Annotated in this window: 55 protein-coding genes and 3 tRNA genes (2 of these 58 cut by a window edge); 37 read left to right on the forward strand and 21 right to left on the reverse strand. The window is 56.9% G+C overall.

Annotated elements, in window-relative coordinates; translation table 11 throughout:
- Together QQX03_RS11155 and QQX03_RS11160 are read left to right on the forward strand one after the other, a co-directional pair.
- Positions 1-78, forward strand: partial view of a DUF2924 domain-containing protein gene (locus QQX03_RS11155; RefSeq protein WP_285975789.1) — the end only. Its footprint begins 375 nt before the window's first position; the window shows 78 of its 453 coding nt (coding positions 376-453); its start codon lies off the left edge, out of view; it ends in the stop codon at positions 76-78.
- Positions 71-1,648: a recombinase family protein gene (locus tag QQX03_RS11160; protein ID WP_285975790.1), complete on the forward strand. Its 1,578-nt coding sequence runs from the start codon at positions 71-73 to the stop codon at positions 1,646-1,648. The genes QQX03_RS11155 and QQX03_RS11160 overlap by 8 nt, the downstream gene beginning before the upstream one ends.
- Positions 1,649-1,856: 208 nt before the next feature.
- Here the strand turns inward: QQX03_RS11160 and QQX03_RS11165 are convergent.
- Positions 1,857-1,932, reverse strand: a tRNA-Thr gene (locus tag QQX03_RS11165).
- 20 nt (positions 1,933-1,952) lie between these two features.
- Positions 1,953-2,026, reverse strand: a tRNA-Cys gene (locus QQX03_RS11170).
- A 125-nt stretch (positions 2,027-2,151) separates the two neighbouring features.
- On the opposite strand from QQX03_RS11170, the gene QQX03_RS11175 reads away from it, so the two are divergent.
- The gene (locus QQX03_RS11175) at positions 2,152-2,931 is read left to right on the forward strand and encodes a thioesterase family protein (protein WP_285975791.1); all 780 of its coding nucleotides are present in this window, start codon (positions 2,152-2,154) and stop codon (positions 2,929-2,931) included.
- Between the two features lie 15 nt (positions 2,932-2,946).
- Here QQX03_RS11175 and QQX03_RS11180 read toward each other — a convergent pair whose 3' ends face one another.
- A complete protein-coding gene (locus QQX03_RS11180) occupies positions 2,947-3,747 on the reverse strand; it encodes a crotonase/enoyl-CoA hydratase family protein (protein WP_285975792.1) in 801 nt (266 codons plus the stop codon).
- A 238-nt stretch (positions 3,748-3,985) separates the two neighbouring features.
- The gene (locus tag QQX03_RS11185) at positions 3,986-5,185 is read right to left on the reverse strand and encodes an LL-diaminopimelate aminotransferase (protein WP_285975793.1); all 1,200 of its coding nucleotides are present in this window, start codon (positions 5,183-5,185) and stop codon (positions 3,986-3,988) included.
- A 131-nt stretch (positions 5,186-5,316) separates the two neighbouring features.
- On the opposite strand from QQX03_RS11185, the gene QQX03_RS11190 reads away from it, so the two are divergent.
- From QQX03_RS11190 to QQX03_RS11215, 6 genes are all read left to right on the forward strand, one after another.
- On the forward strand, positions 5,317-7,203 hold the full coding sequence (locus tag QQX03_RS11190) for a PHA/PHB synthase family protein (protein WP_285975794.1): 1,887 nt from the start codon (positions 5,317-5,319) through the stop codon (positions 7,201-7,203).
- Between the two features lie 108 nt (positions 7,204-7,311).
- Complete coding sequence (locus tag QQX03_RS11195; protein WP_285975795.1) at positions 7,312-8,064, forward strand: phasin family protein; 753 nt, start codon at positions 7,312-7,314, stop codon at positions 8,062-8,064.
- Between the two features lie 305 nt (positions 8,065-8,369).
- A complete protein-coding gene (gene clpS / locus QQX03_RS11200) occupies positions 8,370-8,699 on the forward strand; it encodes an ATP-dependent Clp protease adapter ClpS (protein ID WP_285977018.1) in 330 nt (109 codons plus the stop codon).
- Positions 8,700-8,856: 157 nt separating this feature from the next.
- A complete protein-coding gene (locus QQX03_RS11205) occupies positions 8,857-10,032 on the forward strand; it encodes an LptF/LptG family permease (protein ID WP_432762827.1) in 1,176 nt (391 codons plus the stop codon).
- A gap of 12 nt (positions 10,033-10,044) precedes the next feature.
- The gene (lptG, locus tag QQX03_RS11210; RefSeq protein ID WP_285975797.1) at positions 10,045-11,142 is read left to right on the forward strand and encodes an LPS export ABC transporter permease LptG; all 1,098 of its coding nucleotides are present in this window, start codon (positions 10,045-10,047) and stop codon (positions 11,140-11,142) included.
- On the forward strand, positions 11,139-11,663 hold the full coding sequence (locus tag QQX03_RS11215) for a GNAT family N-acetyltransferase (protein ID WP_285975798.1): 525 nt from the start codon (positions 11,139-11,141) through the stop codon (positions 11,661-11,663). The genes lptG and QQX03_RS11215 overlap by 4 nt, the downstream gene beginning before the upstream one ends.
- 7 nt (positions 11,664-11,670) lie before the next feature.
- Here the strand turns inward: QQX03_RS11215 and QQX03_RS11220 are convergent, their stop codons facing one another.
- The gene (locus QQX03_RS11220; RefSeq protein ID WP_285975799.1) at positions 11,671-12,768 is read right to left on the reverse strand and encodes a fatty acid desaturase family protein; all 1,098 of its coding nucleotides are present in this window, start codon (positions 12,766-12,768) and stop codon (positions 11,671-11,673) included.
- 143 nt (positions 12,769-12,911) lie between these two features.
- Here QQX03_RS11220 and QQX03_RS11225 point away from each other — a divergent pair, with 143 nt between their 5' ends.
- Complete coding sequence (locus tag QQX03_RS11225; RefSeq protein ID WP_285975800.1) at positions 12,912-14,072, forward strand: N-acetyltransferase; 1,161 nt, start codon at positions 12,912-12,914, stop codon at positions 14,070-14,072.
- A gap of 277 nt (positions 14,073-14,349) precedes the next feature.
- Positions 14,350-15,144, forward strand: coding sequence for a response regulator (locus QQX03_RS11230; RefSeq protein WP_285975801.1), 795 nt, complete (start codon positions 14,350-14,352; stop codon positions 15,142-15,144).
- Here QQX03_RS11230 and QQX03_RS11235 read toward each other — a convergent pair whose 3' ends face one another.
- On the reverse strand, positions 15,145-16,779 hold the full coding sequence (locus tag QQX03_RS11235) for a CHASE domain-containing protein (protein ID WP_285975802.1): 1,635 nt from the start codon (positions 16,777-16,779) through the stop codon (positions 15,145-15,147).
- 176 nt (positions 16,780-16,955) lie between these two features.
- Here QQX03_RS11235 and QQX03_RS11240 point away from each other — a divergent pair, with 176 nt between their 5' ends.
- Positions 16,956-17,120, forward strand: coding sequence for a NepR family anti-sigma factor (locus tag QQX03_RS11240; protein WP_285975803.1), 165 nt, complete (start codon positions 16,956-16,958; stop codon positions 17,118-17,120).
- A complete protein-coding gene (locus QQX03_RS11245) occupies positions 17,120-17,728 on the forward strand; it encodes a sigma-70 family RNA polymerase sigma factor (RefSeq protein ID WP_285975804.1) in 609 nt (202 codons plus the stop codon). Before QQX03_RS11240 ends, QQX03_RS11245 begins: the two co-directional genes overlap by 1 nt.
- A gap of 34 nt (positions 17,729-17,762) precedes the next feature.
- Here QQX03_RS11245 and QQX03_RS11250 read toward each other — a convergent pair whose 3' ends face one another.
- The gene (locus tag QQX03_RS11250) at positions 17,763-18,374 is read right to left on the reverse strand and encodes a superoxide dismutase (protein WP_285975805.1); all 612 of its coding nucleotides are present in this window, start codon (positions 18,372-18,374) and stop codon (positions 17,763-17,765) included.
- Between the two features lie 115 nt (positions 18,375-18,489).
- Positions 18,490-19,713: a dicarboxylate/amino acid:cation symporter gene (locus QQX03_RS11255; protein WP_285975806.1), complete on the reverse strand. Its 1,224-nt coding sequence runs from the start codon at positions 19,711-19,713 to the stop codon at positions 18,490-18,492.
- A 134-nt stretch (positions 19,714-19,847) separates the two neighbouring features.
- Here QQX03_RS11255 and glmM point away from each other — a divergent pair, with 134 nt between their 5' ends.
- From glmM to thiD, 3 genes are read left to right on the forward strand one after another with little or no spacing between them, the layout of a single operon-like run.
- Complete coding sequence (gene glmM, locus QQX03_RS11260) at positions 19,848-21,185, forward strand: phosphoglucosamine mutase (RefSeq protein WP_285975807.1); 1,338 nt, start codon at positions 19,848-19,850, stop codon at positions 21,183-21,185.
- On the forward strand, positions 21,185-21,409 hold the full coding sequence (locus tag QQX03_RS11265; protein ID WP_285975808.1) for a DUF1272 domain-containing protein: 225 nt from the start codon (positions 21,185-21,187) through the stop codon (positions 21,407-21,409). The genes glmM and QQX03_RS11265 overlap by 1 nt, the downstream gene beginning before the upstream one ends.
- Positions 21,406-22,224, forward strand: a complete 819-nt coding sequence (thiD, locus tag QQX03_RS11270) for a bifunctional hydroxymethylpyrimidine kinase/phosphomethylpyrimidine kinase (RefSeq protein ID WP_285975809.1) — start codon at positions 21,406-21,408, stop codon at positions 22,222-22,224. Before QQX03_RS11265 ends, thiD begins: the two co-directional genes overlap by 4 nt.
- Before the next feature lie 14 nt (positions 22,225-22,238).
- Here the strand turns inward: thiD and QQX03_RS11275 are convergent, their stop codons facing one another.
- Positions 22,239-23,123 (reverse strand): LOG family protein, encoded by an 885-nt coding sequence (locus QQX03_RS11275; RefSeq protein WP_285977019.1) that lies wholly within the window; start codon positions 23,121-23,123, stop codon positions 22,239-22,241.
- A gap of 44 nt (positions 23,124-23,167) precedes the next feature.
- Between QQX03_RS11275 and QQX03_RS11280 the strand changes: the two genes are divergently transcribed.
- Positions 23,168-24,307: a phosphotransferase family protein gene (locus QQX03_RS11280; RefSeq protein ID WP_285975810.1), complete on the forward strand. Its 1,140-nt coding sequence runs from the start codon at positions 23,168-23,170 to the stop codon at positions 24,305-24,307.
- A 3-nt stretch (positions 24,308-24,310) separates the two neighbouring features.
- Positions 24,311-25,402 (forward strand): Rv3169 family protein, encoded by a 1,092-nt coding sequence (locus QQX03_RS11285; protein WP_285975811.1) that lies wholly within the window; start codon positions 24,311-24,313, stop codon positions 25,400-25,402.
- A 12-nt stretch (positions 25,403-25,414) separates the two neighbouring features.
- Here QQX03_RS11285 and QQX03_RS11290 read toward each other — a convergent pair.
- Positions 25,415-25,488, reverse strand: a tRNA-Gln gene (locus QQX03_RS11290).
- Positions 25,489-25,676: 188 nt separating this feature from the next.
- Here QQX03_RS11290 and QQX03_RS11295 point away from each other — a divergent pair.
- A complete protein-coding gene (locus QQX03_RS11295; RefSeq protein WP_285975812.1) occupies positions 25,677-26,948 on the forward strand; it encodes a Ppx/GppA phosphatase family protein in 1,272 nt (423 codons plus the stop codon).
- Positions 26,945-27,613, forward strand: coding sequence for an RlmE family RNA methyltransferase (locus QQX03_RS11300; RefSeq protein WP_285975813.1), 669 nt, complete (start codon positions 26,945-26,947; stop codon positions 27,611-27,613). The genes QQX03_RS11295 and QQX03_RS11300 overlap by 4 nt, the downstream gene beginning before the upstream one ends.
- A 43-nt stretch (positions 27,614-27,656) precedes the next feature.
- Here the strand turns inward: QQX03_RS11300 and QQX03_RS11305 are convergent, their stop codons facing one another.
- The gene (locus tag QQX03_RS11305) at positions 27,657-28,289 is read right to left on the reverse strand and encodes a c-type cytochrome (RefSeq protein WP_285975814.1); all 633 of its coding nucleotides are present in this window, start codon (positions 28,287-28,289) and stop codon (positions 27,657-27,659) included.
- Between the two features lie 150 nt (positions 28,290-28,439).
- Between QQX03_RS11305 and QQX03_RS11310 the strand changes: the two genes are divergently transcribed.
- Positions 28,440-29,333 carry a prephenate dehydratase gene (locus QQX03_RS11310; RefSeq protein ID WP_285975815.1) on the forward strand — a complete coding sequence of 298 codons (894 nt, stop codon included), beginning with the start codon at positions 28,440-28,442 and terminating at the stop codon, positions 29,331-29,333.
- Between the two features lie 317 nt (positions 29,334-29,650).
- On the opposite strand, the gene QQX03_RS11315 is transcribed toward QQX03_RS11310, so the two are convergent.
- Positions 29,651-30,754 (reverse strand): isoaspartyl peptidase/L-asparaginase family protein, encoded by a 1,104-nt coding sequence (locus tag QQX03_RS11315; RefSeq protein ID WP_285975816.1) that lies wholly within the window; start codon positions 30,752-30,754, stop codon positions 29,651-29,653.
- Positions 30,755-30,864: 110 nt separating this feature from the next.
- On the opposite strand from QQX03_RS11315, the gene QQX03_RS11320 reads away from it, so the two are divergent.
- Positions 30,865-31,812 (forward strand): SDR family NAD(P)-dependent oxidoreductase, encoded by a 948-nt coding sequence (locus QQX03_RS11320; RefSeq protein WP_285975817.1) that lies wholly within the window; start codon positions 30,865-30,867, stop codon positions 31,810-31,812.
- A 1-nt stretch (position 31,813) separates the two neighbouring features.
- Here QQX03_RS11320 and QQX03_RS11325 read toward each other — a convergent pair whose 3' ends face one another.
- Positions 31,814-32,743: an alpha/beta hydrolase fold domain-containing protein gene (locus QQX03_RS11325; RefSeq protein WP_285977020.1), complete on the reverse strand. Its 930-nt coding sequence runs from the start codon at positions 32,741-32,743 to the stop codon at positions 31,814-31,816.
- Positions 32,744-32,996: 253 nt separating this feature from the next.
- Between QQX03_RS11325 and ispG the strand changes: the two genes are divergently transcribed.
- The 5 genes from ispG to QQX03_RS11350 all read left to right on the forward strand — a co-directional run bounded on the left by ispG (position 32,997) and on the right by QQX03_RS11350 (position 37,712).
- Positions 32,997-34,136, forward strand: coding sequence for a flavodoxin-dependent (E)-4-hydroxy-3-methylbut-2-enyl-diphosphate synthase (gene ispG / locus QQX03_RS11330; RefSeq protein ID WP_285975818.1), 1,140 nt, complete (start codon positions 32,997-32,999; stop codon positions 34,134-34,136).
- Between the two features lie 115 nt (positions 34,137-34,251).
- Complete coding sequence (locus QQX03_RS11335; RefSeq protein WP_285975819.1) at positions 34,252-34,551, forward strand: manganese efflux pump MntP; 300 nt, start codon at positions 34,252-34,254, stop codon at positions 34,549-34,551.
- Between the two features lie 31 nt (positions 34,552-34,582).
- Positions 34,583-35,470 (forward strand): histone deacetylase family protein, encoded by an 888-nt coding sequence (locus tag QQX03_RS11340; RefSeq protein ID WP_285975820.1) that lies wholly within the window; start codon positions 34,583-34,585, stop codon positions 35,468-35,470.
- Positions 35,471-35,517: 47 nt separating this feature from the next.
- Positions 35,518-36,969 (forward strand): NAD(P)-binding protein, encoded by a 1,452-nt coding sequence (locus tag QQX03_RS11345; RefSeq protein ID WP_285975821.1) that lies wholly within the window; start codon positions 35,518-35,520, stop codon positions 36,967-36,969.
- Between the two features lie 44 nt (positions 36,970-37,013).
- Positions 37,014-37,712 (forward strand): murein L,D-transpeptidase catalytic domain-containing protein, encoded by a 699-nt coding sequence (locus QQX03_RS11350; protein WP_285975822.1) that lies wholly within the window; start codon positions 37,014-37,016, stop codon positions 37,710-37,712.
- Between the two features lie 3 nt (positions 37,713-37,715).
- Here QQX03_RS11350 and QQX03_RS11355 read toward each other — a convergent pair whose 3' ends face one another.
- A complete protein-coding gene (locus tag QQX03_RS11355; protein WP_285975823.1) occupies positions 37,716-39,122 on the reverse strand; it encodes a L,D-transpeptidase family protein in 1,407 nt (468 codons plus the stop codon).
- 150 nt (positions 39,123-39,272) lie between these two features.
- Between QQX03_RS11355 and QQX03_RS11360 the strand changes: the two genes are divergently transcribed.
- From QQX03_RS11360 to QQX03_RS11375, 4 genes are all read left to right on the forward strand, one after another.
- Positions 39,273-40,172, forward strand: coding sequence for a DMT family transporter (locus tag QQX03_RS11360; protein ID WP_285975824.1), 900 nt, complete (start codon positions 39,273-39,275; stop codon positions 40,170-40,172).
- 111 nt (positions 40,173-40,283) lie between these two features.
- A complete protein-coding gene (acnA, locus tag QQX03_RS11365; RefSeq protein WP_285975825.1) occupies positions 40,284-42,956 on the forward strand; it encodes an aconitate hydratase AcnA in 2,673 nt (890 codons plus the stop codon).
- A 1-nt stretch (position 42,957) separates the two neighbouring features.
- Positions 42,958-43,398, forward strand: coding sequence for a rhodanese-like domain-containing protein (locus QQX03_RS11370; RefSeq protein WP_285975826.1), 441 nt, complete (start codon positions 42,958-42,960; stop codon positions 43,396-43,398).
- A 521-nt stretch (positions 43,399-43,919) separates the two neighbouring features.
- Complete coding sequence (locus tag QQX03_RS11375; protein WP_285975827.1) at positions 43,920-44,186, forward strand: hypothetical protein; 267 nt, start codon at positions 43,920-43,922, stop codon at positions 44,184-44,186.
- A gap of 6 nt (positions 44,187-44,192) precedes the next feature.
- Here the strand turns inward: QQX03_RS11375 and ruvB are convergent, their stop codons facing one another.
- The 3 genes from ruvB to ruvA are packed head-to-tail and all read right to left on the reverse strand — an operon-like array spanning position 44,193 to position 46,391.
- Positions 44,193-45,230, reverse strand: a complete 1,038-nt coding sequence (gene ruvB, locus QQX03_RS11380) for a Holliday junction branch migration DNA helicase RuvB (RefSeq protein ID WP_285975828.1) — start codon at positions 45,228-45,230, stop codon at positions 44,193-44,195.
- A 1-nt stretch (position 45,231) separates the two neighbouring features.
- On the reverse strand, positions 45,232-45,777 hold the full coding sequence (locus QQX03_RS11385) for a DsrE family protein (RefSeq protein WP_285975829.1): 546 nt from the start codon (positions 45,775-45,777) through the stop codon (positions 45,232-45,234).
- Positions 45,778-45,785: 8 nt separating this feature from the next.
- The gene (ruvA, locus tag QQX03_RS11390; RefSeq protein ID WP_285975830.1) at positions 45,786-46,391 is read right to left on the reverse strand and encodes a Holliday junction branch migration protein RuvA; all 606 of its coding nucleotides are present in this window, start codon (positions 46,389-46,391) and stop codon (positions 45,786-45,788) included.
- 115 nt (positions 46,392-46,506) lie between these two features.
- Between ruvA and aroC the strand changes: the two genes are divergently transcribed.
- Positions 46,507-47,574 carry a chorismate synthase gene (aroC, locus tag QQX03_RS11395; RefSeq protein WP_285975831.1) on the forward strand — a complete coding sequence of 356 codons (1,068 nt, stop codon included), beginning with the start codon at positions 46,507-46,509 and terminating at the stop codon, positions 47,572-47,574.
- 11 nt (positions 47,575-47,585) lie between these two features.
- On the opposite strand, the gene QQX03_RS11400 is transcribed toward aroC, so the two are convergent.
- On the reverse strand, positions 47,586-47,714 hold the full coding sequence (locus QQX03_RS11400; RefSeq protein WP_285975832.1) for a hypothetical protein: 129 nt from the start codon (positions 47,712-47,714) through the stop codon (positions 47,586-47,588).
- A gap of 398 nt (positions 47,715-48,112) precedes the next feature.
- On the opposite strand from QQX03_RS11400, the gene katG reads away from it, so the two are divergent.
- Together katG and QQX03_RS11410 are read left to right on the forward strand one after the other, a co-directional pair.
- Positions 48,113-50,314: a catalase/peroxidase HPI gene (gene katG / locus QQX03_RS11405; protein WP_285975833.1), complete on the forward strand. Its 2,202-nt coding sequence runs from the start codon at positions 48,113-48,115 to the stop codon at positions 50,312-50,314.
- Positions 50,315-50,438: 124 nt separating this feature from the next.
- Positions 50,439-51,056 carry a Pr6Pr family membrane protein gene (locus tag QQX03_RS11410; RefSeq protein ID WP_285975834.1) on the forward strand — a complete coding sequence of 206 codons (618 nt, stop codon included), beginning with the start codon at positions 50,439-50,441 and terminating at the stop codon, positions 51,054-51,056.
- Here the strand turns inward: QQX03_RS11410 and QQX03_RS11535 are convergent.
- The 3 genes from QQX03_RS11535 to QQX03_RS11425 form a co-directional block, all read right to left on the reverse strand.
- Complete coding sequence (locus QQX03_RS11535; protein ID WP_349665845.1) at positions 51,040-51,402, reverse strand: Smr/MutS family protein; 363 nt, start codon at positions 51,400-51,402, stop codon at positions 51,040-51,042. The two genes, QQX03_RS11410 and QQX03_RS11535, sit on opposite strands and share 17 nt — an antisense overlap.
- Before the next feature lie 200 nt (positions 51,403-51,602).
- A complete protein-coding gene (gene mltA / locus QQX03_RS11420) occupies positions 51,603-52,712 on the reverse strand; it encodes a murein transglycosylase A (protein ID WP_285975836.1) in 1,110 nt (369 codons plus the stop codon).
- Between the two features lie 67 nt (positions 52,713-52,779).
- Positions 52,780-53,445, reverse strand: coding sequence for a Tim44/TimA family putative adaptor protein (locus QQX03_RS11425; protein WP_285975837.1), 666 nt, complete (start codon positions 53,443-53,445; stop codon positions 52,780-52,782).
- Positions 53,446-53,701: 256 nt separating this feature from the next.
- On the opposite strand from QQX03_RS11425, the gene secB reads away from it, so the two are divergent.
- The 3 genes from secB to trpS all read left to right on the forward strand — a co-directional run.
- Complete coding sequence (gene secB / locus QQX03_RS11430; protein WP_285975838.1) at positions 53,702-54,247, forward strand: protein-export chaperone SecB; 546 nt, start codon at positions 53,702-53,704, stop codon at positions 54,245-54,247.
- A 76-nt stretch (positions 54,248-54,323) separates the two neighbouring features.
- On the forward strand, positions 54,324-55,901 hold the full coding sequence (murJ, locus tag QQX03_RS11435; RefSeq protein WP_285975839.1) for a murein biosynthesis integral membrane protein MurJ: 1,578 nt from the start codon (positions 54,324-54,326) through the stop codon (positions 55,899-55,901).
- 21 nt (positions 55,902-55,922) lie between these two features.
- Positions 55,923-56,654 carry the 5' portion of a tryptophan--tRNA ligase gene (trpS, locus tag QQX03_RS11440; RefSeq protein ID WP_285975840.1) on the forward strand. 288 nt of this gene lie beyond the right edge of the window, so only the first 732 of its 1,020 coding nucleotides appear in the window; the start codon lies at positions 55,923-55,925; its stop codon lies off the right edge, out of view.

The following is a 56,654-nucleotide window of genomic DNA, read 5'->3' on the forward strand; positions in this document are numbered from 1 at the left end:
GCGCATTGGTCTGGCCCGCGCTTCTTTGGATTGAAGAGACAAAGATCAGCCAAACCTCGGGCCAACACCAATGGCTGAGAAGAAGCGCTGCGCGATCTATACCCGTAAGTCCACCGAGGAAGGTCTGGAGCAGGACTTCAACAGCCTCGATGCGCAACGAGAGGCCTGTGCTGCCTTTATCCTGAGCCAGGCAGCCGAAGGCTGGGAACAGGTTTGCGAGCTCTATGATGACGGCGGCTGGTCAGGCGGCAACATGGATCGTCCAGCGCTCGGACAGCTGCTGGCAGATATCGAGGCCGGCAAGGTCGATGTCATCGTGGTCTACAAGGTCGACCGTCTGACCCGAAGCCTCGCCGATTTCGCAAAGATCGTCGAGATCCTCGATGAGAAGGGAGCTTCCTTTGTCAGTGTCACTCAGGCGTTCAATACAACAAACTCAATGGGGCGCCTGACACTCAATGTCCTGTTGTCCTTCGCCCAGTTCGAACGCGAGGTCACCGGAGAGCGGATCAGGGACAAGATCGCGGCATCAAAGCAAAAGGGCATGTGGATGGGTGGACCGGTCCCGCTCGGATATCGGCTGGAAGACCGCAAACTAGTCATCGAGCCTTCCGAAGCGAAGACCGTTCGCATGATCTTTGGCCGTTATGTCGAACTTCGATCAATGCCGAAGCTGGTCGAGGATCTGGCAGCTAAAGGTGTTCGCACCAAGCAGAGGACATATAGGAGCGGCAAGATCGTCGGAGGCATACCGTTCGGCAAGGGCATGCTCGGGAACTTCCTAAAAAACCCGCTCTACACTGGCCGGGTCAAACACAAAGATCAGATATACGACGGCGAACACGAGGCGATCATCCCGGTCGAACTCTTCGAGCAGGTACAGCAGATCTTCAAGGAGAACGGTCAGGAATGGAGGCTGGGCAGGAAAGCGAAGAACCCGAGCCTGCTGACGTCTCTTATCACTGATCCGGATGGGCGACCCATGACACCGGAGCATTCGGCGAAAGGGAGCAGACGCTATCGCTACTATGTGACCCGCTACAAACCTGGCGAGAAGACCGCGGCGCCCTGGCGTGTGCCTGCTGGCGACCTTGATCGTGCTGCGATCCGGCTCTTCGGCCAGTGGCTGCAAAGCGCTAGCAGCGATGAAGCCGACGACATCGTTGCTCGAAAGGCACTGGCGGACCGGCTTGGAAGCCAGACCATCTTTGAACAACGTCAGGCGCTCCTCGATCTTGATATGAGGTTCGAGCTGGGTGCCGAAGCTCTTCGTATCTTGGACAAATGTGGGAAAAACGAACTATCACTTCCTGCACGGATCGTCACTCACGGCCCGGAGAAGAGGCTGGCAATTCCGCCAGAAGGCTCCAACACAAGTTCCGCGCCTGATCCGGCCCTGATGAGGCTGGTCGCTCAGGCCATGGCGGCCCAGCGGATGGTACTCAAGGGCACCGAAGATCCAGGCGTTGCAGGCTACAGCAAGCGATATCTCTGGCAGCTTCTGAGAATCAGCTGGCTCGCTCCTGACATCATCTCCGCGATAGTCGAAGGCCGGCACCCGGCCGGGCTGACCGGGCGAAGACTTCTTCGCGCAGCACAGCTACCTCTGAAATGGTCTGAGCAGCGCGAGTTTCTCGAGTTCTCCTGAGCCCGATACCTCTAAAAATGAATCTGCAACTGGTGGCTGGGTTTTCGGGGGTTAGAGAACCGCCTGGAGATTTGCGCAGACTGGCGGTGTCAGAGACGCTTCCAGGCACCCGGTTACAGAAGGCGAGCACGACAAGCGCCGGAATTGTCGGGACAATACCAGTTCACCGAACCTTCTATAAGGTATTGATATAAAAGAAAATAATAGGTGGTGCCGCTTACGTGACTCGAACACGTGACCCCATCATTACGAATGATGTGCTCTACCAACTGAGCTAAAGCGGCACATTCTCGCGTTTGAGATGTGGAGGCCCGAGCCGGAATCGAACCGGCGTACAAGGATTTGCAGTCCTCTGCGTCACCACTCCGCCATCGGGCCTCATCCCAACCCTTTCGGGCGCGGACGCGGCCAACTAGCGATTCGCGAACATATTGGCAATCATATTGATAGGTGACGTTAGGTCAGGCTGGACGAACGCAGGCAAAGCCGACAGGAAGCTCACCATGTCTGTCCAATCGTTTCTTGCCCCGATCACCGGTCAAACCGCGGTGATTGATTTGCCCGATGCTGAAAACTGGATGCAGGGGCGTACGCTCTATGGCGGTGCTTCGGCACTAATTGCCTACACTTATGCAATTCGCGCTTTCACCGATCTACCACCGCTGAGAGCAGCACAAGTCGGCTTTGTTGCTCCTGTTGGAGGTAGAGTGGAACTTCAAGCAGAGATCGTACGACAAGGGCGCAGCGTCACGCAATTGCGAAGCGAACTCTATCAGGATGGCGCTTTGGCGCTTACGGCGTTCTTTCTTTTTGCTGAGCCAAGGAAGCCAAATGCGCTCTACCCGACCAGGAAACCGTCTGACTTTCCACCCCCTGCGGAAGAAAGCGAAGACGTGATGTCGGACAAGGGACCCAACTTCCTTCGCAACAATTTCGAGATTCGCCGAGCGCAGAATGTGAGTGGACCAGGCGAACCGGTTGTCAGACGCTGGGCCCGGCTCAAGAATCGCGAAGAACTGGATCCTATCAGCGAGCTTATCTTGCTGGGCGATGTATTGCCTCCTGGTGCGATGCGGGCGATGCAGCGGCAGGGTCCGATCAGTTCAATCAACTGGTCATTCAATCTGCTGGAAACCAATCCGCAGACTGAAGATGGCTGGTGGGTGTCGGAGAACGCCAGTCAGCACGCCAACAATGGGTATTCATCTGAACGCTTGCGGCTTTGGAACAGCGAAGGTCAGCAGGTTATCGACGGTCTGCAATCGGTTGCGATCTTCGGATAAGAGTTCGCCGCCCTCTTAAACATCCTCAAATTTCGGTGTGCGCTTTTCCATTCCGGCCATGACCGCCTCTACCTGATTCTTAGAGCGCTTGATCGCGTGCTGCTCTAGGCTTTCTTCCATGAGTATTGCGTCAGTACCGAGTTCAACCATCCCGGCATGAAGCCGTTTTGCAGCACGGATCGCATGCGGGTTGCGATTGGCAATTTCGTCCGCGAGCGCAGTAGCTTTTTCGAGCGGATCGCTATCGATATGCGTGGCCAGACCAAATCCCTGCGCCTCTGTTCCGCTAAATTCGCGATTGGTATAAACCAATTCACGCAGCACATCATCGCGCACCAATCCACGCCACAAAGCGTACCCTCCCATGTCGGGGACCAGTCCCCACTTCAATTCCATGATTGCCATACGAGTGTCTGGATGAACAATGCGGATGTCCGCTCCGCTGGCAATCTGCAAGCCGCCTCCAAAGCATACCCCATGAACCGCAGCAATTACGGGAACAGGGAGCTTGCGCCATTGCATGGCGACCTGCTGTGGTCGGTTAGCATTGCCATGCGTACGATCAGTCAACTCTGGCTCATCCGGCGATGGCTTGCGAGCAAAGTTAGAAAGATCAAGGCCTGCGCAAAATGCGCGACCTTCGCCGGAAAGTACAACAACCCTAAGGCCTTTCATTTTATGAAGAGCCTGGCCGGCCTCGATAATCGCTTCGAACATGTCCGGATCGAGTGCGTTCATCTTGTCTGCTCGGGTCAGCCGGACCTGCGCAACTCCATCATCGCCTAACGCGATGGCTACCCTATCTCTAAACTGCATTTGCGCCTCGCTTTATTGAATTGTGCGGAAAGTGGCGCAAGTGCTGCAGAGTGTCCAGTATGAGTCCGTCCAACTATCTAATGTGCAGCACGAAAAACCTACGATCAATTAGTTTTCAAACAGACTCGTCAGCCATTCCTTCTCCCTCACGTTGCGAGCGAGCGCGGCAAAGTACGACAGTATCTAAAAGATGCACGCCGGTTTCGGATCAAAGGCTGGTGAGTCCGGTTAAGTTTGGCTAAGCGGCCGAACTGTTAATACCCAAAGAGTTGAAATATCTCTTTATATTACGGGCAGCCTGCCGGAGTCTTTGCTCGTTCTCGACCATCGCGATTCGCACAAAACCCTCTCCTTTCTCACCGTATCCCACGCCCGCAGCAACTGCGACCTTTGCCTCGGTCAACAATTGCTTGGAGAATTCCAAACTCCCCATGTGAGCCAGAGCCGGCGGCAGAGGTGCCCAGGCGAACATCGATGCAGCAGGCGAGGGAATCTCCCACCCGGCGCGCGCAAACGCGTCTACCATGACATCGCGCCGCTTGTGATAGAGCTGACGATTGGTTTCGACGATATCTTGCGGTCCGTTAAGTGCGGCACAGGCTGCTGCCTGGATCGGCGTGAAAGCGCCATAGTCAAGATAGCTCTTCACCCGTGTCATCGCCGCAATCAGCTGCTGATTTCCGACTGCAAAACCCATCCGCCAACCAGCCATAGAATACGTCTTTGACATGCTGGTGAATTCGATCGCGACATCCTTCGCGCCCTTCACCTGCATGATCGACGGCGTCGGTTTGCCGTCATAATACAACTCGGAATAGGCCAAATCGGACAATATCCAGACTTCATTGTCGCGCGCCCAATCAACCAGTCTCTCATAAAAAGCGAGATCCACAACTTCGGCAGTCGGGTTGGATGGATAGTTCACCACCAACAAACTGGGACGCGGCACTGTATAATTCATCGCGCTTTCCAGCGCGGCCCAGTATTGCTCATCGGGCGTGGTCGGCACGCTTCTAATTGTCGCTCCGGCAATGATGAAGCCGAAGGTGTGGATCGGATATGATGGGTTTGGCGCGAGGACCACGTCACCAGGCGCCGTGATCGCATTGGCCAAACTAGCAAGACCTTCCTTTGATCCCATTGTGACGACAACTTCACGCTCGGGATCGAGCTCCACCCCGAACCGACGCCCGTAGTAATTGGCCTGTGCCTTGCGCAGCCCAGGAATACCCTTTGACTGTGAGTATCCGTGGGCGTCCGGTTTCTTAGCCACTTCGCACAGCTTCTCGATCACATGTGCAGGCGGCGGCTGGTCAGGATTACCCATGCCCAGATCAATGATGTCCTCACCACCCTGACGCGCCGCATGCCGCATCGCATTCACTTCTGCGATGACGTAAGGTGGCAAGCGCTTCATGCGGTAGAAGTCAGTGTCCATCTGGTGCCTTTCTTTAGACCCGGACCAACCTTGGGCGGATCGATGCATACGAAACTACGGTAATAGTAGTCGAACTGAAAAAGCAATCCAGCTATACCGTACCGCAACAAGACTTTTGAAAGATATCATCGATGGCAAACGACCCGAAAGACTTTCTTAAGGACAGCGGCGAACCCTTTCGCGCCTTTTTTGATATGCAGGGCGAAGCGATGCGCGAGATGATGGGCGAGTTCGGCATGCCAGGCATGGAGAATAGCGCTAAGCTAACAGGTGATGCCGGAGAATTCGCTCAAGTTGCTCGCGAGATTCAATCGATGTGGTTTGAATTCATGGCGGATCGCACGCAAGGCGCGGGCTCTGGGTCCAATCCGTTCGATCCAGCACAATGGCTAACGCTGGCGCAAGGCATGGCAAAACAGATGCCGACGGACCCGATTGAGACCGCTCAGAAGATGGCGAAGGATTCCATGGAGATCTGGCAGGGTGTGCTGGGCAGTTTCATTGGCGGGGTCACTGGAGAGAACAAGCCTGAAGTTGACCCTCTGCCGCGCAAGGACAGGCGCTTTGCCGCAGAAGAATGGCGCGCGCATCCAGCGTTTGCCTTGCTTCACCAGACCTATCTGATGATGGCCGAATACTTCGTCGGCGCTGCCAAGCAGGTCGAAGGTATTGCTCCGGAAAAGCGCAAGCAGCTCGAGTTCGCAACCACGGCACTGGTGGACGCGATGAGCCCGGACAACTTTATCCTGACCAATCCGGTCGTGCTCAAGCGCACCATCGAGACCAAGGGTCAAAATCTGCTGAAGGGCATGCGCCACCTTATCAATGATCTTAAAAAGGGGCAGCTAACTCACACCGATGCCGAAGCCTTCGAGTTGGGCGTCAATCTGGCAGCGACGCCCGGAAAGGTAGTGCACGAAACGCCGCTCTACCAGCTTGTCCAGTATAGTCCGTCTACGGATGAGGTTTTCGCCACCCCTTTGATCATCTTCCCTCCGTGGATCAATCGTTTCTACATCCTCGATCTGACAGCCAAGAAGAGCTTCATCAAATGGGCTGTGGATCAAGGCATCACAGTGTTCGTAGTGAGCTGGAAGTCAGCCGATGCGTCAATGAAAGATGTCGTGTGGGATGACTACATCCGCGCGCAAATCGATGCGATTGATACCGCGCGAGAGCGGTTGAAGGCACCAAGCGTTCACACCATTGGCTACTGCGTTGCAGGGACGACCCTCGCAGCGACTTTGGCTGTGCTGGCGAAACGCGGCGAGGCAGACAAGGTCAAGAGCGCAACCTTCTTCACCGCTCAGGTGGATTTCGAAAAGGCTGGCGAACTTAAGCATTTCATCAATGACAACCAGCTGGACATGATCTCGAGCCTGTCCAGCGATGGGTATCTTGATGGACGCTATCTGGCGGCAACCTTCAATTCGCTGCGCGGCAAGGACCTGATCTGGAATTATGTTGTCAACAACTACCTGTTGGGTGAGGATTACCCGGCCTTCGACCTGCTGCACTGGAACGGGGATGTAACTAACCTACCAAGCAAATGGCATGCGGATTATCTGCGTGACCTCTATCGCGACAACAAGCTGGTCGTGCCAGAGGCATTGAGCGCTGATGGAACACCGATTGACCTGACCGAGGTTAAAACGCCAAGCTACATCCAGGCTGGTCGGGAAGATCACATTGCTCCAGCAAAGAGCGTTTGGAAGGCGACTGAGCATTTCAAAGGATCAGTTACCTTTCTGCTAGCAGGGTCCGGCCATATTGCCGGTGTCGTCAATCCCCCGGCCGCTAGCAAATACCAATACTGGACCGGCGACAGCCGGGCCGGTTCGCTTGAAGACTTTATAGATGGCGCAACCGAGCACCCTGGCAGTTGGTGGCCACATTGGTTCGAGTGGCTGCAAGAGCAAGACAACAGAAAAGTGCCCGCAAAGGGCAAGCGAATACCTGGCGCCAAAGGTGATAAAGTTATCGAGGACGCGCCTGGCCGCTATGTAAAGACGCGCTAACTAGCTGTTTTGAAACACCGTTTCGATTTATTGTGCAGTGCACCAAAAACGCTTGACTTCGCAGTTGCGATATCTATTTTGTGCGGTGCAACATAAAGCGAGGTTACCATGGCCAACGAAGCCAAAGCAAAAATCGATGCAGCCGCTGAAAAGGCCTATGCCGAAGCAGCTGCCAAAGAAGGTGTAAGCACGAAAGCGGTCGAGAAAGCCGTTGAAGCTGACGCACCAAAAGCAAAAGCAAAGCCTGCTGCGATCAAGAAAGTAGTAAAGGCTCCGGCTAAGAAGAAGCCGGCAAAGAAGGCTGCGCCAAAGAAAGTTGCAGCCAAGAAAGCTGCACCAAAGAAAGTTAAAGCTGCTGTCAAAAAGGCCGCAAAGCCAACCAACGCAATCGCACAAGCAAAGGACACCATCATGGCGACTGCTAAAAAAGCACAGAACACCGATTTCACCAAGACTGCCAAAGAAGCTTTGGCTGACGTACAGACACGCGCAAAGACTGTTTTCGCGAAGACTGGCGAGCTAGCTTCAGAAGTGACCGAATTCAACAAGGGCAACGTTGAAGCTGTTGTTGAGTCAGGCAAGATCTTCTTCGCTGGCATGCAGGACATGGGCCGCCAGCAAGTTGCTGCAACAAAGTCTGTGGTCAAAACCGTTCAAGGCGACTTCAAGAAGGTTGCTGCTGTCAAGTCACCGACCGAGCTGGTCCAACTTCAAGGCGAACTCGCACGTCGTAACTTCGACGCTGCTGTGTCTTTCGGTTCAAAGAACACCGAAGCACTCGTCAAGCTGTACAATGACGCTTTCGCGCCGCTTTCGAGCCGCATGAGCGTTGCTGCCGAGAAGCTCAAGAAGGCCGCTTAAGTCTTTTACGCTTCCAGGTTTTCTAGCCGGGGTCTCTCTCCTCTCCCAAATCCCGGCGGAAACAATGAAGAGCCGGTCAGACCATCTGCGTCTGGCCGGTTCTTTTCGTTTCGGGCAACAGCTTCATAGGCTGGAGATATCCCACAAGCGTCCGTAGCAATGCGATGCCACCCATATTCATAACTTGCGAATTCCCATTCGCTTACGATATTGGCCGCTCGATGAACCATGCAATATCCCGATCCCTGCCGTTGAGTGGCTCCTCCATGAGCGGAAACATGCGCCCGTTCTTGATAGCGAGCGACATGGCCGGGGCCGGCGATGACGATGCCGATTCTGACATTGACGTCGGCATCGCGACCAAGACCAAGGCAAAGCCCAAGAAGCCCAGCCAATACAAAGTTCTGCTGCTCAATGATGACTACACACCGATGGAGTTTGTGGTCATGGTGCTGAAGCGTTTCTTTGGCATGGACCTGGAACAGGCCACTCGCGTGATGCTGCACGTCCATCAAAAGGGCGTGGGTGTCTGCGGCGTTTTTCCCTACGAGGTTGCGGAAACCAAAGTGAACCAGGTCATGGACTTCGCGCGGCAGAACCAGCACCCGCTTCAATGTACGCTGGAGAAAGACTGAATCTCTTTTGCCCGCCCCTTAGCTTTGAGGCATGACCGCGCTCGAATTTGTCGCTAGAGGTTAAGTATCAGGCAATCGGACAAGCGACACAGAAGCAAACGTGCTCAAATTTCTGCCCAGCATTGATCGATATATTCTTCGGCTAGTGGTTTTCCCGATGCTGGGTGTTTTTGCGCTAGCAGCATCGCTGCTACTACTCGACAAAATGTTGCGATTGTTCGATTTTGTCGCGGTCGAAGGCGGGCCAATCTATGTCGTTTTCAAAATGCTGGGCGCACTGATCCCGGAATACGCCAGCCTCGCAATTCCTCTTGGATGCCTTCTGGGAATCCTCCTCGCCTTCCGGAAGCTTGCGGTTTCAAGCGAACTCGACGTTCTGCGCGCCGTCGGCATGGGTTACGGGCGTCTATTGCGGGTACCCTATTTTATCACCCTCGTATTGGTGGCCGTAAACGTCGCTTTGGTATTCTATATTCAACCGATCAGCCGATATTACTACGAGCAGATGGAGTATGAGCTGCGCTCTGGCGCACTCGGCGCGTCAATCAAGGTTGGCGAATTCACAACTTTGCAAGACCGCATGGCATTGCGGATCGAGGAAAGCGAAGACGAAGGCAGGCGCTTGAAAGGCATATTTGCCCGCGTCGCAAACGAGAAGGGCCAGGTGCTGTCCATCTCCGCACGTGAAGGTGCGTTCATGGCAACTAGCGACAGCCCGGACACGATCATCCTGCGGTTGACCGATGGGACAATTGTACAAGACACGGGCAGCCGCACACCACGAGTTCTCAGCTTTACCAGACATGACCTGCCAATCGACTTGCCTCGGATCGAGGAATTCCGCGAACGCGGAGATGCCGAGCGCGAGTATATTCTACCCGAATTGTTGAGCATCGGCTGGAGCGACACCGAACCGATCGAGGCCCGGGCAGCAAGTCAGGCAAGTTTCAACTTCCGCCTGGTCGAGATCGTAATGATGCTGCTTATGCCACTTCTGGCGGTTGCACTCGCCATACCCCCTAAACGTTCGACAAGCGCGCTTGGAGTATTTTTGTCGATCATCATGGTCGTCTCCTATCACAAGGTGAACCAGTACGGAGAGGACATCGCTTCGCTTGGGCGGGTCGATCCAATCTTGGCGCTATGGGGACCATTTGTGGCCTTTGCCGCGCTTATCCTCTGGATGTACTGGCGGGTGGCCTATGTCCCCGGTGGTCAAGCCATCGGTGCCCTTGAAACAGCGACAACAAAAGCAGGCAAAGCGATCAAGAAACTTTTCAAACGGCGACACTCCCGGCAAATCATTGCTGCCGAAGCAGCCCCGGCGGAATAGAACACAGCCACGATGCAACTCGATTTTTTCCCTTCCCGGACACTAACGATCTACCTCGCAAAGATGTTCATCGTACGCATCATCGCTGTGCTGGTGATGCTTGTGCTTGTTTTGATGATGCTTGATCTCCTCTCGACCAGCGGAGACATCCTTGCGGTCGAAGGCAACGGCCAGGCTCAACTGCTCACCTATGCCAGTTTGCGGATACCGCAGCTTGTTTCGCGATTCCTGCCCTATTCAGTCTTGCTGGCGACGCTGATCACTCTGGTGACTTTGAACCAAAACAGCGAAGTGATTTCGATGAAAGCAGCAGGGCTTTCCGCGCATCAAGTGCTTGCACCGCTTCTGCTCACCGCTGCACTCGTCTCTGTAGTCAGCTTCGTATTCAACGAGCGCGTTGTGACCCGCTCGACAGCTACGCTCAAAACTTGGGATGCCGCCGAATATGGTGTGATCCCCGAAGATTCCGGTGTTCGTGCGAACGTCTATCTTACCGATGGCGACAGCGTGCTATCCGCAGCCAGCCTCACGGGCTCTCGCGACACCATTCGCATGCGTGATGTGACTTGGTACGAGCGCAGCGAAACGGGCATGATCCTGACACAGGTTCGAGCGCCCATCGCAACCTACGCGGCACCCGGTTGGAAGCTCGAACAAGCGGTACAGTTCGATGTCGGCACAGCCCAGTCAAGCGAGCCCTCTGACATGACAGTGGGCCAAAGCCTTACCCCGGATGATATCGAGCTCGACATTGTCGATCCCGACACAAAGCCATTCTGGGAGCTTTCTGAGTCAATCGAAGCATATGAAGCGGTCGGACGTCGCACTGCCGAGCTGCGCGCAAAATGGTGGCACAAGCTGTCCGGCCCATTGTCTGCATTCCTGATGCCTTTACTGGGGGCGGTCGCAGCCTTTGGCTTGGCTCGTTCAGGCCAACTGTTTGTGCGCGCCATTATCGGAATGGCGCTCGGCTTCGCCTATTTCGTGATCGACAATGCGGCACTCGCGATGGGCAGCTTTGGCGGATATCCGCCATTCCTTGCCGCCTGGGCGCCATTCTTCCTGTTCTTGCTGGTAGGTGAGACTGTCCTCATCAGAACCGAGGAATGACCGGCCGCGATTGGACGTTGCGTTTGGCGCGGCCAGACGATGCGGAGTCTATGCCAGCGATTGAGCGTGCTGCGGCAGAAAAGTTTCGTGGAGTTCGCGACTTAATCAATGTTGATTTTGACGATGTTTGGGAACCAGACGAACTGCGACCACTGATCCGCAAGGGACACTGCCTGGTCGCGCATGTCGGCGAAGAAATGGCGGGTTTCCTCGTTAATCAACCCTTCAGCCGAGAGCTGCACATCTGGGAAATGGATGTGCATCCGGATTATCAGGGGCGCGGGATTGGCGCAGGCCTAATCCGTGCGTGCCAGATCGATGCGCACAATGCAGGGTTCAAAGCGGTTACGCTGACCACGTTTCGCGATGTACCCTGGAACGGGCCATTCTATGCGCGGCTAGGGTTCGAAGAAGTCACTGCGCTTGATGCGCACCCGAGGCTAGCAAGCGAGCTTGCGCTGGAGGTCGACAACGGTCTGCCCGCTGATCGCCGCTGCGCCATGATCCATTTCCTTGGCTAACCGGCGATTAGGGAGCGCGGCCGACGCCCATTGTGCTTCGCGCGATACGGCCGACTAGCTCGATCATCCCGCTATGGTTCGCCCCGTCATAGGTCGAATTATCGCCCAGTTCCTTGCGCAAACGGCGGTGCGCCTCGGGCAGGTCGTGATACGGCATAGAGGGCATAAGATGATGCAAAGCGTGGTAGCGAAGGCCGACAGGTGCCCAAATCTCTGCTGCCAGGCCAGGTGGCGGAACGTTTACGCTGTCAAGAAACTGCGCAGTGACTGTCATCGGTTCGCCATCATTTTCCCAAAGATGCGCCACCAGAGTTCTCAGCTGGTTTATGACCGCGGTCAGCGACGCAACACAAAGTGCAATCAGCAATGGTTGCCAGCCGAGCACAGAAATGCTGCCGATCAACGTCCATGCCCACACAAATCCGCCTATCTCTTGCCAGCGCACGCGCTTCGCCAAATTGCCTTCGGCTGGCTTGCGGCGAAATTCAGGGTTGATCATCAGCGCCGAAGCCTGCTCCCACACCATCTTTCGCAACGGCCGGATGACAACGCCGAGCGGAAGTAAGGCCGCAAAGCGCAATAGCAAGCCAATAGGCGCCAACAATGCAACCAGAACGAAAGCAGGCAAGCTCCAAGGCTTCATCAAGGCTAGTGGGAGATACTCCGGATCCTCGACCGTGCCATATTGCGTACGCTTGTGATGAAGTGTGTGCACACCTTCGTACATGAAGCTTGGCACCAGCATGGGGATGCCAACCATCAGGTTCCATGCAGCACGGAAACCCGGCAATGCATTGCGGTGAATGTGCGTCAACTCATGGATAAACATCAGCGCGCGATAAAGCGCGAGCGCCGAGATAATACCGAATGCAATCGCGGTGGTAACTGAATCGGCGAGGATCGCAGCCGCCAAGGTTCCGTATCCGATGCCGGCCGACAGGATCATGTCAGGCCAATAGATGCCCGGTTTCGCTTCGCCTAAATCCTTTGTGAGGTCGCGTGCAGCGCGCAGCATATCCTTGTCATCGCTTTCGATGAATTGCGCGCGCGTCGCCCTAGCTCTTTCAGCTCGCGGGGCGGTGGAAGGGTTGAGGGCTTTTTCCATCAAAATCTCATTTCGATTGGCCTTTACCCTATAACTGGGCCTGAGGACAAACTGGATGTGTTGGCAAGAGTGATCGAATGACTTGCTTAAGCGGCGTTCTCTGACCACACATTGCCGAAAGCCAATCAATACGGGGCAAGGGCGTGACACACAGCGATATAGTGATCGAGCATGTGCGGGACAAGAAAGGCCGCGCTGCCTTTGTTGATGTAGGCAATGCCTTCTCCGCACGTGTTCCCAATTCTGTTCCGCAATTACGTGGCGAGCAAATCGAACTGATTACCCCAGGCAAGAACCCCTTTTTCGGCCACGCTCGGGCACAGCTCTTCATCGCCAAAGTGAATGGAAAACCTGTTGGGCGTATCTCCGCTCATATCGATGAACTGGCGCTTCAAGTTCCCAAGGAACAAGGCTTTGGTCCGGGCACAGGCATGTTCGGCTACTTTGACGCAGACAGCGAGGCGGTGGCTCATGCGCTTCTCGCTGAAGCTGAAAAATGGCTTCTTAGCGAAGAAATGACGAGGGTTCTTGGTCCAATCTCCATGTCGATATGGGAAGAACCAGGCTTGCTAGTTCGCGGGCAGGATCATCCACCCATGATCATGATGGGGCATCATCCGGCCCATTATCGTGGCTGGATTGAAAGCTACGGTTTCACGACAGCAAAGACCTTGCTGACCTATGACCTTCCGGTTGACCGCGAGTTTCCGCCATTGATCCAGCGCATAGTGAAATCGGGCGAGCGCAATAGCCGCATCACTGTCCGTCAGGTGGTGAAGAAGCGCTGGGATTCAGAAGCGGCAATCATCCTGTCGATCCTGAACGACGCATGGTCCGGCAATTGGGGATTTGTCCCGTTCACAGCCGATGAGATTGCTTACGCAGGCAAGAAGCTGCGCCCGATCATCTTTGAACCGCTCAACATGATCGCAGAGCTGGATGGCGAACCGGTTGCATTCTTGCTGACATTTCCAGACATCAATCAGGTGCTCGCCAAGATCAACGGCAAGCTATTCCCGTTTGGCTGGTTCCATATGCTTCGCTGGTTGCATTTCCCCAAAGGCTCCGGAATGCGCGTTCCCTTGATGGGCGTGAAGAAGGAGCTCCACAATTCACGCATGGCAAGCCAGCTGGCCTTTATGATGATCGATCAGATCCGCAGAACAGCGGATGAATTGTATGAATCGAAGCGCGGAGAAGTTGGCTGGATTCTGGATGACAACAAAGGGATGGTAGCCATTGCAGATGCGATCAATAGCAAGATCAACCGTGAGTACATCGTCTTCGGCAAAGACCTAATATGAAAAAAGGCCTCCGTCTGGGATGACGGAGGCCCTTGGAAAATATCACCAGCCGTTTGGACGGGAGGGGGGTCTCGGCGGTGACAACGTAGAAATGACCAAACTCGGATGCGGTTCCCCCCAGACACGAAAAATTTCAAAATTTTTTCCATGAGCTCAAATCGCGTCCGAAGAAACGCCATTGAGCGCCATAATGGACAAAAATCACTGCTCTGCTATCGCGCTGCATTCTGCGCGGAGTTAACCGCTTAGAAATTGATTTCCAAAGGGAAGTTTCAACATGTCGATTAGCGCTCAAATCGCCGCCAATTTGCCCTACCTGAGACGCTATGCTCGCGCGCTGACCGGATCCCAGGAAAGCGGCGACAAGTTCGTTCGCGCAACCTTGGAGGCTGCCCTAGCTGACGAAGCGTTAAAGGCCAGCATGGCTGAAGGCCGTGTACCCTTGTACCGGGCTTTCACCACCCTTTGGCGGAGCGCGACCTCCGGAACAAGCGACACGAACAGAGCTTCTGGACTGCATGAGGGCAACGCGCAGGCGCGGCTCAGTTCGATTACGCCGCTCAACCGACAGGCACTGCTGCTGACAACACTGGAAGAGTTTCAGCCGCATCAAGTCGGCGAAATTCTCGGTGTCTCGGGAGAAGAGGTGAGCACTCTGGTCGAAGAAGCCATAACAGAGATTGACCGCGAAGCATCGACCAGTGTGCTGATCATCGAAGACGAACCTTTGATTTCCATGCAGCTAGAGGACTTGGTGAAGTCCTTGGGACACGAGGTATTCGCCACCGCGGCGACACGCACCCAAGCACAGGAAGCCGTATCCAATGGCAAGCCGGGACTGGTTCTGGCCGACATACAGCTGGCCGACGGATCTTCAGGTCTCGATGCTGTCGATGACATTCTTGAACTGGGCGATGTGCCAGTGGTGTTTATCACCGCCTATCCAGAAAGGCTGCTTACAGGAGACAGGCCTGAGCCGACCTACCTGGTGACAAAGCCATTCCGCGAGCAGACCGTGCGCTCGACAATGAGTCAGGCGTTATTCTTCAACTCGAGCAAGCCAATCAGCTAGTCAGTCCGAAAGGCGCGCTAACCTCTCTCTGATCTGAAATTCGCGGCGAACCCGCAACGGTACGCGCAGGGTGCAGCTCACGCCTTCAGGATCGAAGCGAATTGCGACAGGTTGGCGCAGCTCATGCGCTACGATTTTCTGGATCAGATCCGTACCGAACCCCGGCGTACGCTCAGCGGCTACCTCCGGTCCACCTCGTTCTACCCAGTCAACAACGACCAGTTCTTCTCCCTCGCTCCTCCAATTGATGGAAACCCTGCCGCCTTGCTGACTTAGCGCACCGTATTTTGCGGCATTAGTGGCCAGCTCATGAATTGCCAGTCCCAGGGAAAGCGCATCGTTCGGAGCAAGCTCAATATCAGGGCCGTCCATCACAACCTCATTGCCGCCGCCGCTATATGGGGCAAGCTCAGCCTTGACGACTGAACGAAGCGGAGTGGTGCCCCATTCCGATTGCGTCAAGAGATCATGCGTTGCGGAAAGCGCGCGAACGCGGCCCTCAAGGCTGTCGGCGAAATCATTAAGGCTGGTGGTCCTCCGACGCGTGAGCGAAATGATTGAAATGATACTGGCCAATGTATTTTTGACACGATGATTAAGCTCACGGGTCAAAGAATTGCGGATTGAATTCTGTTCCTCGAAGAATGTCAGCGCCACCTCGTCTTCGATCACTTGCCGCGTAACCAGACGCGCAAGCAAAAGCAGTAAGCTCGCCAATGCCAAACCAAACAGCAATGTTGCCATGGAAAGTGGAGACAAGCTGCCTGCTCGCGCAGATTGAATCTCAACCACAAAGGGCCTGCTTCCAACTTCAACCTGTTCGGCGATCGTCACTCCAGACGAAAAAGCGGGAGCATTCTGCGCCAACAGATTGGCGCTCTCCGGTGGGCCGTCGAACAAGCGCGCACCCATTTGGCGGTGCACCGAATGTTCCATCGCCGTGCCCAAGAAATACTGCGCGTCAAACGGACTAAAGATGAAACCCTTCAACCGTCGCGCTTCGATCGGGCCATCAAAAACGGGCATGAACAACAGAAAGCCAATTCTTGTTGTCTCTTCGTATTGGTTCAACACCACTCTTGCGGTCGCAGTTGGCCGAACCATTCGGGCCGCTTCGTCCATCGCCGCACGCCTGACGGGATCAGAATAGAGATCATAACCCAGCTGCGCCCGAGTCTCCTCACTATCGGGTTTCAAAAACGTGACCGGTACCAATCTTGTTTCATTCGAGCCAGATTCGCGGATAACTTTGTAATCGAACCCTTTTTCCGCACTGATCGCATTTTCGAATGCCTCTACCTGACCTACAGTGATGACTTCGGCCCAGCCAATCCCTTCAGAACCTCTTGCGTTGGAATCGAGCCGCAATTGGCTCGAAAACGTCCGGAACATTGGCAAGCGCACGTCGTCTGCCGCAGCAAACAGAGCGGATCCCGCCCGAAGATACGCTTCAGTCGTGCTGCTTCTGCGGTCCAGCTCCGCAACGAGTGTCTGCGCAACCTCACGCATGATCACACGCTCGCGCTGATCTTCGCTTGATTCGATCACAACTACTGCCACGCTTGTAATCACGGCAACGATCAAGAAAATCAGAAGCGGTACGGCTCGAGGATAGCGCACAAGCCATTGGCTCACGCGGTTCACCCGCGGCTTGTATCGCAAATTCTCCGCCGTATCGTGCATCGCTGGCAATGGTTCTAACCTATTCCTCGGGGAACAAAAGAGCTAAGGCATCGTTCCCAAGCTTGAGTGGTGGTGATATGCTAGCCGCGCTACACCTTTGGGGATCTGCGGAAGGACGCCAATTCGGCATGGCATCGGACAAACCACAATCTGGCGACAAAGCAGTGCCTAAGCCTGATTGGGCGGACGGCCTGAAGGATCTCTATGACACCGTTGTCGAAGAGCCGCTTCCGGACAGCTTTAAAGATTTGCTCGCAAAACTGGATAACCCATCTTCAGATGGAAACAGCTAATGGCTGAGACTAAGCGCACTGCTGCTCAGAAGCTGGAATTCAAGCGCGAGTTGGAAGCGGTGATACCGCATCTTCGCGCCTTCGCACGTGGCCTATGCGGACGGCCTGACATGGCCGATGACCTCGTGCAAGAAGCTCTGCTGAAGGCCTGGGCCGCGCAAGAACGTTTTGAACCTGGCACATCCATGCGGGCATGGACATTTGTTATCCTACGCAATGCGTATCTTACGGATATGCGCCGCAACCGCTTCCGCGGCGAATATGACGAGAGCATAGCAGAGAGAATCCTGACAGCGCCTGCCAGTCAGGAAGAACCCATCCATCTTTCAGACCTGCACCGCGCGTTGTTAACGCTGCCTCCTGAGCGGCGCGAAGCGCTTTTGCTGGTAGGCGCAGGCGGCTTTTCCTACGAGGAAGCAGCCAACATCTGCGGCTGCGCGATTGGCACGATCAAGAGCCGCGTCGGGCGGGCACGCGTCGCGCTTACTTCTATGATGGAAGAAGGCTCCATCCCGCAACGTTCGCTTGACGACGCAGGTGCGCATCCCGCGATCCTGCAGGAACTCAAGTCCGTCGCGAATAAAAGTGAAGAGATCGCCGAAAGCTAGCCATAGCCAGCTCTCGGCGAAGCTGCTCAATCAATCAGTTGGGATAGACCCACGCAGTTCCCCGCGCGAAATTATCAGAAGCGAAGCCCCAGTTAAGCTTTCCTTCAACAACCGCATCAAGATAGACCGGACGCTTGTTCTGATGGTCAAGATAATATGCGTGTTCCCATACATCGATAGTCAGCAGCGGGTTGAAAGCGCTATCCGCCAAAGTGTCGCTATCGTGCGTTTCTTCGATCGAAAGAACACCATTTTTCTCAGCCAGCCACACCCAGCCGCTTGCGAAATGGCCTGCGCCGCGTGACTTGAGTTGCTCCTTCAAAGCATCAAGCGAACCGAACGCTTCATCAATCTTCGCAGCCAGTTCGCCTGATGGTGCGCCGCCATCCGGGCTAAGTGAATGCCAATAGAAAGCGTGAGTCCAACTTTGCGCGGCATTGTTGAACAGGCCCTGATTGCTGCCACGTGCTGCGGCAATTACATCGGACATCGGCTTGCCATCAAGCTCGGTGCCGTCAATTGCGGCGTTCATTTTGTCGACATAGGCTTGATGGTGCTTGGCATGATGAAAGCTCAACGTATGCGCCGAGATAGCTGGTTCAAGCGCGGTATCAGCGTATGGAAGGGGGGTAAGGGCGAATGCCATAATAGCTCCGTTTCATTCAAAATTCTGTTTGGTTACAAGTGAATAACGCACGAAACCGATATGGGTTGCACAACTCGGCTTGCAAGGAATGCAAACGGTCGCAGTGAGCTTCGGGCTAGTCTTCCTGAATGCGATCGACCGCGCTGGTGACCGCCACATTCATCGTCACATTGCCTAGTGTACGCATGATATCCGGCAGCATTTCAACTGCAACCAGCAACGCCAGTGGCTCCACCGGCACACCCATCGCAATGGCGATTGGTCCGATGGAAACAACAAAGCTGATCGATCCGGGCAGGCTGACCGAGCCAATGCTGATAATGATCGCCACTCCAATTCCCCCCGCCAAGAGCGTTGGAGAAATCTCGACCCCAGAAAGATGCGCGACGTAAATCGCAACCGCCAGATTCATCGCAGGGCTCGTGGCACGGAAGATCGCAACAGCCAGCGGCAATACAAACTCTGAAGTGCTTTGGCGCAGACCCAGTCTGCCAGAGCTGTCGAGCATGGCCGGCAGGCTGGCGAGCGAGCTTTGCGTCGAAACAGCTACCGCCTGTGCCGGAAGTACGGCCTTCGCAAATCGCCATGGCGAAACTCCGCCCAGCACACACGCAAGAATGTATGCGCCGATCAGCACGAAGCCGCCCATTGCGCTTACAACAATGATGTAGTGACCCAGTGCAGCGAATGCCCCTCCGCCAGCGCGTGCCGCTACGCCTAAAGCCAAGGCAAACACGCCAATAGGGGCCAGCCACAAGACCCAACCAATTATCTGGAGCATCGCATTGGCAAGCGCATGAAAGAAATTAAGCAGCGTCTCGCTCTGCTTCTCAGGCAACTGGGTGATCGCAACCGCGAACAGCGCAAAGAATATCGTCAGAGGAAGCATCGCTGTTTCCGCAGCGGCGGCAACGATATTCGGTGCAACGAGTGATGCTAGAAAATCCGATAGCTCAGGTACCTGCTGCGCTTCCTGGGGCGTCTCGGCAAGGAATGCCGATGCGGATTCGGGAACAGGGACCATTGTGAGAAGCCACGGCAATAGGGCCGCCGTTATTACGCCGCCTGCAACCAACACCCCAAATACTAACAGCAACATTCGTCGAGCCGCCGCACTCGCCTTCGCAGCCGAAGCCAGCTGCACAATCCCCAGCACCAGCAAGGCAGCCACCAAGGGAATAATCGTCATTTGAAGTGCGCGCAGCCACAGCGTGCCTACCGGCCGCGTCCATTCGACAACATTGTCAATAAACGTGGTCCCTGAAAGAAACATGCCGGCAAGTAGACCGCCGACCAGCCCAGCAAATGTCCATGCCACAGGCAGTTTGATTGTCGACAATTCGAAGCGAGTTTGCGTGCCGTCCGTCAAATTATGTCATCCCTGCTCTTCCCTTCGCGCGATAACCACGCCAAAGGCGAGAGGCAAATATTGCTACACGGATAACAGGCAAACAAGGCGGAGATGCACAACAGATGGGACGAAAGTTCTTCGGCACAGACGGCATTAGGGGACGAACGAACCAGGGGGCGATGACCGCGGCGATGGTCATGCGCGTCGCACAGTCCGCAGGCGCCCACTTCGCCCGCGGAGAACACCGACATCGCGTCGTCATCGGAAAAGACACTCGCCTGTCCGGATATATGATGGAAAACGCGCTGGTCGCCGGATTCACGAGTGTTGGCGTCGATGTCATTATGACCGGCCCCTTGCCCACGCCGGCGATCGCGCTTCTTACTCGCGAAATGCGGGCGGATATGGGCGTCATGATCTCTGCCAGCCACAACCGCTATGAAGACAATGGCATTAAGCTGTTCGGCCCCGACGGCTTCAAATTGTCGGATGAAGATGAAATCGCCATTGAAGCGCTGCTCGAGGGTGAACCGCAGCTGGTTCCGCCAGCCGAAATCGGTCGTGCCCGCCGTATCGATGATGCTGCCGGCCGCTACATTCATGCGGTTAAACAGTCGATTGCCGCGGATATCCGGTTCAATGGCCTTAAAGTCGTAATCGATTGCGCGCATGGCGCGGCCTACAAGGTCGCACCGACCGCGATCTGGGAATTGGGTGCTGATGTCATCACGCTAGGTGTGAAGCCCGACGGGCTCAACATCAATGACGGAGTAGGATCGACAGCGGTCGGCGTGCTCAAGGCAAAGGTCGTCGCGGAAGGCGCTGATATCGGGATAGCGCTCGACGGCGATGCAGACAGATTGATCGTTGTCGACGAAAAAGGTCAAACGGTCGATGGCGACCAGTTGATGGCGTTGATCGCGACGCGGATGCAAGAGAAGGGCAACCTGCGTGGTGGTGGGGTGGTATCCACTGTGATGTCGAACCTCGGGTTAGAGCGCTATTTGCAAGGCATAGGTCTATCGCTGGAACGCACCAAAGTCGGTGACCGCTATGTTCTGGAGCGTATGAAGGAAGGCGGCTTCAATCTAGGCGGCGAGCAGTCGGGACATATGATATTGCTCGACCATGCAACAACCGGAGATGGAACTATCGCTGCGTTGCGGGTTCTCGCCGGTCTCGTGCGGACAGGCAAACCTGCCAGCGAGCTGTTTCATCTCTTCGATCCTGTGCCGCAATTGCTCCAGAATGTCCGCTACGAAGGCACGTCTCCACTGGCCAATGCCAACGTCCAATCGGTTATCGCAGACGCCGAAGCGGAACTCGCCGGCAAAGGACGCGTAGTGATCCGTCTTTCCGGAACAGAGCCGGTTATCCGGGTGATGGCCGAGGGCGATGACGCAGCGCAGGTAGAAGAGGTGGTCGACCGTATCTGTGACGCTGTGAGGAATGCAATCTGATGCTGGAAATGCGGCCTGATTGCGAACACTGCGGTACGGATTTGCTTGCAGAGGCGCCTGGCGCGTTCATTTGCAGCTTTGAATGCACCTTTTGTGCAGAATGCGCGGAACACCTGGATGATGTCTGTCCAAATTGCGGCGGAGAGCTGATGGATCGGCCAACCCGCACCAAGAAACTGCAAGAGAAATTCCCCCCTTCAAGCGAGCGGAAATTCGCCGGATGAGCACGGCCAGCCCTCCTCGCATCCTCAGCATAGCTGGATCGGATTCCTCCGGCGGCGCAGGGATCCAGGCGGATATCAAGACAATCACCATGCTCGGCGGCTATGCGATGACGGCTGTTACAGCCGCGACTGCGCAAAACACCATTGGTGTTCAGGCTATTGCCCCTATGGGCGGTGCCTTTGTCGGCCAGCAGATCGCGAGCTGCGTAGAGGATATCGGCGTCGACGCAGTCAAGATCGGCATGCTTCATGACCGCGATATCATCGAGCATGTTGCCAAAGAGCTCGATAGGCTTCCCCAAGGCACACCGATCGTGCTCGACCCGGTGATGATCGCGACATCGGGTTCACCATTGATCGCGCCGGATGCTATGGCATCGATTGAAGATCTGCTCTTCTCCCGCGCCACTCTGCTCACTCCGAACCTGCCCGAGCTAGAGCATATGGCTGAACGCGAATTGCGCGATACCGGCCTGATGGAAAGCGCTGCGGCTGAGCTTGCGCGCAGCTATGACACCTATGTTCTTGCAAAGGGCGGACATTCGAGCGCAAACCAGGTCATCGATCTGCTTGTGGCTCCTGATGGCAGAGCACTGCAATACAGCCACACACGTATCGACACGCCTCATACTCATGGCACAGGGTGCACACTGTCGGCAGCAATCGCGACATTGCTGGGGCATGGCCAACCGCTTGATCATGCGATCACGCTTGCGCGCAATTTCGTCTACCGGGCGATAGAAGCTGCACCCGGGTTTGGATCCGGCAATGGTCCGCTTGGCCACCAATTGGCCACCAAGCAGTCAGAAGCTTAAGCTAGCGAGCACCCCTACCGGGTAAGCTCGTAAAACTCTGCGATGTGGTTCCACGCATCCTCATAGTCCTCGCACCATTTGAAGAGCTCGAGGTCCTTTTTGGCGATCGTACCTTCTTCCGCAATCGCTTCGAAATTGACAACCCGCTGCCAGAAATGCTTGCCAAACAGCAGGATCGGGATCGGTTTCATCTTGCCGGTCTGGATGAGTGTAAGCAGTTCGAAGAATTCGTCGAATGTGCCAAAGCCGCCGGGGAAGACCGCCACGGCACGCGCCCGAAGCAGGAAGTGCATCTTGCGCAACGCAAAATAATGGAAGTTCAGCGACAGGTATGGCGTCACGTAAGAGTTCGGCGCTTGCTCATGCGGTAGCACGATATTGAGCCCGATCGATTCAGCGCCAGCATCGCTCGCGCCGCGATTGGCCGCCTCCATGATCGATGGGCCACCACCCGAACATACGACGAATTGCCGCAACCCGTCTTCAATGATGGCTTTTTCCGAAGCCAATCGTGCAAGCTTATAGGCCTGATCGTAATACATTGCCTTCTCGGCAAGGCGCTTCGCGACCAATTGCTCATACTCAGTGCCGTTGGCGGCGGCATCAACCTTTGCCTGCGCAGTTTCAGGCGAAGGAATACGCGCTGAACCATACATCACCAGTGTGGAGCCAACACGCGCTTCATCAAGCAGCATTTCCGGCTTTTGCAATTCCAGCTGAAATCGCACAGGGCGCAATTCATCGCGCAGCAGGAAGTCTGTGTCGCGAAAGGCCAGCTTGTAAGCGGGATGCTCGGTTTGCGGGGTTTGGTCAGGGCAGTTCTCAGTGAACAGCGCTTCTTCATTGGCAGGATAGAATTTGCGTCCCGCCAGCTCATGGTCATTCTGTCCATCTGTCATTGCCATGCGAATAGGCTTGGCGGGAATACGGAGCAAGGAACTTTGTGTTCCATGCACAATTGCAGCCGGGCAATATGCCGCATATGCTGGCTGAGAGGGGAGAAGGATACATGGCGGCATTCCCGTCACATCCCGACGACATAACGCCGGAATGGCTGACTGATCGCTTGCACAAAGCTGGGTTGCTGCAACGCGGCAATGTCATCGGCTTTCGCTGGGAGCCGATCGGAACAGGGCAGGTCGGCGATAGCGCCAGGATTAGCTTGAACTATGATCAGGCCGGCGCAGGCCCAGCGACGGTCGCCGGCAAGTTTCCGGCCGCAAATCCAACCAGCCGCGGCACGGCCGCGATGATGGGCCTCTACGCCAAGGAAGTCCGGTTTTACCGCGACCTGGCTCAGCAACTCGATGTGCGGGTTCCCGCCACCTACGCTGCTGAAGTCAATGATGATGGAAGCAGCTTTGTGCTTCTTTTCGAAGACCTAGAGCCTGAAAAAGGAGGCAATCAGCTCGATAGCTGCTCTTTCGACGAAGCGTGTCATGCAATCCGTCAAGCCGCCGCTTTGCACGCCCCTTCGTGGAAGAATGCCGCCATCCTGTCTCTCGATTGGCTCCAACCGCAAGAGGCCGTAACTTCGCAAATCCGCGCTCTCTATCCGCAAGCGCAGGCGGTATTCGCCGAACGTTATGCCGATGCGCTTGAACCGGAATTCATGGCGGTCTGCTCAGATCTTGCGGCAAGCGATACATGGCTGTTGCGCAATCACCCGAAAGTCAGCCTGGTGCATGGCGATTTCAGACTCGATAACATGCTGTTCGGTATTGGCAGCGGCGCGGAGCCGATTGCGATTCTCGACTGGCAAACTTTGTCGCTTGGCCATCCCATGACCGATATCGGCTACTTCATGGGCTGCGGGATCGGGAACAAACTGCGACAAAGATATGAAGCTGAACTGCTCGACCTGTACTGCTCTGAAATGACCGCGCGCGGCGTTCCGCTCAGGCACGATGACATTTGGCGCGACTATGTGATCGGCGCATTGCACGGCGTGTCGACAGCAGTGTTCAGCGCCGCCTTTGTTGAGCGCACGGAACGCGGAGACGCCAATTTCCTGTCCATGGTACGCGGAGCCTGCGCGCTCGCGCTTGAGCATGGTAGTCTCAAAATGTTGAAGGAGAATTGATCGATGGCACTTAGCAAGGGCGATGAATTTCCCATCCACCAAACGCCGGAACCTGTCGCATATGCCGGCACCGACCGTAATTTCTACGATCGTTACTTCTTTAACGGTTATGCCTCTGACGGGAGCGGATTCTTTGCGCTAGCTTTCGGTGTCTACCCTCATCTCGACGTAGCGGACGCGCATTTCAGCTTTATCCGGGGTAGCACACAATACTGCCTCCATGCGAGCTGTGAGCTGGGCATGGAACGGATGGCGATGAAAGTCGGCCCGATTTCAATCGAAGTGGTCGAACCCTTGCATCAGCTCAAAGTCACGATTGAGGAAACCGACGGCATTGCGGGAGAATTCACCTTCACCGGGCTCTCCTTCCCGATCGAGGAGCCGCGCTTTACGCACCGGATCGGACCGCGCGCTTTCATGGACTACACCCGAATGACGCAAAACGGACACTACGAAGGGTGGATATCGCTGGATGGTGTTCGCGAAGAAATGGCCGAAGGGACTTGCGGCACGCGTGACCGGAGCTGGGGTGTAAGGCCCGTTGGCGCGCGCGACATGCAGCCTATGCCGGGCGCACCCACGCCAGCATTCTTCTGGCAATGGACACCAATCAATTTTGCGGACGGCAGTCTGTTTTTCCACGTCAACAATGATGAACATGGCGAAGCGTGGAACACACGCGCGGCATGGGCGCCTGTCCGGGCCGATGCCGCTGATATCGCCGAAGGTGACGGATCGATGCGCACCCGTTTGGAAGCTGGCACGCGCTGGCCGAATGGAGGCACGCTTTCATTGGCTGTGCCAGGCGCACCCGAACAATTGACCTTTGAGCCGATCGGCAGGTTCCAGATGAAAGGGCTGGGCTACACTCACCCGGAATGGAACCACGGTCTGCACCACGGGATGCTCAAGGTTGCGCGAGAAGATATCGACCTGGCCAATATCGATCCGCTTCAGCCCGAGAACCTGCATGTACAAGTGATCGTGCAAGCAATTACGCCCGAGAAGAATGGCATCGGCATCTTCGAACAGCTGATCATTGGCCCGTTCAGCCCGCTTGGGCTGACCGGCCTGCTGGATCCGGCATCAGGCTGACATGAAGAAAATTGGATGCCCCGTGAGGATTCGAACCTCAATTGACGGAGTCAGAGTCCGTAGTCTTACCATTAGACGACGGGGCATCATCAGCGGCAGCAGAAGAACGTTATGCACCGCGAAGCGCCCGCGCATCTAGTTTCGCACCTGCCTTAGGTCAAGGCCAATAGAGCGCGGATTGCATGCTCAATGCTTGCCCGACGCCACCTCAATCGCTAGCTAAGGGGCAGGTCCCCGTGCGCGAAACGCGGCGGGAGGAAAGAAAGTATTGATTATGGCGGATTTCTCTCCGCCGGACGAACAAAATGGGGCAAGCCATCGCAAGGGCGGCAAGTCCGGCAAAGTAGCCGATTTTCGCTACAAACGCCCAGGTAAGCCCAAAAAAGACCGCGCTTTGCGCAAAGGTAATGCGCGTGCCGGCGCTGCATCGCGCAGCCAGACGCAACCGCGCGGCAAGAACCCGCCCAAGCAGCACAAAGGTCCGCCAAGGCCCTTCGTCTCGTCCGGCCCGCGCCCCGGGCAAGCCTATGCTGCTATCGATCTGGGCACGAATAATTGCCGGCTTCTGATCGCAAGACCCTCTGGTGAGGGGTTCACTGTCATCGACGCTTTCAGCCGTGTGGTTCGCCTTGGCGAAAATCTGGCAATGTCTGGCAAGCTGAGTGACGATGCGATGGATCGCACCGTCGCAGCGTTATACGTATGCGCGGACAAGCTGCGCCGCCGCAATGTCTATCTGGCGCGCTCGGTCGCAACGGAAGCTTGCAGACGTGCCTCCAACGGCGAAGCGTTTATTGAGCGAGTGCGCGAAGAAACCGGCATCGCGCTGGATATCATAAGCGCAGAGGAAGAGGCTCGCTTGGCAGTTCTAGGCTGTCAGATTCTGCTCGAGCAAGGACAAGGCCCGGCGATCATATTCGATATTGGTGGCGGCTCGACCGAATTGGTTTTGCTCGAACCCGGCAGCGGTGTGCTACAAATGGTCGATTGGCTCAGCGTGCCCTGGGGTGTCGTTTCGCTGACTGACACAGTCGGCAAAGTTGAAGGCGACGCGGAGCAACGTGCGGCTGTCTACGCAAAGATGCGCAGGGTTGTGCGTGAAAGTTTCTCTCATTTCGCCAAGCGGATCGGCCCTGCGGCAGAGCAAGGCGACCTGCGACTTCTCGGCACAAGTGGCACTGTGACAACGCTTGCCAGCCTGCACCTCAAGCTACCGCAGTATGACCGCAACGCCGTCGATGGCCTGATTGTGCCAGCGCAATCCATGCGCGGCATCACACAGATGCTGGCCAGCAAATCACCCGAAGATCGTGCGCAAGTGCCTTGCATCGGCAAGGACCGCTCAGAGCTTGTGGTGGCTGGCTGCGCTATCCTCGAAACGATCTTGGATATTTGGCCGGCAACACGGCTGGGCGTGGCAGACCGCGGAATTCGCGAGGGCATTTTGCGCAGTCTGATGGCGAACGAGCTGGCTCACCCTCACCCAATACATGAAGATCGGCCCAGTTGGCCCGCACGCGATCCAAACATGGGATATGACGCATGAGCCGCTCCGGGAAAGATCCTATCAAACGCGTTCGCAAAGCGAAGAAACGCACCGCGTCTTCGACCCGTTGGCTCGAGCGACAACTCAATGACCCTTACGTCAGGCAAGCCAAGGCGGACGGCTATCGCAGCCGCGCGGCATACAAGCTGATCGAGCTGGATGACAGGTTCGGATTGATCCGAGGCTCAACCCGTGTGGTAGACCTAGGCATCACGCCCGGTGGATGGAGCCAGGTGGTGCGCAAGCTTGCCCCCAAAGCAACAGTTGTCGGCATCGATCTGCTTGAGACTGAGCCGATCGAAGGCGTGACCATATTCCAGATGGATTTCATGGATGATGCCGCGCCCACCGCGCTGGAAGAGGCGCTGGGAGGGCCAGCTGATCTGGTGATGTCAGATATGGCTGCGAACACAGTCGGTCACAAACAGACCGATCACCTACGCACGATGGGCTTGGTTGAAGCGGCGGCATGGTTCGCGGTCGAGAACCTGACCGAAGGCGGGGCCTTTGTAGCAAAGGTTCTGGCAGGCGGTACAGATGATGACCTCCTCAAACTGTTGAAGAAGCACTTCAAATCGGTCAAGCATGCGAAACCGCCAGCAAGCCGCAAAGGATCATCCGAATGGTATGTGGTGGCGCAAAAGTTCAAGGGCCGCAGCGACTAACTCGCCACGGCCCCTAGAAATCTCTTTGAGTTTAAAGAGAGTTTTACTCGGCTGCGACGGCTTCGCCTTCAGCGGTTTCCTCAGCAGCAACTTCGCCGGCTGGATCTTCGCCTTCGCCACCATCTTCAGCGAGCACTTCCACATACTCAGGAACTGGCAGATTCGAGCCCATCGAGTTCATATACATGGCAACAGCCGCGCGATCTTCGATCTTGGGAAGCCCTGCAAAACTCATCTTCGTGCCATCGGCAAAACCGCGCGGATTCTTCAGCCACGCATCCATGGTTTCCCAGTTCCACGTACCGCCAACGCCGGCCAGCGCGTCACTATACGCATAGCCTGGTACATGATTACCGATCCCTGCGCCCATGACCGCATAAAGATTTGGGCCGATGCCGTTTGCGCCGCCCTGCTCAACAGTGTGGCAAGCCGCACATTTCGCAAAAACGCGTTCGCCAGCCGCAATCTGATCGTCGGTTGACATCATGCTAAGCGCCTGAGCCATTGTCATCTCAGCCGCTGCACCTGCACCTTCGACCTCTACGCCTTCAATCACATAACCCAGTGTCTCAGGGCGCTCACCCTTGAAATACTTGTAGCTCAGAGTTGAAGCGCCCAGCGCAATAATGCCTGCGAAGAGAACCCAGCCAGCGATTGTATTGAAACGATCATCCATGATGCGATGTAACCTGAAATTTGCTCTGCAATAAACGGTGGCCGCATTAGTCTCGCGCGCGCCGCTTAGCAAGACCGATCAAAGCACTATCTGTTGCAGCGTGTGCAATAGGCTTGCGGCGCGCGAGCCAGCGCGATAGGCGCAAGCGCGATGCAAAGCTTTCCTGCCCCTGCCATGGCGATGGTCGAGACCATGCAAGCCGCCGCGCAAGCAGAGCCAGAACGCGCCATCGCGTTTCAGGGCTCTCCAGGCGCCAATTCTCACCGTGCCGCGATGGAGGCATGCCCGGATCACTTGCCGCTGCCGTGCTTCAGCTTTGCTGATGCGCTGGAAACAGTAAAGGCAGGCAAAGCCGCATGCGCAATCATTCCGATCGAGAATTCTCAGCATGGACGCGTGGCTGACATTCACTTTCTTCTGCCCGAGTCCGGCCTGAAGATCGTCGGCGAATATTTTATGCCGATCCACCATGCGCTGATGGGAATCACCAAGGGCCCCTACACCGCCGCTTACAGCCACCCACAAGCACTGGGCCAATCGCGCCATTTCCTGCGCGAGCGCGGGATCGTACCATTGAGCCATGCCGATACGGCAGGTGCCGCAGCATTCGTCGCGGAGAAACAAGACCCCGACCTTTGCGCCATCGCGCCAGCGATCGCAGCGGAACTGTATGGTCTGGAGATTGCCGAGCACAATGTGGAAGATGCCGCCGATAACATGACACGCTTCGTCATTTGCGCGCGCGAAGCCGTCGACCCGGTCACGCTTGCCGACCAGGATGCAATCACAACCTTCGTTTTCGAAGTGAAGAACATCCCTGCCGCGCTTTACAAAGCGCTTGGAGGCTTCGCGACCAATGGCGTCAACATGACCAAACTGGAAAGCTATCAAAAGGGCACGAGCTTTTCCGCAACAATGTTCTACGCTGACATTATAGGTGCGCCGGGTGATCCGGCGGTCGACCGTGCGCTGGAAGAATTGGCTTTCCATTGCAAGGAATTGGCAATCCTTGGCAGCTACCGCCAAGCCCGCGCCCGCGGATAGAACGCCCCTACCGAAAAAAGCACTAGGAAAGGCAGCTAGTGGCGGTTGCCTAGCGTTGCGCAGCGTGTCACCAAATTCCATAACCCACCTGCTTTTTCTTGTCGTGGGCGCCGCATCATCCGGACGCTGAGTGAGAAAGATACCGCAACACGCGCAGCTGGAAGAGTTTGGTAGGCAATATCGGGTCGATGTGCATGCAGTATCACATCTTCTACCACCTGCACCCTTATATCCCTCTGGTGCGAACGCAGGCCGCTTACCGCGAAATCCGGCCCAAAGTGGAAGCGCGCGGCTGCGACTTGGACGAAAACTAGCGCTTAGTGATCGGGCGTGGCGGGGGGTACGTCGCTTACCTCACCGCCGAATATCGCCACTTCGTTCACGCCCTCACTGTTGGCGCGGCCGCGATACATGCCCGCCGTGTTGAAGCTGTAAAGAGCATAGCCTTCTGGTGTGACGAGTATGATACCGCCATCACCGCCAAGCTCCTTGACTTCAGCCATAACGTCATCAGCCGTCGCCTTGGCGCGTTGTTCTCGCGCGGCACCGGTATCAACCTGCTTGCGACCAATGAACCGGCGAAGCGTAGTCAGAAGCTCTCGCTCTTCCTGCTCATTGGCAATCCGCAGCCGCGTGCAAATCTCCTGCGCCACCCCAACGCGGATAAAATATTCACCCCAGCCGGTGGCAGAGACGGCGCAGCTGCGATTGTCGGCATAGGTCCCTGCCCCGATCACTGCCGCGTCTCCTATCCGGCCCCAGCGCTTGCCAGTCATGCCGCCGGTCGATGTGCCAGCTGCCATATTGCCGTCCTGATCCAGTGCAACCGCACCCACAGTACCGAATTTCAGATCGACATCCAGTGCCGATAGCTCGCGGGCCTTCATCCGCTCAAGCGATTGCTTGCGAGCCTCGGTTTCAAACCAGCTCGGATGGACACTTTCGACACCACGTTCCGCAGCAAACTGCTCCGCGCCTTCACCCATCAGGAAGACGTGCGGGCTATCCGTGCGCACCTTGTCCGCCAACATGATCGGATTCTTGATCGTTTTCACGCCAGTTATCGCGCCCGCGCTGCGATCACGCCCGTCCATAATCGACGCATCAAACTCGTTCTCGCCCTCCCACGTGTAGACCGCGCCCTTGCCCGCATTGAACAACGGATTGTCTTCCATCAGCACAATCGCCGCCTGAATGGCATCCATGGCGCTACCCTCTTCGGCCAAGATTGCAGCGCCCGCATCCAACGCTTCCTGCAATGCCGCCTCGTATTCGGCTTCCTTTTCTGGGGGAACGCTATCCGGCTTTATCGTGCCTGCCCCACCATGGATCGCAATCGACCATTTTGGACTGTCCTGTGCCAAAGCGGATCCTCCGACGATTGCTGAAACCAAGGCGAGCAGCGCAAGCAGTTTTTTCATGGGTCGCACTATTCGTCAGTGCATGGAAGATGGCAACCGACTTTTGCGTTTGGCGATGGCCGGCTTGGGGGGTAAGTTGCTGGATGAAAATCTAGCTTGGGAGAGTGATCATGGCATTTGGTGCACAATCGACTGCGGATGAGGTGCTTGGCGGGCACGATCTGTCCGGCAAGACTGTGCTCGTCACGGGCGGCAATTCAGGCCTGGGCCGGGAAACTGCGCGCGCCATGGCTGCAAAGGGCGCAAATGTGGTGATCGCCGGGCGCGATCAGGCAAAGCTGGACGAAGCCAAGGCCGCGATCGAAGCCGATGTTCCAAGCGCAAGGGTTGAAACGATTGTAGGCGATCTGGGATCGCTGGAAAGCATTCGTGCCTGCGGCGCAGAGGCAAACGAGCGCTTCGACAAGATCGATATTCTGATCAATAACGCGGGCGTAATGGCTTGTCCCCAAGCGCAGACATCCGACGGGTTCGAAATGCAGTTTGGCACCAACCATCTGGGCCATTTCGCACTGACAAAGCATTTGATACCGCTGATCGAGAAGGGGCAGAACAAACGCATCGTCAATCTATCCAGCCGCGGGCATCACTTTGCCCCGGTTGATCTGGATGACCCCAATTTCGAACACCGCGAATACGAGAAATGGGCGAGCTATGGTCAAGCCAAGACCGCCAATATTCTGTTCAGCGTAGGACTTGAGCAACGTTTCGCAGACAAGGGCATTCATGTCTATGCTGTGCACCCAGGCGGCATCCAGACCAATCTTGGGCGGCATTTGACGGAGCAGGACATCGAAGCGCTATTGGCACGTGTCACCACCAGTGACAGCGCGTTTGAATGGAAGACCATTCCACAAGGTGCAGCAACAACCTGCTGGGCGGCGATCTCTCCCGAACTGGAGGGCAAAGGCGGCGTATATTGCGAAGATTGCCATGTGGCCGAAAATGACGATGAGTCGTCTGCCGGCGGCGTGCGCAGCTACGCCATCGATCCAGACATCGCCGATCAGCTGTGGTCAATCAGCGAACAGATGACCGGCGAAAGCTTTTCCGCCTAAATCAGGCGCAGACGAATTCGCCAACAAGCTTCAAGCAATCCTTGGACTCGCGTGTCGGCAGGATTGCCATGAAGACATGCGGCGCACCGGCGTATTCATAAAGCTGCACGTCACCACCAGCAGCGGATAGCTTGGTCGTAAAGGTGCGGCTGTCGATCACAAACAGATCGTGCCGTCCGACATAGATCTGTGTCGGCGGAAGCTTGGAAAGCTCGGCATCGCTGGCATAAAGCGGGCTGCAGCTAGCACCAGCTGGGTCTTCATCGCCAGCCCAGATTGCACCGAGTTCTCTAAGCGCATCGACCTTCAGCATCACGTCATGTGGCTCAACCTCGCGCATGGCCTCGTCAGCCATCGTGACGTCCAGCCATGGAGCGAACAGCACCAGTTTGCCCGGCTTTGCACCACCATTGCGGATCGCCCTAAAAGCAAGAGCCAGCGCCATATGACCGCCTGCGCTATCGCCCGACAAGATGATGTTGGGTGCCTCCCACTGCTCCAGCAGCTTAGAATAGGCTGCATCCGCAACTTCGTCTTGAACTTGCTTCGAACTTTCAGGGGCAACGGGATATAGCGGCACAGTCACACTCGCACCTGTGCGCTCGACCATGTCCGCCACCAGCGGCCAATGCACACCAAACATCGGCAGCACAAATCCGCCGCCATGAAAGTAAAGAATGTGAGTTGCGCCCTTCCCCAACTTTGGGTGCAGCGTAACGCAATCATGGCCAGCCGCTGTCCAATTCTCGACAGTGAACCTGGAATTGAAGCTGTCGGGCATCAGCGCGTCAGGTGGCAATTTGCGCCCATCAAGGAACGGAGCGACTTCGCCAGCGGTTTTTGGAAATACGCTTGGCCGCTTCGAAACCAGCCAAGTTAGCAGCCGCATGAGCAAGCTCGGCTTTGGACTGCGCAGTTCACCGATGGACATCTTCACCTAGTCCCCCTGTTCTCGTTGCCTGCATGGTCGGGGGATCATGTGAGATAAGTCAAGCCTCTATAAAGGCAATCAGCCCCTCGTTGAGCCATCGCCCTAGCAAAGCGCCTGCCCGCATCGCCGCATCATGCATTTGCTCTTCGGACGAATCTTTACCCGCCAGCAACATGCAAATTTCGCCGTAAGGGGTGTCCGATTGCGCCGCTTGTCATTGCCCCTTCATCATAGGCTGACTATATGGCCTTGCATGTCATCAGTCAGACCTTGGCGCGACATTGAACGTCGCAAGAGCCGCCAGATCATGGTGGGCAATGTTCCGGTGGGCGGCGATGCGCCAATCACGGTTCAAACCATGACGAACACGCCAACTGAGGACGCCGTTGCAACGATCGACCAGATCCGGCGCTGCGAAGAGGTTGGCGCAGATATTATCCGCGTATCGGTGCCAACGGTTGAAGCGAGCGCTGCATTCGGCAAGATCACAAAAGCTGCGCGTGTTCCAATCGTTGCTGACATCCACTTTCACTACAAACGCGCATTGGAAGCGGCAGACGCGGGCGCATCCTGCTTGCGCATCAATCCTGGTAATATCGGATCATCGCAGCGAGTTGCCGAAGTCGTCCGCGCGGCGAAGGCCAATGGCTGCGCGATCCGGATCGGCGTGAATGCCGGTTCGCTAGAGAAAGACCTGCTGGAAAAATACGGCGAACCTTGCCCGGAAGCGCTGATCGAAAGCGCGCTTGATCATATCAAACTGCTGCAGGATCACGATTTTCATGAGTACAAGGTCGCGGTCAAAGCCAGCGATGTATTTCTGGCGGTCGCAGCCTATCACGGCCTAGCCGAAACGGTCGATTGCCCGCTCCACCTTGGCATCACAGAGGCAGGCGGGCTGATCGGAGGCACAGTCAAATCGAGCATCGGCATCGGGTCGCTGCTTTGGGCCGGCATTGGCGACACGATCCGCGTGTCGCTCTCTGCTGAGCCAGAGCAGGAAATCAAAGTCGGCTTTGAAATGCTGAAGGCGCTCGGCCTGCGAACCCGTGGGGTCCGCGTGGTGTCATGCCCCAGCTGTTCACGTCAGGGCTTTGACGTCATCCGCACGGTAGAGAGGCTCGAAAAGCGGCTAGAGCATATCAAAACGCCGATGAGCCTTTCCGTATTGGGCTGTGTGGTCAATGGACCGGGCGAAGCGCGTGAGACCGATATCGGCCTGACCGGTGGCGGATCGGGCAAGCATATGGTCTATCTCTCAGGCGTAAAGGATCACCATATCGAAAGCGACGATATGCTGGATCACATCGTGAAGCTGGTCGAAGACAAGGCTACGGCAATCGAAGCAGGCGAGGCCGAAGCATTCGATCCGCACAAGGTGGCAGCGGAATAGATGAAAAAGGCTTCAACATCCTCAGCGGATCAGACGCAGATTGAAGAGGTGAACGAACCTGCTTCGCTGCCAGCAGTTGTTGACGAAACGGCGACACCCGCAAAGGCATCTGATATTGTCCGATGAGCGCAACGGTGAAGGCTCCGCCAGACTTTCCGGCTTTGCCCTATGGGCTGCCTCGATTGCCACGAGTGTTGATGCATTTGCGGCCGGTATAACTCTTCCGACATTGGATCTCCCGCCGCTGGCAACCTGCGCAACAATTGCCGTAGTGACTGCAGTTCTCTCCGCCATCGCAATTGAATTCGGGCAGCGCGCCGGCGACAGGTGCGGTCGCCATGCAGAGATTGCCGGTGGCGTGATGCTGATCTTATTGGGCGTCAATATCGTATTCGATCACACAATAGCCGCTTGATATGCTCCATGTTGTTCATCACGCTGACTATATGGCGCCGCGCCCAGAGCGCGGCACTTTCAAGTTCGACAAATACTACCTCGTGATAGAAGCGCTTCGTCGAAGCGGAGCGGCCATGACCGAACATGCACCTGAGCCGATGCCGCGCGAATGGCTGGAAGCAGTGCATTGCCCCAACTATGTCGACGAAGTGCTTCGCGCCGCCGTCCCTCGCGAGAAGGAACGCCGGATTGGTTTTCCAGTTACACCGCAAATTTCAAGCCGCGTGCGTCACACCAATGGTGGGACCTGGCTAGCGGCTAAACTAGCAATGGATCACGGCTATGCCGCCAATTCCGCCGCGGGCAGCCATCATGCGCTGCATGATACCGGCGCGGGTTACTGCGTCTTCAACGATCTGGCGGTCACTTCAAACCGTTTGATTGCAGAAGGCGATGCTAGTCGCATCCTGATCGTCGATCTTGACGTGCATCAGGGTGATGGCACCGCGAGCCTGCTCGCAGGCCGCGAGACTGTGTTCACTTTCTCCATGCATGCGGAAAAGAATTTCCCCGTGCGGAAAGCCCGCTCAAGTTTGGATGTGGATTTGCCCGATGGTTTGGACGACGATGGATATATGGAGACGCTGGAGAAGCATCTGCCAAACCTGTTGGCAGATTTCGCGCCCGACCTCGTGCTGTATCAGGCTGGGGTCGATCCGCACGCGAATGACAGGCTCGGCCGGCTTGCGCTTAGCGACGCCGGTCTGGAGACCCGCGACCGTTTCGTGATCCGTCAGTCACGCCAGCGCAGTCTACCGATCGCCTCCTCCCTGGGTGGGGGGTATGGCGACGACCAAGGCGAAGTCGCCGAGCGGCACGCGCGATCGATGCTGGCCATGGCGGACGAAAATTCACAAGTGCAATCCACAGGGGTTTAAGCTAGGCAGAGGGCGGTCGCAGCGCAGAAGAAACAGGAGCGCCTCGAATGGCCGATCTCGAAACAGACTATCTTATCGTTGGTGCAGGCGCAGTAGGCCTTGCCTTCGCTGATACGCTGATCGACGAAGATCCCGATTGCCATATCACCTTTGTTGACAAGCACGCCAAGCCCGGCGGGCACTGGAATGATGCCTATGGTTTCGTTGCCTTGCATCAGCCCAGCGGAACATATGGCGTCAACTCGATGGCATTCCCCAGCGAACAGATTGACACTCACGGCCCGAACAAAGGGCTCTTCGCACTTGCCAGCGGACAGGAAGTGCTCGCCTATTTCGAACGACTGATGAACATGCGTTTGTTGCCGACGGGGCGCGTCGCCTACCATCGTTTGAGTGAGTATCTTGGCCGTGATGACAATGGCGTCGCCACCATCCGATCGATCCTGAACGGCGGCGAGACGACAATCGTGATCCGCCGCAAGCTGGTGGATGCGACATTCTATCAAACCAGCGTTCCTTCTACCCACACCCCGAACTTCGAAGTGGCCGCGGGCGTCGATCTAGCCGTCCCGGGTGATCTGCCCGCTCTCTGGATGGAGCCAGACACGCTTCCTGAACGATATGTTGTTCTGGGCGCGGGCAAGACCGCAATGGATACCGTTGTATGGCTGATCCAGGCTGGGGTCGATCCGGACAGCATCAGCTGGGTCCGCCCGCGCGAAAGCTGGCTGTGGAACCGAGATTACACACAACCCGGCAAGCAGTTCTTCGAGCAGGTCATGAGCATGCAATTGGCTCTGCTTCGCACCGCGGGCGAGGCACAGGACGGTGCGGAATGGATGCGCAAGCTGGGTGAGCAAGGCTATTACCTGCGTATCGACGAGAGCGTAGAGCCGGAAATGTTCCACTACGCCACAATCAGCCAGGGCGAAATCGATATTCTGCGTCAGGTAAAGGACGTGATCCGAATGGGGCGCGTATCCGCACTGCAGCCAGGCAAGATGGTGTTTGCAGACAGTGAAGTCAGCATGCCGGCGAGTTCGCTGTTCATCGATTGCACCGCCTCTGCCGTACCGTTCGAAGCGCGGCAGCGCTCCGGGCCGCTGTTCCGCGAAGACGAGATCGTTCTGCAGCCGCTGCACGTGCCTGTAGTCACTTTCAGCGCAGCCATGGCCGCCTTTATCGAAGCCCATTTCGAGGATGATAACGAGAAGAATCTGATCGCGAGCCCGGGGCCACTTACCGATACCCCGGCTACATTCCCTTATGCGCAGATGATCAGCATGATGAATCGGGGCGCATGGTCGCAAAAGCCGGAGATCATGGCGTTTCTCGCACGTTCAAGGCTCGACAATGGCGGGCCTGTGATCGCAGAGTTGATGGCGGAGAATAGCCCTCGTCTTTCCATCCTGGAGGAGTTTCGCGAAGCAGCCCAGCAGCATATGCCCGACTTGATCCGGCTGGGGATGCAAGCAAAGGCTATCCACGAAGCAGACTAAATGGCTTCACCTTTGGTACGCTTTTGCGGTATACTGCCACAACGATGAAACGGCGTGATCTTTTGATTGGCGGATTGGCAAGCAGCGCGGCATTGGCCGCGCCCGCGCGCGTTTTTGCGCAGGTGCAGAAAGGCTCTGTGCGTAACAGAGCTCTGATCGAACTGGCCAGAGCTGAACTTGACCGTGCCGGCGAGGCGATCTGGAAACGCGACATAGTGGGCATCGCGGACTTTGGCCTGCACTCGGCCAAGCGCCGCTTCCACTTCGTTAATCTGGAACGCGAAGAAGTGCAAAGCTTTCACGTCAGCCACGGTACCGGCTCCGATCCGGAACATGACGGCTGGCTCAACAACTATTCCAATGTCGAAGGTTCCAACGCGACCAGCCGCGGCGCTTATGTGACGTGGGAATGGTATCAGGGACGCTTCGGCACATCGGTGCGGTTGGGCGGCCTCGATCCGACCAATGATGCCGCGCTCAGCCGCTATATCGTGATGCACCGCGCCAAATATGCCGAGCCGTCGCATATCGAGCAGTGGGGCCGTCTGGGGCGCTCAAATGGTTGTTTTGCCTTGGGTGAAGAACAATTCCGGATCGCGCTCACCAACTTGTCAGGCGGCAGATTGCTCTTCGCGGACAGCCTAGGTCTGGAAGACGATGGCACACGCCATCCAGTCAACATCGAGCCCTTGCGGCCGGACAGACCAACCCTGGTGCAGCGATATGCGACGGGAACGTTCTAGAACTTAGGGCGCGTCCTGCAGGTCATCCTCGATTACAATCACCTCTTCATCGGTGTGGCGCGCACGATCAGCTCTGCGCGGCATCTCTAGGCTCGCGAGAACAGGTCCGTCACGATCATAAATGTCCTCAAAGGTTTCCAGCTCGCCATTAATATCCGTGGCCATGGTGAAATAGGTGATGTAGACAGGTAGTCGGCGCTCGATCGGCACTAACGTATACTTGCCCGAAGTAGCAATTTCGACCGCCTCTTCTTTTGTTACACCACGCCCCAAAATCGCCATTGTGATGGCCAGTTCCAGCGCGCGCTCAGTGCGGATACACCCATGACTTAGGGCCCGCATATCGTTTGCGAACAGATGGCGCGACGGTGTGTCATGCAGAAAAATCGCATGCTCATTGGGCATGTGCAGCTTCATCCGTCCCAGCGAATTCGTCGGTCCTGGCTGCTGGACCACGCTGACCCAGCCATCGTATTGCGCACGTGTGTAGCCTTGCGAACGAGCCCACGCAGGATTGTTGAGAACTTTGTCGCCTAGTCCTTCACCCACAACAATCGATTGTGGAACCGTCCAGGTCGGGTTGAAGACGACACCTTCAACAGTCTCCGCAAGTTGCGGTGTGGCGGTGCGTCCGGGTTTGCCGACAATGGTTCGATAACTGCTTATGATCTTGTCACGCACTGTCAGCCGAAGTTGATACTCAGGCACATTGGTTATCAGATATTGATTGCCCAAGTCGCGCCCGAGCCAGCGCCAGCGATCCATATTGGCGCGGATCAATTTGCGGGTTTGCGCATCCTCTTCCGGAGTGTTCGCCAAGGCATCTCGCAACCGTGTGTAGTCCGGGTGCGTTGGTTTGATCTGTTCAAACGCACCGGCAATATCGCTGCTTTCCAGCGCCGTCCGCATCAATTCTCCGCTGCGATACACGTCGCGATCAGGGTCAATCACGAACCATTGCTTGCGCGCCTCCATTGGTGTGCGCCCATCACGTAGGTCTTCAACCAACCAGACGAAGGCTTCGCTTGCAATTTCGCTAAGCCGGTCTGACGCGCCGCGGCCGATCTCGGTCATAAGTTCTATAAGACGGTAATCGGCCGGGTCGAGACCTTCTCTGCCGATATCACGAATGACAAGAGCGAGCGCTGATGCCTGCGCAGGCGTCCATTCCTGCGTGAGTGGGACAACTTCACCGCCGTATTCGCCCTGCACGATCGGGTCAGAGAACATCCGCGGGAATGCCTCTTCCATATTGCGCGGTGCGGGTTCACGTTCCGCTTCGGCTTCAGGAAGCGTTTCAGCCTGCGTCAGGGGGTCATCCAGTTCGGCGTCCTGCGCAAGCGCTGGCGCATGCACCGCGAGCGCGACCATAGCCGCGCTGACCAACCATTTACCTGATTTAGCTCGCATTCTTTGTTCAGTCCCGTGTAACAGCTTCGCGCCACGCAATGCCTTGGATCCAATATAATTCACTTGTCTCTCACTATCAATTGCGCCTTTCGCATGGCTGAATTGATTAATTGAGATGACGCGCTAGCGGGTCGCCGCTATGCCCGCCGAATGGGCGGACGGCACAGCATCTTGCTTCCAATTGCGGCTGCATTGCTAGGGGTCGGGCTTCTCGCCTTGATGGACGCCTTCATGAAAGTGGCGGCCCTTGCCGCAGGCGCCTATAGCGCGTCAGTTCTTCGCTCGGCCATGGGTACGGCGATTATCGCGCCGATCTGGCTCGGTTCCGGAGGGCGTTGGCCTTCGCAGCCTGTTCTAAAACTGCATTTTCTGCGGGGCACAGTGTCCGGCTTTATGGCGCTAAGCTTCTTCTATGCGATAACCAAATTGCCGCTTGCAGAAGCCATTGCCATTTCATTCGTCGCGCCTTTGATAGCGCTTTATCTTGCCGCTGTCTGGCTCGGCGAAGTGATACGCAAGGAATCGATCCTTGCGTCGATTCTTGGCCTGGCCGGGACAGTTGTGATTGTCAGCGGGCGATTGGGAGAAGCGGAATACCAGACTGAAACGCTGCTCGGTCTTGGGGCGATATTCTTTTCTGCCATGCTCTATGCAGTGAACTTCATCATCATTCGCAAACAAGCGCTGGTCTCAAGCCCGGCAGAGGCCACCACCTTTCATAGCGGCGTGGCCTGCCTTGTCCTGCTGGTATTCGCGCCGTGGTTTTTTACGCTGCCAGAACCAGCCGCACTGCGCGACATTGCAATCTCGGCTGGGTTGACCGTAGCAGGCGCATTTGCGCTGACCTGGGCCTATGCGCGCGCCGAAGCCCAGGTATTGATGCCGATGGAATATTCGGGATTCTTGTGGGCAGCACTGTTCGGATGGGTCTTCTTTGCTGAACGGGTAACTGCCACTACTGTTGCGGGCGCTATTCTGATCGTTGCGGGGTGCCTGTTAGTGGCTAGGCGCAAAAAACAGCTGCTACCGCCCGAACAGGCGGCGATCTGACTCTCACCCTCTTGACCTCGCGCGCGTGAGGGAGCAGGTGCCGCAGCAAATGCGGTGCCCCGCATACCCTTGCTGGTGGCACGCGAAATCACGAAAGGACACACTTCTCCAATGACCCAGGTCGGCAAGGACACCCTCGGAACCCGCTCAACACTCAATGTCGGCGGTAAGGAATATGCCTATTACTCGTTTACCAAGGCATCACAGACGATTGGCGATGTCTCGAAACTGCCGATTTCGATGAAAGTGCTGCTTGAGAACATGCTGCGCTTTGAAGATGGTGGCTTCACTGTTGGCACGGACGATATTCAGGCGATCGCTGACTGGCAGAAGAACCCGGTTACCGGCAGTGAGATCCAGTATCGCCCTGCGCGCGTGCTGTTGCAGGACTTTACCGGCGTTCCATGCGTGGTTGACCTGGCAGCAATGCGTGACGCGATTGCCAAGCTTGGCGGTGATACTGCCAAGATCAACCCGCAGGTTCCCGTGAATCTCGTAATCGACCACTCGGTCATGGTGGACGAATTTGGCCACCCCAAGGCTTTCGAGAAGAACGTCGAGCTTGAGTATCAGCGCAATGCAGAGCGCTATGACTTTCTGAAATGGGGCTCAAAAAGCTTCCAGAACTTCAGTGCGGTTCCTCCCGGAACGGGCATTTGCCACCAGGTGAATCTGGAACACATCGGCAAGGGCGTGTGGTCAAGCCAGGATCAGGACGGCGCAACTATCGCATACCCTGACACCTGTGTCGGCACTGACAGCCACACCACCATGATCAACGGCCTTGGCGTGCTGGGCTGGGGTGTGGGCGGCATCGAAGCCGAAGCAGCCATGCTGGGTCAGCCGGTTTCCATGCTGATCCCGGAAGTTGTCGGCTTCAAGCTCACCGGCGCGATGGCTGAAGGCATTACTGCAACCGATCTGGTGCTGACCTGTGTGCAGATGCTGCGCGAAGTTGGCGTGGTAGGGCGTTTCGTAGAATTCTACGGCCCGGGCGTTTCGAACCTTTCGCTCGCAGACCGTGCAACCATCGCAAACATGGCGCCTGAATATGGCGCGACCTGCGGCTTTTTTGGCGTCGATGACAAAACGCTCGAATATCTGCGTCTGACAGGGCGCAGCGAAGAACAGATTGCGCTAGTCGAAGCCTATTCGAAGGAACAAGGCATGTGGTTCGAGCCGGACAATGTGCCGGTATTCTCGAACACGCTAGAGCTCGACATGTCATCGGTCGTCCCGTCGCTGGCAGGGCCGAAGCGTCCACAGGACAAGGTCATCCTTTCCGAAGTGGACGAGTTGTTCAATGGCGACTTGCAGAAGGTTTACAGCAAGTCTGCGCCTGCGCGTGTCGCGGTAGAGGGGAAAGATCACGATATCGGCGACGGCGATGTTGTGATCGCGGCAATCACCAGCTGCACCAACACGTCCAACCCGGACGTGCTGATCGCCGCCGGTCTGGTCGCCAAGAAGGCGGTCGAAAAGGGTTTGAAGCCAAAGCCTTGGGTCAAGACTTCGCTTGCACCAGGGTCGCAGGTCGTGACGGATTATCTCGTGAAGTCGGGCCTGCAGGCTGATCTCGATGCGATCGGTTTCGATCTGGTGGGCTATGGCTGCACCACCTGCATCGGCAACTCTGGCCCGCTCGCACCGCCAATCAGCAAGGCAATCAACGGCAATGACATCGTTGCGGCTTCAGTCCTGTCGGGCAACCGCAACTTCGAAGGCCGCGTGTCACCTGATGTGCGCGCCAACTTCCTCGCATCGCCGCCGCTGGTTGTGGCCTACGCGCTGAAGGGCACTGTAACGGAAGACATCACCACTACCCCGATCGGTCAGGATCAGGACGGCAATGACGTAATGCTCGCTGACTTGTGGCCGTCCAACAAGGAAGTCTACGAGCACCGCGTGGCAAATATTGACCGTGGTATGTTCGAGCGCCGCTATGCCGACGTCTACAAGGGCGATGAGCATTGGCAGGCAATCCAGGTGGAAGCTTCCGACACTTACCAGTGGCGTCCGGGCAGCACTTATGTTGCGAACCCACCTTACTTTGAAAGCATGGAGATGACGCCTGCCCCGATCACAGACATCACTGACGCAAAACCGCTCGCGATCCTGGGTGACTCGGTGACCACCGACCACATTTCGCCCGCTGGCTCGATCAAACAGGACAGCCCGGCAGGCGAATATCTGATGAGCAATCAGGTCGCGAAGGCGGACTTCAACTCCTACGGCTCGCGCCGCGGCAACCATGAAGTGATGATGCGCGGCACCTTCGCCAATATCCGCATCAAGAACGAAATGGTTCCGAGTGTTGAAGGTGGCTACACTACTTACAACGGCGAACAGATGGCGATCTATGACGCCGCAATGAAGCACAAGGCCGACGGCACACCGCTGGTTGTGATTGGCGGCAAGGAATACGGCACAGGCTCTTCGCGCGACTGGGCGGCAAAGGGCACCATCCTGCTGGGTGTCCGCGCAGTGATCGTCGAAAGCTTTGAGCGTATTCACCGCTCGAACCTGGTAGGCATGGGTGTGCTGCCGCTGCAGTTCAAGGATGGCGATACCCGCGAGACGCTGGGCCTGACGGCGGATGACACATTCAGCATCAAGGGCCTTGCTGGGCTTGCCCCGCAGCAGGACGTCGAAGTTGAAGTAACCCGCGCAGATGGCACCAGCTTCAGCTTCACCGCGCGCAGCCGCATCGATACGGCGAACGAATTGGAATACTACCTGAACGGCGGTATCCTCCATTATGTTCTGCGCAAGCTGGCGTCCTAAGATGCGGTTCACACCTCTTGGGCTAGTGGCCGCCGCCATGCTGCCTCTTTCAGGCTGCATGATCGTCGACAATAGCGGTGATCGCATAGTGGCCGGCGCGCCAGGGCGATCAGTTGCACAAGTCGAAACTCTGCCAGCGTCCGAGCTCGCAGCTTTGATTGCCAGCGGCCAAGTGGTGCTGATCGATGTTCGTACACCTGATGAATACGAAGGTGGCCGGATTGCGAGCGCACTTAATGCGCCAGTGCAAACCTTTGATGCCGCTGCCATTCCGCGGGACGCAACGCGTGAGACGATCCTCTATTGCCGCTCTAGCGGCCGGTCAAAGCGGGCTGCAGACATGCTCGCCGCTAAATGGGGAACAAAGGTCCGTCACCTGAAAGGCGGCGTACTTGCTTGGCAGGATGCCGGGCTCGAATTGGAAATACCAACAGGCGATTAGGCTTCTGTCGGCCACAAAAAGAGGGGTAGCGCCCCGGTTGCAAGCGCTACCCCTTTACATTTGAAGTTCACTCTTTCGATGCACGGCAGGAGACTAAGTCGCCAATCGCATCCGGAACTGCCACTTGCACGGGTCCCAATACTTGCAGCAGCACCAATCGGGTACTGGTGGCTACGGCTCAGCCCCCAAAACCAAGAGCCGTAGCCACCGTGACGATAAGACCAGGCGCCTCATCGCTTGAGAACCTTGTGGCCCCGTTTTGTGATTCGAAACAATCTGATTAACCAGTCTTGGAAAGGACTTGCGGCGAAAAACTTGTCAATTCGCTGCTGGATGCAATACGCTGTCCCACGGCGGGACTCGTGTCGCCCGATCGTTAACGAAAGCGACATGTCGGCCAGCGATGCAGTTCGTAGATTGGTCCTGTCGCAACATTTCATGATAAGCTAGCCGACCTCGCTATAAACAAATCAACTGGAGTATTTCTTGTGCTTACATCTCTTCTAGCTTCCGCAGCCCTCTTGTTTTCTTTGCAAGCTCAGGCAGCAAGCGAACCCGAACAAGAAACTGAGGTAACGCAGATTGAAGAGGCTGCACCGGAGCCCGAAGCTGAACCCGCTACAGAGGAGAACACGGTCATCTGCCGACGGACACAGCTCATTGGTTCGAAGTTTACCAAACGCATCTGTGGAACGCAGGCAGAATGGGACGAGCTTGCACGCAAGGGTCGGGTTTCGACTGCTGAATTCCAGGCCAAAGGCGCTGGTATCCGGCAGGCTGGTAACTAAGCTGGCCTAACCCTCTTCAAAAAATCCTGGCTGCCCGCCGCCCCCGGTGGCTGGCGGTTCCATTTCCAGATGCTGCCACCCGGCATCATTGAGTGCGCGGCCACGCTCCGTGCGCGCGAGCAGACCCAGCTGGATCAGATAGGGCTCGATCACATCCTCTACGGTATCGCGCGGCTCGCCCAGCCCCGCTGACAGCGCGCCCACCCCTACTGGGCCGCCCTTATAGGTGGTCGCGATCATGGCGAGATATTTGCGGTCCATCGCATCGAGGCCAAGGCGATCAATCTCCAGCCGGGTCAGCGCATCGTCGGCAATCGGCTTCGTAACAGTCCCCTGCCCCGCAACATGGGCAAAGTCCCGTACCCGGCGGAGCAAGCGCCCGGCCACACGAGGCGTGCCGCGCGAACGGCGCGCAATCTCGCGCGCGCCTTGCGGATCGATATCAAGCCCAAGCAGGCGCGCGGCACGGCTTACTACAAGGTCCAGCTCATCATGCGTGTAGAAGTTCAGCCGCACCGGAATGCCGAAGCGGTCACGCAAAGGCGTGGTCAGTAGGCCCTGCCGCGTAGTTGCGCCGATCAGCGTGAACGGCGGCAGATCGATCCGCACGCTCCTGGCAGCCGGCCCTTCACCAATGATGAGGTCAAGCGCGCGGTCCTCCATCGCAGGATAGAGCACTTCTTCAACAACTGGATTAAGCCGATGGATTTCGTCGATGAAAAGCACGTCATGCGGCTCAAGATTGGTGAGCAGCGCGGCGAGATCGCCCGCCTTGGCAATTACCGGGCCTGACGTGGCGCGGAAACCCACGCCCAGTTCATTTGCGACGATTTGCGCCAAAGTGGTCTTGCCCAGCCCGGGCGGGCCGAAGAACAGCGTGTGGTCCATCGCTTCGCCGCGCGATTTCGCGGACTCTATGAAGACTTTCAGATTCTCGCGTGCTCCTTCCTGCCCGATGAATTCGCGCAAACTCTTAGGACGCAGCGCCGCATCGGGATCGTCAACTTGCCGCTCGGGCGTGTGAAGAGGGACAGGATCAGTCATCTCAGAACGGGTTCATCGTGTAACCATCTTGCTGGAGCAGCGCATGCGCAGTCATGGCCGACAGCGCCATTTCCACGCCTGGCGCGAGCATGTCGTTCGAAATGCCGTAGGCTGCAGCGGACTGCCCGCACAGGATTACGCGCATGCCAGTGTCAGTCAGCGCCTTGATCAGCGCGACATTGGCATTTTCCGCACCTTCGCGGCGATTGGCGTATTCTTCTGCGCCGAGCAGGTTTTCCGACGCTTTACCATGCACGACAACCGCAACCTCGGTGTTCTCTAGCGGCACGCCCGCGCGGACATGCATATTGATGAAGCGCGCGGCGCTCTCCAGCGTACGGTTGAGTTTGCCCGTCTCCGCCCTCGCGGCAACATCGAACGCTACCTTGAACTCTGCGCCTTCAGGGATATCGAAATCCGCATCGACCTGCGCATTGGGGCCGTATTCCTCAAACACCGGTCCGGTGGTGAATGCGGACAGGTCTTGGGCTGACAGTGGCGATGTCATCAGCGCCAAACTAACCAGAATTCCTGTTCTCAAAGTCATACGCTCTCCTATCCCGCCGCCCGTTTTAGCGCCACGCGGATCAGATCGGATTCCGGTGCATCTTCGCCTAATTCGGCTTGCGCGCGGGCGACAGCCTGCGCGGCTATCGCGGGTTTGAAGCCAAGGTTCTCGAGCGCGGAAACCGCGTCAGCGCTCGCGCCGCCCATGGGCACGGCAACACCAGCCACACCAGCCATGCCTCCGCCCGGAAGCGCGCCAGCCTTGTCCTTCAGCTCGTTGACGATGCGGCCGGCCAGTTTCGGCCCCACACCATTCGCGCGCGCCACCATCGCAGCGTCACCGCCCGCGCAGGCATCACGCACTTCACCGGTCGACAGCGCAGAAAGGATTGCGAGCGCCACCTTGCTTCCCACGCCCTGAACCTGAGTAAGCAGCCTAAACCAATCGCGCTCTGCACTTTCGGCAAAGCCGAGCAGGCGCATATCATTCTCGCTAACCTGCAGATCGGTGTGGACGGTGCATGCTTCACCCACTTCACCCAGCGCGGCAAGCGTCTTGGTACTGCAATGGACCAGATAGCCGACGCCTTGGACATCGACGATCGCCCAATCATCGCCTATTTCGTCCAGCCTGCCTGACAGTTTCGCGATCATGCGTTTCCTTCTGCGCTACCGCTTTGCTGTTTGTCGCCTTTTGTTCTTGCCCGCAAACAAATGCTTGGTCCAGAGATTATGGACACTTGCCCACTCTTGCGACATTAGGAACCCCATGAGCTGGAACACATTCGGACGCGTTTTGCGCTTTACCACCTGGGGTGAGAGCCATGGGCCTGCATTGGGCGCGGTACTGGACGGCTGCCCGCCGCGCATCACGCTGTCTGCAGAAGATGTCCAGCCGTTCATGGATGCGAGGAAGCCGGGGCAAAACCGCTTTACCACGCAACGCAAGGAAGCGGATCTTGTCCGCATCCTGTCCGGCGTATTCGAAGGCCAGACCACCGGCACACCAATTTCGCTGATGATCGAAAACACCGATCAACGCAGCAAGGACTATTCAGAAATCGCCAAGAGTTACCGTCCGGGTCATGCGGATTACAGCTATGACGCGAAGTACGGCATTCGCGACTATCGCGGCGGCGGTCGATCCAGCGCGCGCGAAACTGCGGCGCGGGTAGCGGCAGGCGCAGTCGCGCGTCTGATCATTCCGGAAGTCAAGATCACAGGCTTTGTGTGCGAGCTCGGCGGCGACAAAATCGACCGCGACAACATCGACTTTGCCGAAATCGGCAACAACCCGTTCTTCTGCCCCGATGCAGAGGCCGCAAAACGCTGGGAAGAGAAAATCGACGCCGCGCGCAAGGCGGGTTCGTCACTTGGCGCGGTGGTCGAATGCGTGGCCGAAGGTGTGCCCGCCGGATGGGGTGCGCCTGTCTATGCCAAACTCGACAGCGATCTGGCAGCGGCGATGATGACGATCAACGCCACCAAAGGAGTAGAGATCGGCGACGGCTTCGATGCTGCTCGACTAACCGGCGAGGAAAATGCCGATGCGATGCGGCCTGGCGAGAATGGCCCTGAATTTGCCGCCAACCACTCAGGCGGTACGGCAGGCGGTATCTCGACCGGACAACCGGTTGTATGCCGCGTCGCATTCAAGCCAACCAGCTCGATCCTGACCCCGGTCGATACGATTACATCGGATGGCGAAGCAACGCAGATCCGAACCAAGGGACGGCATGACCCCTGCGTGGGCATCCGCGGGACACCCGTAGTGGAAGCGATGATGGCGCTGGTGCTGGCCGATCACAAACTGCTGCATAATGCGCAATGCGGTTAGGTTATTGAGGTTTACGCCTGCTCAACCAGAACGAGCACATCTTCGTCCGCATCTTCATCATCGTGATGATTCACCGCATATTGCAGCAGCTCTACCTCGCGCTTGGCGACAGTATATGCATAGATGAGCAGTATATGCATAGATCAGCCCGACCAGCAGGATCACCCCGCTGCCGCCGCGCATAAACGGCACGTCAAACACAACAGCCAGCACAACAAGCGCGACTGCGGCCAGCAAAGTGCCCAAACTAACTTTCGACATCGAAAACCCCAATGGCTTGTTGATCAATACGGCATGAAACGTAGCCGAAGGGTTGTAACGGGTGGTTGCTCGTCATTCTTAAGATGGGGTTGCCATGGGCTCCCGCGTAATCGATTCAGTCAATCAAACCGCTATTGATTGATTTATTCACTCAAACTTATCGGATCATCTCGCTTCGCCGGGATCGATCCGTTTGCTATACACGCTGTGTAAGCAGTGGCTGCGATGCGAGTCGCGCCAGCGCAGGAATTCAGACACCCCTATAGGAGAGCACATTATGGACGCGAAGACCGGTGAATTGAACGGTTGCCCCTTCCACGCAGAGCAAGGCACACGCCCTCTGCTGGGCCGTACCAACAAGGATTGGTGGCCAGAGACAGCCAACACGGAAATTCTGACGCAGGGTGGCCGCAATGCGGACCCGATGGGCGAGGATTTCGACTATTGCGAAGCGTTCAATGCGATCGATTATGATGCGCTGAAAGCTGACCTTACAGCCTTGATGACAGACAGCAAGGATTGGTGGCCCGCCGATTATGGTCACTATGGCCCGTTTTTCATTCGCATGACCTGGCATGCCGCCGGCACTTATCGCACCGGTGATGGCCGCGGTGGCGGTGGCAGCGGGCAGCAGCGCTTTGCACCGCTCAACAGCTGGCCAGATAATGGTAACCTCGACAAGGCACGCCGCCTGCTTTGGCCGATCAAGCAAAAATACGGCAAGAACATCAGCTGGGCTGACCTGTTCATCCTTGCCGGCAATGTCGCAATTGAAAGCATGGGTGGCCCTGTGTTCGGCTTCGGCGGCGGACGTAAGGACGTATTCGAGCCGGAAACAGTCTATTGGGGCACAGAGGAACTGTGGGTCGATACCGGTGCTGAAACCCGTATCACTCCTGACGATGGCCGCGCGTTGGAGAACCCGCTGGCTGCCATCCAGATGGGCCTGATTTACGTCAATCCCGAAGGGCCCGGTGGCAACCCGCACGACGATGCAGGTGCCGCGCGTGACCTGCGCGAGACCTTTGCTCGGATGGCCATGAACGACGAGGAAACGGTCGCCCTGACCGCTGGCGGACACGCCTTTGGCAAGGCGCATGGTGCCAAGCCCTCTGACACTTTCAGCGGTGCACCCGAAGGTGAATCGCTTGAGAAACAGGCATTCGGTTGGTTGACCGATCAGGCAGAAATCGATGCGGGCAGTATCACTACGTCGGGCATCGAAGGCGCATGGTCCAACAATCCGACCAAATGGAGCCACGATTATCTGCGCCTGCTGTTCAAGTATGACTACGAGCTAACGCAGAGCCCGGCTGGTGCCAACCAGTGGACGCCGATCAATCCTGATCCGGAAGACATGGCACCCGATGCTCGCGATCCTTCGAAGAAGGTTCCGACCATCATGACAACAGCTGACATGCAGCTGAAGCGCGATCCTGAGTATGCCAAGATTGCCAAGCGTTTCCTTGAGCATCCCGAACAGCTCGATGATGCATTCGCGCGGGCATGGTTCAAGCTGTGCCACCGCGACATGGGTCCAAAGTTTCGTTACCTCGGCCCTGAAGTGCCGTCGGAGGAGCTTATCTGGCAGGATCCGGTTCCGGCTGGCACCACGCCTTCAGACGCTGATGTTGCGGCGTTTAAGTCGGCTGTTCTGGATAGCGGTCTGACCGTCAGCGAGCTGGTCAAGGCGGCATGGGCTTCGGCCTCGACCTATCGCAATTCGGACCACCGCGGCGGCGCCAATGGCGCGCGTGTACGCCTTGCTCCGCAGGCAGGCTGGGCAGCAAATGACCCGGATGAACTCGGCAAAGTTCTGTCCAAGCTGGAAGAGCTGCGCGGCAATCTTTCGATGGCGGATGCTATCGTGCTGGCCGGTGCAGCAGCGGTCGAGAAAGCAGCCAAGGATGGCGGCCACGATGTTTCGGTCGATGTCACGACCGGTCGTGGCGATGCTACGGCCGAACAAACCGACGCTGAAAGCTTCGCCCCGCTGGAGCCGTTTGCAGACGGGTTCCGCAACTATCTGCGCAACAAGGCCAGCGTGAAGACCGAAGACCTGTTGATCGACAAGGCTCACCTTCTGGGGCTTTCGATCCCGGAAATGACCGCTCTGGTTGGTGGCTTGCGTGCGCTGGGCGCCGTTAGCGGCAACACCGGACATGGTGTCCTGACAGACCGTGCAGGAACGCTATCGAATGATTTCTTCGTCAATCTGTATGACATGTCGACCAAGTGGGCGGCTGCCGACACTGACGAGGAACTTTACATCGGTAGTGACCGTGCAACCGGCAATGAGAAGTTCCGCGCCACCCGCGCAGACCTGATCTTCGGTTCAAACTCACAGCTTCGCGCCGTGGGCGAGACCTATGCCGAAGCCGGTGGTGAAGAACGCCTGGTGCGTGACTTCGTAGCAGCCTGGACGAAGGTCATGGATGCCGATCGCTTCGACATCAGCCATGCAAAGTACCATGCATAAGCGCGGATAGAACCAACTCTGGAGAGCCCAAGCTTTCAGGGTCGCAGTTAACCCCCGGTCGTTTCGGCCGGGGGTTTTCTTTTGGGTGCCTTGCAAGGCCGAGACTTGCCGCTAAAGCGCACCAATGGACCAAAAGCTCTCTTCGATCTCGCGGATTTGTGCGGGCATCATCGGCATCGGCGCACTTGCCACCATCACGTTGCAAACCACCATCAACACCGAGCCGGGTACCTCCCCCTTGGAGAACTTTGCGCTGCTGTTCCGTTTCTTCACCATATGGAGCAATTTCGCGGGCGGCGTGGTGATGTTGTGGATTGCCGCAGGCAGGCCGATCAGTCAGCGTGTTACCTTAGCACTGGCAACTGCGCTCACGATCGTCGCGCTGGTGTATCACGCACTTCTCGCCGCAGACCATCATCCGGTTGAGCTTGATTGGTGGACCAACCTAAACTTTCACACGATCATTCCCGCTGCATTTATTCTTTGGTGGACGGTGTTTTCAGATCGCGCGCACCTGACCTGGCGATCATTGCCATGGGTGATGGTGTTCCCGATCCTCTATTCCGCTTTCGCTCTGATCTACGGCGCAAACACCGGATTCTACGCCTATTTCTTCCTCGACCTCCCATCGCTTGGATGGGGGCAGATGCTGATCAATATGACTGGCTTAAGCGCATTTTTTGTCTTGATGGGCGCAGTACTTCTGGGGCTGCGCAACATTATCCCTAACGCCCACGTCTGAGTACGAGATAGATTGCACCCGCTCCACCGTGGCGGATATGCGCTTTGCGGACCGCCGCAATGGCATCGCCATGCTCGCTCGCCGCGAGCCAATCGAGCAGCTTCGCCCTGATCGCGCCTCTGCGGTGCTGGCGATCAGCCGGATCAACCGGGCGCGCACGCCCCGCGATTAGAAGCACGACTCTCGCCCCCATTGCTCTTGCTTGCGCCATCCCGTCCATCAGCCGCGCATGCGCGCTGTCGAGATTGTGGCCATGTAGATCGAGAGTGAAATCTGGCGCAATCTCTCCAGCCTTCAGCTTGCGGTCCCAATGCCCATCGAGCCCGCCTTGATCGTGCGCTCGCACAGGACGGGAACTATTGCTAGCCGGTATTGCGGGGCGCCGCGAAGGAAGCGGTATAGGCTTTCGCTGCGCCACGGTTTGTGCCGCTTTGTGCGAAGTGCCTGGTTGAACTTGCGGCAATTTGCGCCCCTCCAGGGGTGTGACGCTGGACGCCAGTTTAGCCCATGCGGCCGCTTCCTCGGCACTTAGACCGCGCGGAATGCTCATTCTGCGTTCGCTAGATTTAGCCGTTCGGCCGAAGCTTTCGGCACCAGTACCAAGGCTTGGCCACGCCCGCTCATTCCACCAGCGATTTCGCCGGCGTCTTCGCCCGCGCCCCAAAATGTGTCGAACCGGTTGGCGCCCTTGATCGCGCCGCCTGTGTCCTGCGCGATCCACAGCCCGTCTGCCTCATTACGGTCCAGATCGAGCCAGACAGGCGCGCCAAGCGGCACAAACCGGGGATCAACCGCCACCGAGCTTTCGCGGCGCACCGGCACCTCCAACGCACCCAAAGGGCCCTCGCCGATCAATTCGCGAGAGAACACCCAGCTCTTGTTGAGCCGCATCAACGCGGCGCCATCTTCCAGATTTTCGCGCAGATACTGGACGATCCCTTGCATCGAAGGCGCATATTTCCCGGGTTCATCTCCGAAAAGCTCACGCTCGCGCATCACGCCACCGATGCTGACATATTCGCGCCCGTTCTGCCCCGCATAACCGATGCGGATAGTCTCTCCATCTGGCGCGATAATTTTACCGGAGCCCTGGATTTGCAGGAAAAACAGCTCGATAGGGTCGGACGCATAGGCGATTTCCAACCCTCGCCCTACCAATGCCCCCGCTTCGATTTCTGCCCGTTCGTAATAGGGTACAAACCTGCCATCGGCTGCGATTCTGCCAAGTGGCGGCTGCCCCTCGCGCTCGGATTCGGGCACCTCATCCGGCCAGGCACGAACCAAATCCGGAGGCATTGCGTAAACCGGTGTCTCGCACCCAGATTGGCGCACCCGGCATCCTGCGATTGCCGGTTCGAAATAGCCGGTGGCGAAGGCTGCACTATCACCGACACGGACTGGCGTGAGATATGAGTAGAAAAAGCCAAGCGGGTCTGTTGCGGACCATGCGGGCGCGGCATCGCAGGCATCTTGCCAGTCGGCGCGCTGTGTCAGCCCGCTCTGGTCATCACGCGCGAGAAGTTTAGGGCACGATTCGATAAAACTGGCGAGAGCTGCCGAGGCATCTTCCTGCGCAATTCGCAACTCCGCAAGGGCAGGGCCGATTGCCACGCCGAGTGCGGCAGCATTTTCGATTGGTGGCTGCGGTGCAGGCATTATCCGTGCACAGCTCGCCAGCGCGAGCACAAACAATATCGCTGACGCGGATTGCCATCGGCGCGGCTCAGCCTTCGTCGGTCTCATCCAGCAACCAGTCCGGTCCGCTCGAGGAAATATTGCGCGAGAATGTCCAGACGTCACGGCTTTCGACGGCATCATCAAGCGAGCCAGAGATAACATTGCCGTCTTTGTCACGCGTGACAGCCGCGATATCCGCCACAAATAGTACTGCGACACGTGCCATGCTTCCATCAAGCGTTGCCGAATGGATCTTGTCCTCTTCGATCCGGATCAGCTTGTTGTCGAGCGTGTGACCAGCTGCTTCGCGCGCATCAATCGCAGCGGCGAACCCGGCGTACACGTCATCATCACACAGCTCTTTCAGTGTTGCGAGATCACCCTTCCAGAATGCGTCAAGCACCATCCGGTAAGCGCCTTTGGCACCTTCCAGAAACATGGTGATGTCAAAGCTTGGGTCAGCTGCGGAAATATCGCGTATGCCACGTTCAACCGCGGGAATCATGCCATTCAGACGGGGTTGAGGGCGAATCGGCGCAACCGGCTGAGATCCGGACTTGGGGGCAACCTGTGACGGGCGATCATCGTCATTCGCATCAAAGCGATGCGGCACTGATTCTTCCTCGTGTTCGGCGCGCTCGCCCAACACAGAATAGAGCCGCAGCCCCAAGAAGGCGGCAATCATGGCAAGAATGACAATTTCGACAATCACTTGATCTATCCAGTCTTTTGGCAAGCGAATAACTCGACCTTATACGCCCCTCACCCGTTAGATAGGGCTTTCCATTGAAATTCACAACGCTGGAAGCATGCAGAACGTTCCTTTTTGGCGCGGCATTGCATGCATGTATCGATAGTCAGGCCGGTTGCGGGCCAGCAATTGGAGTGCTAGGCGGCGCGCAAGGCCGCTGAAAGCGCGGCAAATACGACCCAATTCTTGAAAAATTTGACGCGAAAGAGCATTCAACATGGCCGATGAAGGCGACATCCTGACAGACCTCGACAACCCCAATCCAGCTGCTGGCGGCAATGGCGCAGACAACCTGCCGACCGCCGGGATCATCACGCAATATGTGAAGGATCTGTCTGTCGAGAACCCGAACGCACCTGCATCTTTCCAATGGACCGAAAAGCCGCAGATCGATCTGCAGTTCAACATTGGTGCCAACAAGGTCAGCGACGAAGTGACCGAAGTTGAGCTCAAAGTGAACGTCACAGCCAAGACATCACAGGGCAATTCGTACCTTGTCGAGCTGGTTTATTGCGGCCTGGTTGGCATTCGCAATGTGCCCGAGGAACAGGCACACGCTTTCATGTTTGCGGAAGCTCCGCGGCTGTTGTTCCCGTTTGCGCGCGCAGTGATTGCAGATGCGGTTCGCGAAGCCGGCTTCCAACCGTTGATGATGGATCCGATCGATTTCAACGGCCTCTATGTCCAGCAGCTGCAAGCCAAGCGTGCTCAGGAAGGGGCAGCGGGCGATGCAACTCCTGCCGCGCCTGAAGGCAACGCGTAAGCACGCGGCGCGCACTATTGCTTCTGGTCAGCCGCTTCGACAAAAGGGCGGCTGACGGGAAGGATGCTTTAGCGCAATGAGCTTGCTCAAAAATGTTGGGACGATCGGCGGGCTAACAGCGGTTAGCCGCGTGTTCGGCTTTGTGCGTGATATCCTGATCGCGCGCGTTCTGGGTGCGACAGCGATGGGCGACGCCTGGCAGCTGGCATTCATGCTGCCCAATATCTTCCGGCGATTGTTTGCAGAAGGCGCATTCGCGAGCGCTTTCGTGCCGCTGTTCAACCGCCGCATGAAAGATGACGAGGACATCAGCGAGGCCCGGGCCTTTGCGGAGAGCGTGCTCGCTGTGCTTCTGCCGATCCTGATCGTTTTCGGCGCAATTGCGCTGATCGTGATGCCGTGGGTTGTCGAATACTTCGTCACTGATGGGCTAACCGAACAGGAAGGCAATCTCGAGATCGCTGTCCTGATGGCGCGCGTCACATTCCCGTATCTGTTGCTCATGAGCATTGCGACTTTGATCGCGGCTATCCTGAATTCCTTGTCCCGTTTTGCGGCCGCTGCCGCTGCGCCGATCTTGCTCAATATCTGCCTGATAGCCGCCCTGACCTATGGCCTGACATTGGGCGAAGGCCTGGAGGCACGCCGCGAAACCGCGCAATGGATGGCAATCGCGGTCTCGCTTTCCGGTCTGTTGCAAGTTGTCTGGCTGTGGGCATTCATGTGCCGCGCCGGCTTCAGGCTGTCTTTGGTTGCGCCGAGGCTGACATCCGGCGTGAAGGAGCTAGGCATTCTGGCGCTGCCCGCGATCTTTGGGGCAGGCGTATATCAGATCAGCCGCGTAATCGATCTGTTCTTCCTCTCCAGCCTGCCGGTCGGCAGCTACACCCATCTGCAAATGGCGGACCGCTGGAACCAGTTGCCGCTTGGCATTATCGGCATAGCACTGGGCACAGCCATCTTGCCCGCGCTTTCCCGCTTTCTGGGTCGCGAGCAGGATGAGGATGCTGCGCGGTTACAGTCCAATGCGATCGAGCTATCCATGCTACTGACGCTTCCTTGCGCAGTTGCCCTGTTCTTTAACGGCACTGCCTTTGTACGCGTATTCATGGCTGGTCAGGCGTTTACTCAGGAAGACGCCGGTATCACCGGCATGGTTGTATCCGGACTTGTGATCGGTCTTCCCGCCTATGTGCTGGTCAAAGTGCTCACGCCAAATTTCTTTGCCCGCAAGGATACCCGCACCCCGGTTTTCACCGCTGCGATCAGCCTGGCTGTCACCGCGGCGTTGAATTACTACTTTATCTTCGTGATCGGCCTCGGCGTGGTCGGACTGGCGATAGCTGGAGCTGTGGGCGCATGGACCAACATTGCGCTACTGGCCGGAATTTTGCACGTTCGCGGTTTCTACCGTATGCCGCGCCGGATCTTTGGCCGCATTCTGCGCATTGCCATCGCGGCCGGAGCAATGGGCGCGGCGCTGCGGTGGCTGATGACGCAGATCGAGCCATGGTTTGTCGGCACTTTCAGCCAGCAAGCAACTGGACTTGTCGCAATTATTGGCACAGGCATGTTCACCTATGTGATTGCAGCGATCATGCTCGGCGTACTCGACAAGGCAACCCTCCAGCGCCTAATGCGCCGCCAAACCTAATTACACGATAGAGAATCTCAAATGCGCGTCGTTTCCGGCATTCAACCCACAGGCAAGCCTCACCTAGGCAATTACCTTGGCGCCATCCGCAATTATGTGAAGTTTCAGGATGACGCGCTTGCAGCTGGCGGCGAATGCCTGATCTTTATTGCTGATCTTCATGCTCTGTCGATGCCGCATAACCCTGCAGAGCTGCATGCATCGACTCTGGAACTAGTGGCAACACTGGTCGCTTGCGGCGTAGATCCTGACAAGGCGATCCTGTTCAATCAAGCACAGGTACCCGCACACGCAGAGCTGCAATGGCTGCTCAACGGCACTGCTCGCATGGGCTGGCTAAACCGCATGACGCAATTCAAGGATAAATCGGGCAAGAACCGCGAAGGCGCATCGATTGCGCTGTTTACTTACCCCGTTCTGCAGGCGGCTGACGTACTACTATACCAAGCGACGCATGTACCGGTGGGCGAAGACCAAAAGCAGCATCTGGAGTTGGCGCGCGACATCGCACAAAAGTTCAACAATGATTTCGCTTCGGAAGACGCGCCCGTGTTTACTCTGCCAGATCCGATCATTCCGCCCGAAGCCGCGCGGATCATGAGCCTGCGCGATGGCGGGGCAAAAATGAGCAAGTCTGACCCGTCTGAGATGAGCCGGATCAATCTGGCCGACGATGCTGACGAGATCATGAAGAAGATCAAGAAAGCGAAGACCGATCCCGAGCCCTTGCCAAGTGAGGCCAAAGGGCTGGAA

The sequence above is a fragment of the Altererythrobacter rubellus genome (assembly GCF_030284385.1).
In the GTDB taxonomy this organism is placed as follows: domain Bacteria; phylum Pseudomonadota; class Alphaproteobacteria; order Sphingomonadales; family Sphingomonadaceae; genus Erythrobacter; species Erythrobacter rubellus.

Bases quoted from the DNA above. Each gene is read 5' to 3' on its own strand.
- QQX03_RS11160 (WP_285975790.1), top strand. From the start codon at position 71: ATGGCTGAGAAGAAGCGCTGCGCGATCTATACCCGTAAGTCCACCGAG.
- QQX03_RS11175 (WP_285975791.1), top strand. From the start codon at position 2,152: ATGTCTGTCCAATCGTTTCTTGCCCCGATCACCGGTCAAACCGCGGTG.
- QQX03_RS11180 (WP_285975792.1), bottom strand. From the start codon at position 3,747: ATGCAGTTTAGAGATAGGGTAGCCATCGCGTTAGGCGATGATGGAGTT.
- QQX03_RS11185 (WP_285975793.1), bottom strand. From the start codon at position 5,185: ATGGACACTGACTTCTACCGCATGAAGCGCTTGCCACCTTACGTCATC.
- QQX03_RS11190 (WP_285975794.1), top strand. From the start codon at position 5,317: ATGGCAAACGACCCGAAAGACTTTCTTAAGGACAGCGGCGAACCCTTT.
- QQX03_RS11195 (WP_285975795.1), top strand. From the start codon at position 7,312: ATGGCCAACGAAGCCAAAGCAAAAATCGATGCAGCCGCTGAAAAGGCC.
- clpS (WP_285977018.1), top strand. From the start codon at position 8,370: ATGGCCGGGGCCGGCGATGACGATGCCGATTCTGACATTGACGTCGGC.
- QQX03_RS11205 (WP_432762827.1), top strand. From the start codon at position 8,857: ATGCTGGGTGTTTTTGCGCTAGCAGCATCGCTGCTACTACTCGACAAA.
- lptG (WP_285975797.1), top strand. From the start codon at position 10,045: ATGCAACTCGATTTTTTCCCTTCCCGGACACTAACGATCTACCTCGCA.
- QQX03_RS11215 (WP_285975798.1), top strand. From the start codon at position 11,139: ATGACCGGCCGCGATTGGACGTTGCGTTTGGCGCGGCCAGACGATGCG.
- QQX03_RS11220 (WP_285975799.1), bottom strand. From the start codon at position 12,768: ATGGAAAAAGCCCTCAACCCTTCCACCGCCCCGCGAGCTGAAAGAGCT.
- QQX03_RS11230 (WP_285975801.1), top strand. From the start codon at position 14,350: ATGTCGATTAGCGCTCAAATCGCCGCCAATTTGCCCTACCTGAGACGC.
- QQX03_RS11240 (WP_285975803.1), top strand. From the start codon at position 16,956: ATGGCATCGGACAAACCACAATCTGGCGACAAAGCAGTGCCTAAGCCT.
- QQX03_RS11245 (WP_285975804.1), top strand. From the start codon at position 17,120: ATGGCTGAGACTAAGCGCACTGCTGCTCAGAAGCTGGAATTCAAGCGC.
- QQX03_RS11250 (WP_285975805.1), bottom strand. From the start codon at position 18,374: ATGGCATTCGCCCTTACCCCCCTTCCATACGCTGATACCGCGCTTGAA.
- glmM (WP_285975807.1), top strand. From the start codon at position 19,848: ATGGGACGAAAGTTCTTCGGCACAGACGGCATTAGGGGACGAACGAAC.
- QQX03_RS11265 (WP_285975808.1), top strand. From the start codon at position 21,185: ATGCTGGAAATGCGGCCTGATTGCGAACACTGCGGTACGGATTTGCTT.
- thiD (WP_285975809.1), top strand. From the start codon at position 21,406: ATGAGCACGGCCAGCCCTCCTCGCATCCTCAGCATAGCTGGATCGGAT.
- QQX03_RS11275 (WP_285977019.1), bottom strand. From the start codon at position 23,123: ATGACAGATGGACAGAATGACCATGAGCTGGCGGGACGCAAATTCTAT.
- QQX03_RS11285 (WP_285975811.1), top strand. From the start codon at position 24,311: ATGGCACTTAGCAAGGGCGATGAATTTCCCATCCACCAAACGCCGGAA.
- QQX03_RS11295 (WP_285975812.1), top strand. From the start codon at position 25,677: ATGGCGGATTTCTCTCCGCCGGACGAACAAAATGGGGCAAGCCATCGC.
- QQX03_RS11300 (WP_285975813.1), top strand. From the start codon at position 26,945: ATGAGCCGCTCCGGGAAAGATCCTATCAAACGCGTTCGCAAAGCGAAG.
- QQX03_RS11305 (WP_285975814.1), bottom strand. From the start codon at position 28,289: ATGGATGATCGTTTCAATACAATCGCTGGCTGGGTTCTCTTCGCAGGC.
- QQX03_RS11310 (WP_285975815.1), top strand. From the start codon at position 28,440: ATGCAAAGCTTTCCTGCCCCTGCCATGGCGATGGTCGAGACCATGCAA.
- QQX03_RS11315 (WP_285975816.1), bottom strand. From the start codon at position 30,754: ATGAAAAAACTGCTTGCGCTGCTCGCCTTGGTTTCAGCAATCGTCGGA.
- QQX03_RS11320 (WP_285975817.1), top strand. From the start codon at position 30,865: ATGGCATTTGGTGCACAATCGACTGCGGATGAGGTGCTTGGCGGGCAC.
- QQX03_RS11325 (WP_285977020.1), bottom strand. From the start codon at position 32,743: ATGTCCATCGGTGAACTGCGCAGTCCAAAGCCGAGCTTGCTCATGCGG.
- ispG (WP_285975818.1), top strand. From the start codon at position 32,997: ATGTCATCAGTCAGACCTTGGCGCGACATTGAACGTCGCAAGAGCCGC.
- QQX03_RS11340 (WP_285975820.1), top strand. From the start codon at position 34,583: ATGGCGCCGCGCCCAGAGCGCGGCACTTTCAAGTTCGACAAATACTAC.
- QQX03_RS11345 (WP_285975821.1), top strand. From the start codon at position 35,518: ATGGCCGATCTCGAAACAGACTATCTTATCGTTGGTGCAGGCGCAGTA.
- QQX03_RS11350 (WP_285975822.1), top strand. From the start codon at position 37,014: ATGAAACGGCGTGATCTTTTGATTGGCGGATTGGCAAGCAGCGCGGCA.
- QQX03_RS11355 (WP_285975823.1), bottom strand. From the start codon at position 39,122: ATGCGAGCTAAATCAGGTAAATGGTTGGTCAGCGCGGCTATGGTCGCG.
- QQX03_RS11360 (WP_285975824.1), top strand. From the start codon at position 39,273: ATGGGCGGACGGCACAGCATCTTGCTTCCAATTGCGGCTGCATTGCTA.
- acnA (WP_285975825.1), top strand. From the start codon at position 40,284: ATGACCCAGGTCGGCAAGGACACCCTCGGAACCCGCTCAACACTCAAT.
- QQX03_RS11370 (WP_285975826.1), top strand. From the start codon at position 42,958: ATGCGGTTCACACCTCTTGGGCTAGTGGCCGCCGCCATGCTGCCTCTT.
- ruvB (WP_285975828.1), bottom strand. From the start codon at position 45,230: ATGACTGATCCTGTCCCTCTTCACACGCCCGAGCGGCAAGTTGACGAT.
- QQX03_RS11385 (WP_285975829.1), bottom strand. From the start codon at position 45,777: ATGACTTTGAGAACAGGAATTCTGGTTAGTTTGGCGCTGATGACATCG.
- ruvA (WP_285975830.1), bottom strand. From the start codon at position 46,391: ATGATCGCGAAACTGTCAGGCAGGCTGGACGAAATAGGCGATGATTGG.
- aroC (WP_285975831.1), top strand. From the start codon at position 46,507: ATGAGCTGGAACACATTCGGACGCGTTTTGCGCTTTACCACCTGGGGT.
- QQX03_RS11400 (WP_285975832.1), bottom strand. From the start codon at position 47,714: ATGCATATACTGCTCATCTATGCATATACTGTCGCCAAGCGCGAGGTA.
- katG (WP_285975833.1), top strand. From the start codon at position 48,113: ATGGACGCGAAGACCGGTGAATTGAACGGTTGCCCCTTCCACGCAGAG.
- QQX03_RS11410 (WP_285975834.1), top strand. From the start codon at position 50,439: ATGGACCAAAAGCTCTCTTCGATCTCGCGGATTTGTGCGGGCATCATC.
- mltA (WP_285975836.1), bottom strand. From the start codon at position 52,712: ATGCCTGCACCGCAGCCACCAATCGAAAATGCTGCCGCACTCGGCGTG.
- secB (WP_285975838.1), top strand. From the start codon at position 53,702: ATGGCCGATGAAGGCGACATCCTGACAGACCTCGACAACCCCAATCCA.
- murJ (WP_285975839.1), top strand. From the start codon at position 54,324: ATGAGCTTGCTCAAAAATGTTGGGACGATCGGCGGGCTAACAGCGGTT.